The organism is Micromonospora sp. RP3T, assembly GCF_003027925.1.
GTDB lineage: Bacteria > Actinomycetota > Actinomycetes > Mycobacteriales > Micromonosporaceae > Micromonospora.
Genome location: NZ_PYPS01000002.1, coordinates 288,358 through 345,257 on the forward strand (window position 1 = coordinate 288,358; position 56,900 = coordinate 345,257).

Below are 56,900 nucleotides of genomic sequence, written 5' to 3' on the forward strand. Positions count from 1 at the left end.
CCCTCGGGGTGCTGCTCGACCGGATGCCGGAGCTGGCGCCGGCGGTGCCGGTGGAGGACATCCCGTGGCGGCACGACCGGATGAACGGCGGCATCGCGTCGTTCCCGGTCACCTGGTGAGCGACGCGCTCAGTAGCTCTCCACCGCGTTGACCCGGTCCGGCCAGTAGCGCTCGCCCGGCGCCGGGGCGTAGTGCTCCCACCGGGGCGGGTCACCGGCCGGGTGGTCGCCGAGCACGGTGATGCGCTGCCCGCGCCGGAGACCGTCGTAGTCGTTGATCGCGTAGTGCTGGGTGACCCGGTTGTCCCACACCGCGACGTCGCCGACCTGCCAGCGGTACCGGCAGGTGAACTGCGGGCTCTCGGAGAACCGGAACAGGTGCTCCAGCAGCGCGTCGCTCTCGGTGCGGGTCAGTTGCGGGATGTGCGAGGTGAAGAGCCGGTTGACGTAGAGCGAGCGACGCCCGGTCTCCGGGTGGACGCGCACCACCGGGTGCTCCGCGCGGCTGGTGAACTCGGTGCCGATCCGGATGACGTGGATGGCGGTGAGCCCGTCGAGCAGGTCGCGCAGCGGTGCGGAGAGCGCCTCGTAGACCCGGCACTGGTTGGTCCACATGGTGTCGCCGCCGACCTCCGGCAGCTCGGTCAGGTGCAGGATCGACGCGATCGGCGGGCTCTGGTGGAACGTCATGTCGGTGTGCCAGACGTCGACCTTGCCGCCGTCGGTGGAGTCGATGACCACGATCTCCGGGTGCCCCTCCAGCCGGGGCAGGTAGGGGTGCAGCTCGACCTCGCCGAAGCGGCGGCCGAACGCGACGTGCGCCTCGGGGGTCAGCCCGGTCTGGCCGGCCAGGAACACCACCTGGTGCTTCAGCAGGAGGTCGTGGACCAGCGCGAAACCGGCGTCGGTGAGCGTGTTGAGGTCGATGCCGCGGATCCGCGCGCCCAGGGCTCCGGCGACGAGCCGTACGTCGACGGCGGTGGAAGTGGTCATCGATGGTCCTCCGGTCTGCGCGCGACGGCCCCGTCGCCGCATTCTTCCACGATCGTGAATGTCCTCACCAGCGTCGTCGTTGACGCGCCGGATGCCGGCTTGGGATCATTCGGGGCCGCGGGCCATGATCCGGCCCGTCGGTGGGGGAGAGGAGAATCGTGGCGATCGATGCGAACGTGGACGGGGACGCGGCCGCGCGGCTCGACCGGCTCACCGATCTGGCGACCCCGTTCGCGGTACGCACGGCGGTGACCCTCCGCGTGCCGGACCGGATCGCGGCCGGCGTCACGAGCCTGGACGCGTTGGCCACCGCGTGCGACGCGGACCCGGGCGCGCTCGGCCGGCTGCTGCGCTACCTGACCCACCGAGGCGTGTTCGTCGAGGTGTCGCCGGACGTCTTCGCGCTCACCGACGTGGGCGAGCTGCTCTGCGACCGGAACGGCGGCGGGCACGGCGCCGACCTTGACCTCGGCGGTCTCGGCGCGCGGATGGACCTGGCCTTCGCCGGGTTGCCGCACGCGATCCGCACCGGCCGGCCCGGCTACGGGTCGGTGCACGGCCGGGACTTCTGGGCCGACCTCGACGCCCACCCGGACCACCGCGCCTACTTCGACGCGCTGATGCTCAGCCAGCAGTTGTTCACCGCGCCCGAGGTGGCGAAGCGCTACCCCTGGGCCGAGGTGACGCACGTGGTCGACGTCGCCGGGGGCTCCGGCGGGCTGCTGCGGGAACTGCTCAGCGCCCACCCGCACCTGCGCGGCACGCTCGTCGACCGCGACGAGCCGGTGGCGACCGCCGTCGCGACGTTCGCCGAGCACGGCCTCACCGACCGGGCCACGGGCGTGGTCGGGGACTTCTTCGCTCCGCTGCCGGCCGGCGCGGACGTCTACGTGGTGTCCCGCGCGCTGACCGACTGGAGCGACGACCACGCGACGGCGATCCTGCGCCGCTGCGCGGAGGCGGCCGGGGACACCGGTCGGGTGCTGGTCATCGAGGTGCTCCCGACCGTGCCGCACGTGCCGCACCTGTCCCCGTACGACCTGCGGATGCTGGTGCTGGTGGGCGGTCGCGAGCGGAGCGCGGCCGAGCACGCCGCGCTGGCCGCCGACGCGGGTCTGGCGCCCCGGCGCACCTGGTACGGCCCCGACGGGCTCACGCTGATGGAGTTCGCGCCGGCGCGCTGACCGCCGGCCCGCGCGCCGCCGGCGCGCCGGACGTCCGGCCCGGGGGGCGACCACCCCCTTCACGCCGTCGCGCCGGGACCCGCTACACCCCGGGCGCGGCGGTCCCGTCGGCGCCCCGGCGTTCCCGCACGGACGCGTCGACGAGCTCGCGGAGGACGCTCTCGTCGACGGCGTCGAGCCGGGTGAGATAGAGGCACGCCTTGGCCGTCCTGTGCGGACCGAGCCGCGCGAGCGTCGCGGCGTGCCGTGCGGCGTAGTCGCCGGCCAGGTAGAGCACGAGATGCTGCTTGCGCGGCGAAAAGCCGACCAGGAAGAAGTCGCCGGTGGGTCCGCGGTGGCTGCCGAAGCCCACGATGCTCGGGCCCCACATGACCGGTGGCTCCCCGGTGACGTCCTGGAGGATGGCCCGGAGGCGGTGCGCGTCGGCCCGCCGTCGGTCGTCGGGGACCGTCGCCAGGAAATCCTCGACCTTCGTGTCGACCGGCACGGTCACCGGCCTCTTCGCTCTCGTCATGCGCCCATGCTCCCAGCCGGGTCCGACAGCGGGATCACCGTGCCGGCCGGCCGGGCGGGGCCGGCTGGAGGGTGGGGGAACCCGGCACGGAAAGGCTCATTTGCCTGCGCATCGGCCAATTTGCCGAACATTATCGTCATCACATTGGTTGGTACCCATGAATCGGCACATTTATCAATGGTTGTTCGCGGGAGTTCCGGCCGGTAACGTCTCGCGTGGCGACTAGCCGAGCCTTCGTGAAAGGGTCGACGCGTCATGACGGTTGCTGGCTTCACGAGATATCCGCCCTTCATCGACGACCTCGCCCGCAGCGAATCGGGACGGCTGCTGCACGCCGAACTCCTCCGGCGGTGGCCGGAGACGACCGATCAGCCCGACGCGATCGCCCGGTACGCGCTGCTGCCCGCCGGCAAGCTGCTCCGCCCGATGATGACGCTGCACGCCGCCCAGGCGGTGGGCGGGTCGCCCCGGGACGTGCTCGCCGCCGCGCTCGGCATGGAGTATCTGCACGTCGCGACGCTCGTGCACGACGACATCATCGACGCCGACACGATGCGCCGCGGCCGGCCGGCGGTCCCGGTCGCGTTCGGCATCCCGAACGCCATCGTGACTGGCGACCACCTCATCTTCCAGGCGTTCCAGGCCATCGTGGACGGTGGCGGGGCGGTCCCGCCCGGCCACGTCGTCGCCGCGGTCACCGCGTTGGCCGAGGCGGGCCAGGACCTGTGCCGGGGCCAGGCCGTCGAGGCCCAGCTCGTCGGCGACCTGGACGCGGGCGCCCGGTGGTACGCGGAGATGATCCGCCTCAAGACCGGCTCCCTGTTCCGTGCCGCGTGCCACGTCGGCGCCCTGCTCGGCGGCGCGGAACCGGGCGTGGCGTCCGCGCTGGCCCGCTACGGCGAGCACCTCGGCGCGGCGTTCCAGATCCGCGACGACCTGCTGTCCTACGTCGCCACCCCGGAGCAGACCGGGAAGCCGGCGACCAGTGACCTCAACAACGGCCGGCCGACGCTGCCGCTGCTGCTGGCGTACGACGCGGCCACCGACACGGATCGCGTCGAGCTGTTGGCGGTGCTGCACCGGCGCGGCGCCGGCCCCGGTGACGTCGAGTGGGTCAGCGCCCTGCTCCGCGACGTCGACGCGGTGGAGGGCGCGCGCCGGCGGATGGCGGAGCACGCCGAGCGGGCCCGGTCCGAACTGGCCGTGCTCGCCCCCTCGGCGAGCGCGGACGTGCTGGCCGGCATCGCGCGTTGGATGACGAGCGAGATGGCGTGAGAGCCGCCCGGGCGCTGCGGGCGCACGTGGAGACCTGGCGGCCCTACACGCTCTGGTACGTCGGGCTGGTGGGTCTCGGTGGGGCGGCGGTGGTCGACGGGGCCCACCATCCGTGGCGGCTCCTGTCGGCCTGGGCGGCGCCCACCGCCGGCTGGCTCGGCGGCCACTACCTCGGCGACTGGTTCGACCGGGAGCTGGACGCCGGCAGCAAGCCGCACCGCCCGATCCCGTCCAGCCGGCTGGGCGCGCGTACCGCATTGGGGTGCGGCTTCGCCTGCTTCGCGGTCCTCGCGGTCCTCGCCGTGGCCGGCGGCTGGGGCACCACGACGGCAGCGCTGCTGGCCGGCTGCGGCATCGTCGCCTACAGCCGCTGGTTCAAGGCCCGCGGGTTCGCCGGCAACCTGGTGCGCGGCGGGCTCGGCGCGGTCGCGCTGCTCTACGGCGCGCTCGCCGTCGGGCTGCCGGCGGACCCGTCCCGGGTGCTGCCCGTCCTGCTGGCGCTGACCGTCGCGTTCTGGGCGCACGACGCCATGTCCAACCTCGTCGGGGCGCTGCGGGACATCGACGGCGACCGCGCGGGCGGCTACCGGACGCTGCCGGTCGGGCGCGGTGTCCCGGTCGCGGTCCGGACCGTGCTGGCGCTCTACGCCGGCACGCTCGGCGCGGCCCTCACCGCCGGCCTGCTGGCGGACCGGAGCGGGCGGGCCGGCTACCTGGCGACCCTGCTCGTCGTCGGCGTCGTGGGCCTCGCCGCGCTGAGGCCGTTGCTGGCGCACCACACCGACATGCCCGTCATGGTGGCGCTGCGCGCCCACTCCGTGCTGGTCGTCGAGCGGGTCGTGCTGGCCTCGGCCGTGGTCGGGCTCGGCCTCGGCGTCGCGGTGCAGCTCGTGCTCGCGCTGCCGATGGTGGCGCTGACCTGGTGGGCGCAGCGCGGCATGCGCGCCCGGCACGAACTGGGGCCGGCCCCCGCCGACCTGGCCCTGGCCACCCCCCGTCGAATGTCCCTGGAGGACGCGCCATGACCGCTGTCACCGCCGAGGCCGTGGGGCGAGCGATCACCGCCGGTGCCGAGGCGCTGCTGCGCCGCCGACGCCCCGACGGCGTCTTCGGCGACGACCCGCCGGCCTCGGTGCTGGGCACCGCCGGCGCGGTGGCCGCGCTGCACGCCGCCGACCCGGTGGGCAGCGCCGACCTGGTCGACGCCGGCACCGGCTGGCTGCGCCGGCAGCAGCACGACGACGGCGGCTGGGGCGGCGTGGTGGGCGCGGAGAGCGAGGTCGTCCCGACCGCGGTCGCGGTCGCGGCGCTGGCGCTGAGCGCCCCGGCGGCCAGCGCCGAGGCGATCGCCGCCGGCCGGGCCCGGCTGGCCGGGATGGGCGGCGTCGACGCGGTCACCGACCGGGCCATCTCGCTGCTCTGCCGCCAACTGCTCACGATGGCCGGGATGACCGCCGAGGCCGGTCCGCTGCGCCGGCTGCCGCTGGAGATCGTGCTGTTCGACCGGGTCCGCCGCCGGCGGCTGTCGTTCCGCACCGCGCCCTTCGTCGGTCTCGCCCTGATGCAGGCCGACCTGCTGCCCACCGGCCGCCTGCGCCGGGCCACGCTGCGCCGGGCCCGCCCGGTGGCGGTCCGGCTGCTGCGCGCCATCTTCGACCACGAGGGCCGTACCGGCGCGTTGAGCGAGGACCCGTGGCCCGCCGCGCTGGTGCTGCTCGGGTTGGCCCGCAGCGGCGAGGCGCCGGACATCGCCGCGGCCGTGGTCGGCTGGCTGCGGCGGGCGGTCCGCCCCGACGGCGCCTGGGACGCCGTGACGAACCTGGACCTGACCCGCTCCGGGTACGCGGTGACCGGACTGGCCGCCGCCGGGTACGCCGCCGACCCGCGGCTGCGGGCCACCCGCGACGTCTTCCACGCCACCCAGAAGCCCACCGCGTTCGAGGTGCTGGACGTGCCGCCGGGCGGGTGGAGCTACTCCAACGTGGGCGGCTGGCCGGTGACGCTGGAGTCCGCCGAGATCCTGTCGGCGCTCGCCGGCTATCCCGACGCCGCCGCCGACCCGGTGCTGCGTACCGGCCTGGCCTGGCTGGTCGACCGCCAGGACAGCCGCGGCTCGTGGAGCCTGTGGGTCCGCGACACCCAGCTCGCCAACGACGGTCCCTGCCCGGCCATCACCAGCCAGGCGATCCTCGCCCTGCACGAGGCCGGCCATCCCGACGACCACCCGGCGATCGTCCGGGCGGCGGCCTGGCTGCTGACCCGCGCGGCGCCCGACGGCACGTTCGAGAACCTCTGGTACCGCGACCACACCTCCGGCACGGCGGTGGTGGTGGGCGCGCTGTCGCGGGTCGGCCACGCCCGGCACGAGGTGGTCCGGCGGGCGGTCCGGTGGTTACGCGAGACCCAGCTGCCGGACGGTTCCTGGGGCCCGGGCGACGGCACGCCCGGCACGGTCGAGGAGACGTCGTGGGCCGTCCAGGGCCTGCTCGCCACCGGCGATCCCGACGTCGACGTCGCCGTGGAGCGGGGCGTCGCCTGGCTGGTGGCGGCGGCCGGCCCGGACGGCGGGTGGCCGGCGGCCCGGGTGTGCAACTACATCCGCCACCACATGCGCTACCCCAACGCGGTGATCACCCAGGCGGTCGCGTTGCGCGCGCTCGGCGAGTACCGCCGGGCCACCGCCGGGCGGTCGGACGTCGCGCCCGGCGCGGTGGCCCGATGAGCCCGGACGTCGTGGTGGTGGGCGCCGGCGCCGGCGGCCTGGCGAGCGCCCGCGCGCTGGGCGCGCTCGGGCTGCGGGTGCTCGTGCTCGACCGCCAGCGCACCCCCGCCTCGATCGCCAAGGGCGAGATCCTCCAGCCCGAGACCGTCCGCATCCTCGACTCGTGGGGGGTCCTCGACGCCCTGCGCGCCACCGGCGCCCGCCCGGTCGGGCGGCTGGCCATCCGGGACCCGGACGGCGGGCCGCTGCTCTGCCTCGACTACGCCGACCTGCCGGGCGCGTACCGGGAGATCCTCTGCGCCGACTACGGCGACCTGCGCGGCGTACTCGCCGACGGGTTGCCCGCCACCGTGGAGGTCCGGTGGGGTCGGCGGGTGACCGGCACGCTGCGTGCCGACGACGGCCGGGTCACCGGCGTCCGGGTCGCCGGCGACGGGGGCGAGCAGGACGTTCCGGCGGCGCTGGTGGTCGCCGCGGACGGCATGTCCTCCCCGCTGCGACGGGCGGCCGGCGTGACCGTCGAACGCCGCGAGTACCCGCACGGCCTGGTCGCGTTCGACGTGGCCGAGGCCGACGTGGCCGACGAGGTGACGGCGTACCGGACCGGGCGCGGCCTGTGCCTGGTCTACCCGCTGCCCGGCGGGCGGTGCCGGCTCTACGTCCAGGTGACGGGGGACGAGTTCCGGGGCCGGGCCGACCTGGGCGCGTGGTGCGACCGGCTGCTCGCCGACGTGCCGGCGGTCCGGCCGATCGGCGCCGCGATCCGGGCCAGCCTGCACCGCCGCCAACTCCTCGCGGTCTACCGGCTGCGCACCGACCGCCTGGCCGTGCCCGGCCTGGCGCTGGTCGGCGAGGCGGCGCACGCGGTGCACCCGATGGCGGCGCAGGGCGTGAACAGCTCCCTGGGCGACGCGGAGACGCTCGCGGCCAGCCTGGCGGCCGAGGGCGGCACGCCGGCGCCGGCGTCCGTCGACCGGGCGCTGCGGGCCTTCGAGGCCGCGCGCCGGCCCCGCCTCGACCACGTCGCGACCGTCAGCCACAACGCCTCCCGCATGATCACCAGCGTCTCCGGGCTGCCGAAACTGCTCGGCGTACGGATGATGCGCCGCACCGCCGCCAACCCGAGGCTGCTCGGGCTCACCGCCGGCAACCTCTCCGGCACGGACGTCCGGCCGCTCTCCCTCGTCGACCGGCTCTACCAGCTCGGGCTGCTCACCGACCGGCACGCCCGTGTCCCCTCCCCGCCGGCCCCGTCCAGAAGTGAGCGATCATGACCCCTGCCACCGCCGTCGACACGCCGCCGGTCGACCTGTCGATGAACGAGACGCCGTACGATCCGCTGCCGGGCATCCGGCGGATCGTCGCCGACGGCGCCGCGACCCTCCAGCGGTACCCGGACCGCACCTCGTCGGCGCTGGTGGCCGCGCTGGCCGCCCGGCTGGCGGTGGGGCCGGAGTCGATACTGGTCGGCCCCGGCTCGGCCGGGCTGTGCCAGCACCTGGTGCAGTCGCTCGGCCCTCGGCCGGACGTGGTCCACGCGGCGCTGTCGTTCGAGGGCTACCCGTTGATCATCCGCAACGCGGGCGCGACCGCCGTGCCGGTGCCGCTGGACGGCTACGACCACGACCTGCCCGCGATGGCGGACGCGGTGACCGACCGGACCCGCTGCGTGCTGCTCTGCCACCCCAACAACCCGACCGGGACGGCGCTGCGCCGCGCCGAGGTGCGCGCGTTCCTCGACCGGATCCCGGCCGACGTCCCGGTCATCGTGGACGAGGCGTACCGGGAGTTCGTCACCGACCCGGACGCGCCGGACGGGATGGAGCTGTTCCGGGCGTACGACAACGTCTGCGTGTTGCGCACCTTCTCCAAGGCGTACGGTCTGGCCGCGTTGCGCGTCGGCTACGCCGTGGTGCCGCCCCGGCTGCTCCCGGCGGCGGCGCTGACCGGGGCGGTGTTCTTCCCGAACGCGCTCGCCCAGGCGGCGGCCGTGGCGAGCCTGGCGCCGGAGGTCACGCCGGAGCTGACCCGGCGCTGCGCGGACCTGGTGACGGCACGGACCGGCCTGATCGACGCGTTGCGGGGGCTGGGGCTGACCGTGGCGCCCAGCGAGGCCAACTTCGTGTGGCTGCCGCTGGGGGAGCGGGCGGCGGCGTTCGCCGAGCGCGCCCGGGCGGCCGGGATCCTGGTGATGGCGCTGCCCGGGGCCGGTGTCCGGATCACGGTCGGGTCGGACGAGGCCAACGACCGGCTCTGCGCGTTCGTCCGGGCGGCGCTCACCGAGGGCTTCTGAGTCAGCGGGGAGATCGCGCGTCGCCGGCCGATCGCCGCGCCGTGAGGCGGGCGCGTGCCCAGCGCAGGGACGGACAGCCGTCCGTGCGGGCGTGGCACCGATGGCAGTGACCCAGGATCCAATGCCGCCGGATGATCCGCTTCGCCAGCTCCGGCACCCACTCCGACCGGGGTGATTCTCTCTCGATCATGCTGTCTCCCGAGGCAGGCAGGTCCGGGCACCGCACCCCGTTCAGGTACCCGGACCGCTCACCGGACGTGCCCCACCAGCCTCCATTGCAACGTGCGCACCGTCAAGGTTGGAAGTGGCAACGTGTACGCCAGTCACGTGCATACGGTCACGGTGTGAGGCTTGTGGCGCTCTCCGATATCGCGGACATGCTCGGTGGCGTGTCGCGCACGCGGGCGACCGAGATCACGAACCGGTCCACCTTCCCGGAGCCCATCGACACCGTGGCGAGTGGCAAGGTCCGGGTGTGGGACCGCGCCGACGTCGAAGCCTGGATCAGGCGGTATCGACCGAATCAGCCCCGTGGCGGGGACGACGAACAGCCCTGATGCAGGGACCATCGGATGTTCGGCTCTTGAGGGACGGCGCGGAGGAGTGCCTGGCCTCGGGCGAGGGCGGTGACCCGCCCAGGCCACTCCGGGTGGTCGAAGCGAGCCGGATGATCGACAGCCGGTGACTTTCGCCAGCAGGCTTTCACCGGAGCAGGTGCGACCGGTGATCCCGCTGCGGAGGGAGCGGCAGTCGAGCCCTGGGCAGACCGGTGAGAATGGCCCGATGGAGATTCGTTTCGACTTCGGCGGCGAGCACGGGCGCGTGATGGTCGAGGTGGTGCCGAACGCCGACCCGGTGGCCCTCGGAAAGACCGAACGCGAACGGGGCATGCCGGTGTGTACGGCATCCGTCGAGTTCAGCGCAGGCGGCTACCGGTCGATGCTGGGCTGGGTGCAGCTGGTCCGCGAGCCCGCCGCGACCGACCGGTTCGAGGTCGACCCGTTCGACCTGTTCGCCGATTCCAGCGCACCTTTCGCCTGGTACGGGTTCCGGCCGGTGCTCTTCGACGCTCCGTCCCGATGGCGCTCCGGCACGGTGCAGTGGCAGGCACACAGCTTCCTGACCATCGGTCCGTGGGACGGGGACCGGCGACACGTCGTGCCTCTCGTGGGGTTCGCCTGGGGTTACGAGCAGGACGCCGAGGACCGGCTGCACCTGTCGCAGGCGCGGTTGCTGCGCCCGGCCGACTGGGACGGCCACCGCGGTTACCTGGCCGAGCGGTATCCGACGTGGACGTTCAGCGACGGGAGCCCGCTCGCCGGCCAACGCTGACGAGGGTGCCGCGCGTGACCTTCAGGTGGCCGTGCCGCCTATGGGCATCGAGCCGCCGCGCCGGGCACGATCAGCTCGGTGTGGTGGCTGTGCCACACCCACTGGTCGGAGCCGTGGTCGACCCGGGTGCTGCACAGGTGACGAACGAGGTCCACCTCGATCTCCGGAGGCGGTGGGTCGGCCCAGGGCGGCGCTCCGGCCAGCATCGCGTCGGCGTGGTAGACGAACCGGTCCGGCAGCGCGTAGTCCCGACGGAACTCCGTGCCCCACTGCGAGTTGCTGCCCCAACCGTGCGAAAGGTCGGCGACGTCCCGGTACCGTCGCCGCCACGCCCAGTACAACGTCGACGTCGTGGCGAGCACGGGATCCAGATGGTCCGTCCCGGCCATGACGCTCGCGCCCCCACGGACCAGCAACAGCGATCCGACGAGGCAACCCGGCCACCACTGCCCGATCAGGACCGGCTCCTGTCGGGGATCGTCGGCCGGCTCCGCCTCGACGATCTCGTGCAGGAAGGGGTGAAACCGGTCCGGATCGGTGAACGTGGCGCCGATCGCGGTGCCGAACCGGTGGTACGCCGAGCGCGGGAGCCAGTCCGCGGGCTCGCCGACGCGCGTCGCGGGTGGCTGATGGGGGAGGATGAGCAGCTCCAGCACCCGGCTGAGCGCGTACAGGGCGTACCGATCCTGGTGATCGAGCGCGACGGTGGCCATCGTCGCGTCGCCCACCTGCCGCAGCGCCGACAGGATCGCCGGGTTGGCCGCGATCCAGGGTGCCAGGACGTGCCGGTCCCACTCCCCGCCCTGGTATCCGAGGGTCGGGTCGAACAGGCCGATGCGGATCTCGGTCACCGCATCCGGTGGAAACATCGGCTCGGCCCGCACGGTGTTCACCTTCCCGACTCGTCACCGGCGGCGTCGACCGGCCCGGTGGAGATCAGCCCCGGCCCCCATCCGGCTCGGCCGCCAGCAGGCACAGGTAGCGCAGGTCCGGATCGTAGTCGGCGGCCACCACCCGGGGCGCGACGGCGTCGCCGAGCCGGTCCGGCAGCGCCCACCAGACGCCGGTCGACGGTTGTCCCGGCGGCACGACCGTGACCGGCCCGCCGGGCGGGGGCCGGATCCCGGCGAGGCCGGGCCCGAGCACCACCGAGACGTCCGCGCGCCCGGCGCCCAGCGCGTGCAACTCGGCCGCCGCCAGGGCGGCCACGTCGTCCGGCCCGACGTCCGCGTGCTGCCGGACCGCTGTCACCCGCGCGCTGCCGTCGGCCGGGCCGTCGCCGAGCAGCAGCGCCACCGCCCGGTGCCGGTCCGGCACGGCAACCCCCGGGTCGTACGGCAGGACGGACTGCTCGACGACGAGGATCAGGGCCCGGCGGTACGCGTGGGCGCCGGCGATCCGCAGCCCGGTGAACGCCGCCGCCGACCCCTGGTCGCAGAGCGCGAAGGACATCGGCGTGCCGGGGCAGACGTGACTGAGGTAGGCCGTGGTGGCCCGGCCGGGCAGCGCGTCGTGCACGGCGAACGCCAGCACCAGCAGGTCGACCGGCTCGTCCGCGGGCACGAGCGCCCCGATCAGCTCGGCGGCCATCTCCCCGTAGGACTGGCCCCGCGCCGCCGCGTCGACCCGCAGGCCGTACGGGCGCACCAGGTCGGTCAGGTACTCGTCGGCGCGTTCGCGCAGCACGGGATCGTCGAGCAGGACCGCCGGGCCGGTGAACTCCCGGCGCACGGTCCGGATCAGGTGCAGGTCGGTGCCCATCACGCTCCCCGGTCAGTGCTCGAACACCATGGCGGCGAACGTGGCCCCGTCCCCGGCGCCGACGGCCGCCACGAGGTACCTGTCGCCCGGCCGCAGCAGGTCACGGTCCCGCGCGGTGCGGTAGTTGACGAACGCGTCCGCGCAGAACACGTGCCCGGCGTCGGTGACGTTGTCCAGCAGCACCCGGTCCAGCGGGAACCCGATCAGCTTGACCAGCCGCTTCCAGGTCATCAGGTTGACGTTGTGCGGCAGGATCAGCCGCAGGTCGGCGAGCGTCGTGCCGGCCCGCGCCAGGGCCCGACCGATCACCTCGGCCAGCGCCGGCCGGTACTCGCGCTGGAACCGGGCCGGGGACGCGCCGCCGGCCACGTCGAACTCGCCCCGCTGCGCGACCGCGTACGCGAGCAGCCGGTCCCGGCGGCCGTGCGCGCTGACCAGGCACGCGGACGCGCCCTCGCTGAACACCGACGTCTCCGGGATGAACCGGGCGTCGCGGGTGAACGCCTTCTCCCCGGTGAGGACCAGCGCGAGCGGCTCGTCGCCCGGCGGGTGCGGCTCGGCGGCCAGCAGCCGGCCGGCCACGTCGACCGCGGCCAGCGCGCTCGCGCAGGACTGCTGCGTCAGCGTGAACGCCACCGCGTGCCCCAGACCGACCGCCCGGCAGACGTCGTGCAGCGGGTTCACCGGGTACGGCGCCACCACCGGGAAGGCCCGCGCGTACACCACGAAGCGCACCCGGTGCGCGACGTCGCGCAGCGCGGTGAGGCCGTCGACCGCGTGTCGCAGCAGGTCGCTCAGGGACAGGTCGGGGTCGTGGCGCACCTCGGTCAGCCCGTGGAACCGCCGGAACAGCCGGATCTGCATCTCGGTCATTCGCAGCGGCGCGGCCAGACTCTCGATCGGCACGCGGCGGGCCGGCAGGAACACCGAGACGGCGTCGACAGCCGTCATCCGCACACCGTCACGCAGAGGATCAGATCAACGGCGCCGGTGGATGTCAACGCGCATGGCATCATATCGACGTGGCTCGGTTCCTCTTCGTGGTGCTGCCGGTTTTCTCCCATCTGAACGCCCCGCTCGCCATCGGCCAGGCGCTGACGGCGGCCGGACACGAGGTGGCCTGGTGCGGTCCGCGCAGCGACCTGCGTCCGCTGATCGGCCCGGACGCCACGCTGTTCCCGACCGGGAAACGCTGGTACCGCCCGGACGGTGAGTCCGGAATGGACGCGGTGCGCAGCCTCTGGACCGGGCACGTGCTGCCGGTCAACCGTTTCATCCGGGACGCCGCCGAGCAGGCGGTCACGGAGTACCGGCCGGACGTCGTCGTCGTCGACCAGTACGCGATGGCCGGCGCGCTGGCCGCACACCGGCACGGCGTGCCCTGGGCGACGTTCTGCGTCGGCATGCTGGAACTGACCCCGCCGACGGCGGAGCTGCCCGAGTTCACCGACTGGGTGGCGGCCCGGGTGCGCGACGTGTGGGCGATGACCGACCTGCCCGTCGACGAGACGCTCGACCTGCGCTTCTCGCCGTACCTGGTGATCGGGCTGACCACCATGGCGCTCACCGGCCCGGCGCCGATGCCGGCGCGGTGCGTGCTGACCGGGCCGGCGCTGGGGCGGCGGCCGAACGCGCCCGACTTCGACTGGTCCGCCTGGGCGCCGGACCGCCGGCACGTGCTGGTCACCGTCGGGACGATGGCCGATCACCTGGCCCGCGACTTCTACCGGCGGGTGACGGCCGCCACCGCGCCGCTCGCCGACCGGCTCCAGGTGATCCTCACCGCCCCGGCGGACCTGGTGCCCGACCCGCCGGCACATGTGCTGGTCGCGCCCCGGGTGCCGGTGCTGGAGCTGATGCCCCGGCTGGACGCGGTCGTCTCGCACGGCGGGCTGGGCACGGTCTCCGAGGCGCTGGCGCACGGCGTGCCGGTGGTGGTCGCGCCGATCCGGCACGACCACCCGGCCGTCGCCCGCCAGGTGACCCGGGCCGGCGCCGGCCGCGAGGTCTCCTTCCACGAGGCGACCCCGGCGGAGCTGACCGAGGCGGTGACCGCGGTCCTCGACGACCCGGCGTACCGGGCCGGGGCGGCCCGGGTCCGCGACTCGTTCGCCGCGGCCGGTGGCGCGAGCGCGGCGGCGGCGCACCTCGCCGCGCTGGCCGGGACGCCGTGGCGCCGACCGGCGGCGATCCGGAACGCATCGACCGTTGTCCCACGCCCGGGCCCGCACTAGCCTGACCTGACGCCCCCGTCCGGTCACCGTCGTGATCGGACGGTGCGCGACGTGGGCCGGCCCCGCGTCGTCGCCGCACGAGGAGGCTCGATGATCGAGGCCACCGGCCTACGCAAGTCCTTCCGGGTGGGGCGCGGTCGCGGCGCCGGCACGGTCGAGGCGGTCCGCGGCGTCGACTTCGCGGTCCGGCGGGGCGAGATCGTCGGCTTTCTCGGCCCGAACGGCGCGGGCAAGTCCACCACCCTGCGGATGCTGGCCACGCTGCTGCGCCCCAGCGGGGGCGCGGCGACGATCGCGGGCGTCGACCTGCTGCGCTCGCCGGCCCAGGTACGCCACCGGATCGGGTTCGTGGCGCAGGCCAGCGGCACCTACGACGACTCCACCGCCCGCCGGGACCTGATCCTCCAGGCGCGGATGCACGGCCGATCGAAGGGCGTGGCGCAGGAGCTGGCGGCGGCGGCGATCCGCGCGTTCCAGCTCGACGACTTCGCCGACCGCAGGATCCGGACCTACTCCGGTGGGCAGCGCCGGCGGCTCGACGTCGCGCTCGGGGTCATCCACTCGCCGCAGGTGATGTTCCTGGACGAGCCCACCGCGGGCCTCGACCCGCCCAGCCGGGCCCGGATGTGGCAGGAGGTGCGGCGGCTGCGCGAGGACGGCATGACGATCTTCCTCACCACGCACTACCTGGACGAGGCGGACAGCCTGTGCGACCGGGTCTCCATCATCGACGCCGGCCGGATCGTGGCCGAGGGCACGCCGTCGGCGCTCAAACGGGAGATCTCCGGTGACGTGGTCGCGATCGACTTCGCCGCCGCCGACCTCGCCGACCCGGCCGGCGGCGGCCTGCCGGCCGCGACGAAGGTGCTCGCCGAGGCGCCCTACGTCCGCGGGTCCGAACCGGTCGACGGCGCCCTGCGGCTCTACGTCGACAGCGCCGCCACGGCCATCCCGCAGATCATGCGGGCGCTCTACGACCGGGGCATCGAGCCGGGCGCGATCGAGACCCGCCGGCCCAGCCTCGACGACGTGTTCCTGGCCAAGACCGGCCGTTCGCTGGAGGAGTGACAGTGCGAGTCGTCCGTGACACCTGGCTGATCTTCCAGCAGGAGGCCGGCCTGATGGTGCGCAACCCGGTGATGGTCGCGTTCAGCCTGGCCCAGCCGATCACCTACCTCGTCCTGTTCGCGCCGTTCCTCAAGGTGGTGATGGTCGACCGCGGCGCCTCCACGTACGCGGACGCCTACCGCATCTACGTCCCGGGCCTGTTCGTGGCGATGGGCCTCTTCGGTGGCCTGTTCGCCGGCTACGGTCTGCTCAGCGCGCTGCGCGCCGGCATCATCGAACGCTGCCGGGTGACCCCGGTGAGCCGGACCGCCCTGCTGCTGGGCCGCGCCCTGATGCACGTGTGCCTCAACGTGGTGCAGGCGGTCGTGATCACGCTCGTGGCGCTGCCGTTCGGGCTGCGCGTGCACCTGGCCAACCTGCTCGTCTCGTACGCGCTGCTGGCCGTGATGGTGCTGTTGAGCACGTCCATCTCGTACGACATCGCGTTGCTGGTCCGCAACGAGAACAGCCTCGGCGTGCTGGTGAACACCGTGGGCCAGCCGATCTCCCTGCTGGCCGGCGTGCTCATCCCGCTCGTGCTCGCCCCGATGTGGATCCAGCGGGCGGCGCTCTGGAACCCGTTCGCCTGGGCCACCGACGGCATGCGGGCGCTGTTCGCCGGCCAGATCCTGCAGACCGTGGTCTGGCAGGGCGCGCTCATCATGACCGGGCTGGCCGCCGCCAGCCTGTTCTGGTCGTCGCACCTGTTCAACCGCGAGGTCTCCTGACCGCCGGTACATCGACCATTGTCTCGCCGTGTCCGGCGCTCTAGCCTGATCGTGTCCTGGCGCGGCGGGGGCGCTTTCGGTGAGCGTGTCACGTGGGGAGGCGACTCGTTTGGGTGCCGACAACTTCCGGGCGACCCTGGCGGCTGACCAGGAACTCGGCGCGGGCAACGTGCTGCTCCGGCTGGCCGAGCACGGCGCCGACATGCGGACGCCCCGGGTGACGTTCGACGTCGACGTCGACGGCATCCGCGCCTGGACGCCGCTGTCGCTGGCCACCCTGACCGAGCGGGTCGCCGCCCGGGCGGCCTGGTTCGCCGGGCGCGGCATCGGCCGGCGCGACCCGGTCGCGGTCTACGTCACCTCCGCGCCGGACGTGTTCCTCAACTTCCTGGCCCTCACCCGGCTCGGGGCGATCCCGGCGCTGATGAACGGCAACATGCCGATCGAGTTGGCGGCCGAGTTCGTCCGGCGGCTGCGCGGCGTCGGCGTGCTCGTCGACGCCGACCACGACGCGCTGCGCGGGCACGACCTCGGCGTACCGGTGCTCGGCGACGCCGCCGAGACCGGCACCGGCGACCCGGCGCAGGCACCCGCGCACCACCGGCACCATCCCGAGGACCCGGTCGTCATCACCCACTCCTCCGGCACCACCCGGGTACCGGCCGCGATCGTCCACTCGCACCACGGCCTGTTCGCCGCGATCCGCGCCGTACGGCTCACCGAGTCCCGGCCGCACGGCGAGGTGCGGGAGATGTCCGCGCTGCCGGCCGCGCACGCCGCCGGCATCATCACGCTCAACCAGGCGCTCTGCAACGGCTACCAGTTGCTCTGCCTGTCGGCGCAGGGCGGCCCGTTCGCGCGCAGCGCCGAGACCGTCCTCGACGCCATCGAGCGGTGGCGCCCGACCGGTGTGTTCGGCTTCGCCGTGACCTGGTCCGAGCTGGCCCGCGTCGACCTGACCACCCGCGATCTCAGCTCGGTGCGCAACTGGTTCAACACCGGTGACTGCGCCCACGAGTCGCACGTCCGCCGGCTGGTCGCGGTCGGCAGCCATCCCACCTGGACCCCCGACGGGCCGGTCGACGTGCCCGGCTCGAAGTTCGTCGACATGCTCGGCTCCACCGAGATGGGGCACGGCGCGTTCCGGATCACCCACCGGCCCGGCAGTGACCGCTACGACCGCTGCGTCGGCAAGCCGTACCCGTTCGCCGAGATCGCGCTGCTCGACGTGGCCACCGGCGAGGAGGTGCCGGACGGGCAGGTCGGGCACGTCGGGCTGAAGTCGCCGACGTTGGCCATCGGCTACTGGAACGACTCGGTCACCACGTACCGGACCCGGCTGAACGGTTACTACCTGACCGGGGACCTGATGTACCGCGACGCGCGGGGCGACTACCACCACGTCGACCGGGCCAGCGACGCGGTCGACCTGGGCGGCGGGACCTGGCTCTACACCGCGTTGTCCGAGGAACGCATCCTCGCGCACTGCCCGGACGTGCGGGACTGCACCGTCATCGCCGCCGCCGGGGACGACGGCGCCACCGTCACCGAGGTGCTGCTCCTGCTCACCGACGACGCCGACCCGGCGCTGGACCGCACCGACCGGGTCCGGGCCGCGTTGGGCCCGGCGGTGGCCGCGACGCTGCGCCGGGTGGTGACCGTGCCCGACGAGGGCGTGGTGATGGGCCCGACCGGCAAGGTCCGCAAGTTCCTGATGCGCCAGCGGCTGCTGGCCGACGCCGGAGCGTCCCCCGCGGGGTGAGCCGGGCCGCGCGGACGGCGTACGGGCCCTATCCTCGTGCCGTGCCCTACGCCGCCCTGACGTCCGCCGAGTGGAACGCCATGTCCGACGACACCGCGCGCCGGGTCGCGGCGGGAATCGCCGATCGGCACGGCCTGACGCTGCAGGGCTTGACGGTCCGGGCCGGTGCCGGGTGGTCGCACCGGCAGGCCCGGTTCGCCCGGGACGGCACGCGGTTCGCGCTCGTCCCGGGCGGGCGACCGACACTCGGGTACGACGGCTCACGGTTCCGGCCGGACGCCGCCCAGGCGGCCGACTACGCGGAGAGCGCCGACGAGTACGGCCTGCCGCCCGTGCCCGAGTTCGTCGACGCGATGACGTCGCCGGAGCGGGTGGTGGAGATGCCGGCGATGCTGGTGGCGGTGGACGCGTTCGACCCCTGCGGCATGCCGTTGGCGCCGGACGATCCGCGGGTGCGCGAGGTGGCCGCGTCGGCGCAGCCCGGCATCGGCGAGATGCGGCGGTTCGGGCCGGACGGCGGGCTGCACGTCGAGTTCGACCGGGCCGGGCGGGTGACGCGGGCCCGGCTGGTCCGACAGGTGTCGTACGACGAGGCGATGGCCGTGCTCGCGCGTCTGGACCTGCGGACCACCACCCCGGACGAGTGGGAGTGGGCGTGCGGGGCCGGCGCGACGACGCTGTTCCGTTGGGGCGACGACCACCCTACCGACGGTTACCCCCTCGGTCACCGCGCCGGCCCGCACCGGGAGGAGAACCGGTGGGGCCTGGCGATCGGGCAGGATCCCTACCGGCACGAGGCGACGACCGAGCGGGCCGTGGTGTGCGGCGGCGACGGCGGCGGCACCATCTGCGGTGGCAGCGGGTTCTTCCTGGGCTGGCTCACCCTGGCGACCGCCTACCGGGATGCCGACTTCGGCCGCTGGCTCGCCTCCGGCGACGGCTACGCCGACCAGGTCCTCACCCGCCCGGTCGTCGAGCTGCGCTGACCGGACCACCGGTGGCCGGGAGGTGGGCGCGCGGGCGCGGGGGTGCGCCGCCGTGCCAGAATCGTCAGCCGTGTCCTACCTCCCCTCCCAGCCGTACCCGCCGATGCCCGGCGCGGTCACGCCCCTGGTCGCCTACCCTCATCCGATCGCGCCGCCGCCGGGCTTCGCGGTGCTCGTCGTCTCGGTGAACCGGGGGCCCTACCTGGTGCCCGCGCCGACGACCAGCCGCTTCAAGGTGGACGGGCGGTCGGTGCCGATCCCCGGTGAGGGAACCTGGCACGTCGCGGTCCCGGCCGGTCCGCGCGACGTCCGTTACACCGACTTCATGGGCATCCCGATCATCACCACGTTGGTGCTGGCCCAGCCGGGGGCCGCGCATCACCTGTCGTTCCGGTTCGGCGGTTGGCGCAACCGGGTCCACGACGCCCACGGCACCGACGTGACGCGGTTCGGCCTGTGGTCGAACTACAGCATCGCGCTGGCCGCGCTGGCCGTCGTCGTGCCGCTCTGCTGCGGAGGGCTCGCGCTGATGGGCATCTTCTCGACCTCCCCGTGACACCGTTCCGCCGGCCCGCTTTGTGATCCCACCACGATCACCGTTGAACCGCCGGCGGTCCGGTCCGTAGTGAGCCCGACGGCAGGGTGGCGGTGGCACAGGAGAGGGAGGGCGACGCGTGCGGATGCGGTGGGCCGTGCTGGCGGTGCTGGTGCTGGTCGGGATCTGGCTGGTGCCGACCGGCCCGGCGCACGCCGCGCCGGCGGAGACCGGCCGGTACTACGTGGTCGGTCCGCCGGTCGACGGACAGCGGGAATACCTGTACGCCATCGCGTTGCGCACGCTCGGCAACGGCAACCGCTACCGGGAGATCGTCGACCTGAACACCGGTCGCGCCCAGCCGGACGGGGAGACGTTCACCGACGGGCTGGTGCTGAACCCGGGCTGGGTGCTCGTGCTGCCCCGGGACGCCAAGGGCCAGGGGGTACGCATCGGTCCGCTGCCCCGGACCCGGGCCCGGTCCGCCCCGCCGGTGACCCGGTCGCCGGCCCCCACCCCGTCCACGCCCGCCCGCACCACGGCTCCGCCGAGTCGCGTACCGCCGTCGACCCGGGCGCCCGCCACCACGAAGGCGGCGACGCGTCCCCCGGTCGCCACGGAGGTGGCCGCCCCGCCGCCGGGAGGAGGCCGGGCCTCGGGCGGCGGGGTCGACCCGATGGTGATCCGCGTCGGCGCGGGCGTGCTGTCGGTGCTGCTCGCGGCGGTGGCGATCGTGCTGCTGCGCCCGCGTCGCGCCGCTGGTGGCGTGTCCCTGGCCGGTGACGACGGGCCGTGGCCGCCCGAGCGGCACCACACGCCCGCGCCCGGTGACCGCGCCACGCCCGCGCCCGGTGACCGCGTCACGCCCGCGCCCGGTGACGGCGTCACGCCCGCGCCCGGTGACGGCGTCACGCCCGCGCCCGGTGACCGCGTCACGCCCGCGCCCGGTGACGGCGTCACGTCGACGGCCGGTGACCGCGTCGCGACCGGGTCGGCGCCGGCGGCAGCGGGCCAGGCAGCGGACCACGCCGCGAGGGCGGTCCGCCGGCCCGTCGGCGACCCGCCCGGATCGTCCCCGGCGGTCGCGCCGGACCCGCCGGCCGTCCGCTCGGGGAGCACCACGACGAACTCGTCGGCGTCGCCGGCGCGGAACGCGACGAAGGCCGACGCCGTCCACTCCCGACCCGCGCCGTCACCGGCCCCGCCGCCGGCCGGCCCGCCCGCCGCCGGGTCCACCCCGCCGGGCACACCCCGAGGGCCGGTCGTGGGCGTGGCCGACGCGTCGAAGCCGCGTCCGGCGCCCTCGACGGCGTCCCCGGCCCTCCGGCCCGTCGCGTCGCCGGAGAACGCGACCGGCACCGACACCACGACCGGCCCCACCGGCACCGACACCACGACCGGCCCCACCGGCACCGACACCACGACCGGGACCAGCCCCACCGACACTGCGACCGGGGCCGGGAGCGGCCACATCGGCAGCGACACCGCGACCGGGACCGGCTCCACCGACACCACGACCGGGACCGGCCCCGCCGGCCCTGCGGCCGGCACCGGGACCGTTCCCGCTGCCACCGGGACGACGCCGGACGTGCCGCGCCCGCCGCTGCCCGCCGCGGACGAGGCGCCGTACCTCACCGCCGACCTGGAGACCGACGTCGGTCCGGCCCGGGTGCGGCTGGTCGGCGTGGCGGCCGGGCGGGGCGTGCCGCCGTACGCCTGGTTGGGCCCGGGGGAGACGGCCCCGCCGGCCGTGCTGCCGCTGGTGCTGGGCCGTCGCGGACCGTGGCGGCTGCACGTGGACCTGGCCCGGGTGCCCGACGTGTTCACGCTGGTCGGGCCGGCGGGGGTGTGTGGCCGCGCCGCCGCGACCCTCGCCGGACGGCTGTCGGCCGCCGGGGTCGGCGTCGCGGTGGTGGGGGAGGCGCTGGGCGCCGAGCCGCCGGACGGCTACCGCCGGCTGGCCGGCCTGCCCGAGCCGCCGCGACCGGGGGAGGACCTGCCGGCGCCGTCGGTGGTGTTCACCGCGGGCCCGTCCCCGGCCGGGGCGCGCGGCCTCGCCGCCGCCACCGACGGACGCTGCGTGCCGGTGGTGCTGGGGCCGGTCCCGGCCGGCCGCTGGTCGCTTCAGTTCGAGGTGGCCGCCGGGCCGGTCGGCGCGGACTGAACGCCGCGCGCCACCACGGGCAGCGGGCCGGCCGCCACGCCGGGCACCGCCTCCCACGCCCCGTCCCGCGCCCGGTGGACGCGGTCCACCTGGACCCGGTCGTAGGAGCGGCTGGTGAGGATCAGCTCGACGCCGGCCTGGCGCAGCCGCTCCGCGCGGCCCCGGGCCAGCGGCAGTGCGGCCAGCGCGTCGGCGGTGGCGACGACGTCGAGCGTACGGCCACGCGGCACCCGAACCTCCACGAGCAGCCGGCCGGCCCGGGCCGCCGGCCGCCGCCGGGACAGCGGCAACCAACCCGGCGCCAGGCCGCGCGAGTGTGCCGGCAGCAGCGCGTACGCGCGCCGGGTGCCGTGCGCCGGCCAGCGGCTGACGTCGTGCGGCAGTCCGGCGCTCGACGCGTTCGTCGGCGCGGGGCGGATGCGCAGCGCCCCGCCGTCGAGCCCGTCGACGGGGCGCAGACGGCCGTCGTCGGTGGCCCGGAACGCGCCCCGTACCCGCGCCCGGTCCAGCCGGCCGGCCGGCAGCAGGTAGGTGTCCGGGGCGCCGAGCAGGTACTGGAGTCGAGCCGGGACGTGCGAGCGCAGCACCTGCACCGGGATCGCGCCGCCCGGCTCGACCCGTACCCGCAGCAGGTCGGCCCGGTCCGGTGCGGACCGCGGGTCCAGGTAACCGACCAGGAACAGCTCGGCGCTGGGTACGCCGTCCGCGGCGGCCCGCTCCAGGTCGCCGGTGACCGGCACGTAAGCCTCGAACGTCTCGACCGTGACCTGCTGGCCGGGGCGCAGCCAGGGCGGCCCGTACCGGCCGGCGCGGCGCTGCTCGGCGGCCAGCGGGGGACGGGACGAGGACTCCGGGACGCTGACGTCGTGGTCGTCGGGCACGTCGGCGGAGGGCGGCTCGACCGCCTGCTCCCCATCGATGTCGGCGTCGGCGTCGGTCACCACGATGCGCTGCCGCGACGGACGCGGCACCAGGAGACCGTCCGCTGTCGCGTCGACGCCCGGCGGGCCCTCGGCGTACCGGGGGCGGTGGGCCTGCCACGGCGCGACGCCGCCGGCCGCGTCGAGCGCGCGCAGGTGGCGATGGTCGGCGACGAGTTCGGCGCGTCCGCCCGGCGGCGGGGTCCAGACCGTGGCGCCGGTGGTCTCGGCCAGCTCGGCGGCCTGGGCGGCGAGCTTCGCCTGCTCGTCCGGCTCGGACGGCCAGGTGAGCCAGAGCCGCAGGTCGGCGCCGTAGAGTGGCAGCTCACCGAGGAGCGCGGCCAGGTGCCCGGCGTCGCGGACCTGCTGGGTGCCGCTGTAGTCGCCGATCAGGAAGCCGCCGGAGCGGGCCGTGACGGAGACCGTGACCAGTTCCGTCGCGGTGGCGCCGAGCCGGTGGGCGGTGGCCCGGCGGGCCACGAAGTCGGCCCGAGTGGCCAACGCCACACCGGTGGGCAGCGGCAGGTTGACCACGCCGGTGCGGGGCCGGACCAGACCGTCCTCCACCGCGAACCAGCCGGGCAGCGGGGTGGCGAGGTCCGGCGGTTGCAGCACCAGCCAGTCCATCGGCTGCCGGGTCACGCGGTCCAGCGGCAACGCGTGCAGCGGTCCGTCGTCGGCGTCGGGCACCCGGCCGGGCAGCACCTGTCGGATGTCCGCGCCGTCCGGGCTGACCAGCACGTCGTGCCCGAGCAGGCCGGCCACCTCGGTGAACAGCTCGGCGTGGCGGGCGCCGTCGTCGGTGAGGATCCGGACGTCGTCGGCGGCGTCCCCGGTCCGCCGGACCAGGTCCGCCAGCGCGGGGGCGTCCAGCGGGCGGTCCGGGGCGGTGGGCAGCGCCGGCTTCCCGCGCGGGCCGCACACCAGCCACAGATCGAGCAGGCCGGGCACCCGCCGGTGCCGGCGCGGGTCGAAGCGGCGGGTGGTCGGCATCCGGTCGATCCCCCGGCCGTCCACGGGGGCGGTCCGTGCCAGCCCTGTCACCGCCGCCCCGCCTTCGTCACCCAGTCGTCCCGTCGTCGGCCGGAGCCGTTCGACATCGAGGGCCGGTACCCTCGGCGGTCTCCATGACGGACGCCATGGAAATCTGGTTCAGATTGATTTGAACGAAGTCGGCGCTGATCCGCAATAGACGGTGACGGCCGATCGGTCTGGGCCGCGGTGACGGAAGGGGACCCGAGGTGCTGGCGAAGCACTCCATCCTTGCAAGACTGCTCGTGGTGGTGATGGTCGGCTGCGCGATCCTGGCCGTGCCACGGCCCTCGGCCGCCAGGTCCGGGCCGGACACCGAGCCGTACGTGAAGTACTACGTGGTCGCGGCGCAGTACCAGGGCCAGCCGGAGAATCTCACCGAGATCGCCCGGCGGTTCCTGGGCAGCGGCGCGCGGGCCGCCGAGATCTACCAGCTCAACACCGGTCGGGTCCAGCCGGACGGTGCCCGGCTGACCGACCCGGGCACGCTGCGGGCCGGGTGGCACCTGGTGCTGCCGTGGGACGCCGCCGGCGAGGGCGTCGAGTACGGACAGTTGCCGGCCGCCCGCCGGCCGTCGGCCCGCCCCACGCCGACCCGGTCGCCGGGCGCGCGTCCGGACGGCAGCCCGTCACCGGGCGCGAGCCCCACGCCCTCCGGTACGCCCACCGGCCCCGGCCGGGACGCGAAGTGCACCGCCACCAGCGCGTCGAGTGGCCGGTCGGAGTGGGCGCAGCTTCGCATGGCGGCGGACAGCGCGTGGACCCTGACCCGCGGCAACGGCGTCAAGGTGGCGGTCGTCGACACCGGCGTCGACGCCGGTCTCCAGCAGCTCAGCGGCCGGGTCGCGGTGGGCGCGGACGTCACCGTCGGCAATGGACGCGGGGACGAGGACTGCCTCGGCTCCGGCACGGCGATGGCGGGCATCATCGCCGCGGACGACAGCGTCGAGAACCGTCCGGTGGGGTTGGCGCCGGACGCCACCATCGTGCCGGTGCGGATGGTCCGGTCCTCCGGCGACGCCCGACCGGCCGACGCCGCGACGGCCATCGAGGTGGCGGTCAGCACCGGCGCCTCGGTGGTGGCGCTCGGTTCCCGGGTCGACCTGGCCGACCCGGCGGTGGCGGCGTCGCTGACCACCGCGCTGGAGCACGACGTGCTGGTCGTGGCGGGAGCACCGGTCAAGCCCACCACGCTCCCGTCGCCGCGCGGCGGATCCGGCGGGTCGTTGGTGCTCACCGGCGGCGTCGGCGCGGGCGGGCAGCTCGCCGAGAAGTACGTCGACGGCTCGGTCGAGGTGGTCGCGCCCGGCATCGAGGTGGCGACGCTCGGTGTCGGCGGCGGCAAGGTGATCGGCAACACCGGCACCGAGTTCGCGGTGGCGTTCGTGGCCGGTGAGGCCGCCCTGATCCGGGCGGCCCAGCCCGACCTCAGCGCCGCGCAGGTGGAGGAGCGCATCCGCGCCACCGCCGAACCGGTGGGCGGGCAGGTCGCCGAGGGAGATCCGCGCTACGGCTCCGGCATGATCAATCCGGCCGCCTCGGTGGCCCCGTCGGTGGACGCCCAGGCCCCGGCAGCCGCGCAGGCGGGCCGGGGCGGGGGCACGCTGGTCGCCGTGCTGCTGGGGTTCGCGCTGCTGTTCGGCGCGGGCGGCTTCCTGGTCTACCGGCTGCGCCGCCGCCGCTGGGCCGGCTGACCGCCCCCGCAGTGTAAGGAGGGGCCCCTTCTTAACAGACGTCTGTTAAGAAGGGGCCCCTCCTTACACCTCTAGCGCAGCGACCAGGTCTGCTTCGGGTTGAACACGCAGGTCCACGCGTTCAGCGGAGCACCCGTGCCGTGCCCGTCCACGTCCAGGCAGCGGTCGGTCTCCGGGTTGAACAGGGACCGTTTGCCCTGGTACTCGATCCACTTCCACTTCTGAGCCGGGTTGCCGCTGCACCGGGCGCTCTGCACCGGAGCGCCGTCCCGCTTCTCACCCCAGGCCACGTCCAGGCACAGCCCGTTGGCGCGGACGCTCCCGTCGGACTGGAACGTCCACCACTGCGGTCGCTCCTCCCGGCACGGCCGCAGGACCACCGGGATGCCGTCCCCGGCGCCGCCGCTGGCGCACAGCCCGGTCTCCTTGCCGACGAGCTGCTTCGCGCCGGTCGGGCGCTTCGGCGGGGCCGGCTTCTCCGGCTCGGCCGGCGGGCGGGTCGACGGCGACGCGCTGGGCCGTGGCGCGGGCGGCCTGACCGTCGGCGTCGGGCTGGGGGACCGGGGCGTGGCGGACGGGGAGGGGCTCGGGCTGGCCGGCGCCGCCGTGAGCCGTCCGTCGAGCGCGTAGAAGTCGGTGAACTCCTTCACCCGGCGCAGGAACGCCTGCGTGGCGTCGTCCAGCTCACCGCCGGTCTGGCGCACCGCGGTCGGCCCGTTCCGGTACGCGGCCAGCGCCAGCAGGCCCGGGTCGCCCTCGAGGCCGGCGAGGTCGCGACGCAGCGCGCAGAGCGCGACGCCGACAGCGGGAACGGCCACCTGCGGGTCCCACGGTGAGGCGCCCGCCGGCCCGTGCGCCCGCCACACCTCGGGCAGGAACTGGGCGATGCCCCGCCGGCCGTCGTCGCCGAGCAGGTTCGGGTCGAAACCCGACACCGCCATGAGCTGGGCCGCCACCGCCGCGGACGGCACCTCCGGGCACACCGAGCCGGCCCGCACCACGAGCCGGACGTAGGTCGCCGGCACCGCCTTCGGCTGCTGGCGTTCGGTGTCCGGGCGGGTGGTGCCGGAGCCGCCGAACGCGGTCAGCTCGCCGTAGTACGCCGCGTAGCGGCTGACGTCGTCGACGTAGGTGACCGCGTCGGACGGGACGCCCTTCGCCTCGCGTACCCGGTCGAGGTCGGTGTGGAACGCGGCCAGCGACAGCCGCCACGGGTCGCCCGGAACGGCGGCCAGGCGCAGTTGCCCGCTGAGGTCGCACATCTGGTGGGCCAGCGCCAGGATGTTGGCGGCGGTGTCGGTGCGGTCCGCGCCCGGCCACGGTGCCCAGGACTTCCACCGGTCGTCGTCCAGACCGGCGAAGCCGCGACCACCCGACGTGGTCTTGCCGACGCGTCCGTCCAGGCCGGACTCGGTCATCAGCTGCCCGGCCAGGCGGGCCGGGGTCAGTGTGGGGCAGGAGCGGGCGGCGGCCCGGATGGCGGTCAGGTGCTCACTGGAGACCTTGCGGCCGGTCAGCTTGTCGTCGCGGGCCGTGGCGATGCCCCAGCTCACGGAGGCGACCACCATGAGCAGCACCGCGAGGCCGGCCGCGATGGCGGCGACGACACGACGCGGCATCCGGGCGAGCCGGGATCGGAGGCCAGGAAGATCGGGTGTCACGGGACTTCCCTTCCGGTGATGACGTCGCCAGGCGTGACGCATGCGCGACGTCCTCGGTTCACCCGACCGGAATCTTTCCGATTCCAGTCCGGCCGCCATTGAACCGACCGGCGCACCGGGCCGTCAACGTGGACGGCGCCGGACGGACCGATTTCCGCCGCCGGACACCGCCGGACCGTCGATCGGAGTGCTCGATGTGGACTCGCCACCATTCGCCCGACGCGGGGCTGACCAGCCTCGTCGTGGGCGGGGCCGGCCCGCGCCGGGCCGTCGTCCGTCGATCGGGGCGCGTCCGGTGAGCACCGCCACCCTGGTCGCGGTCCGCCGGCCGGCGACGGCGTCCGATGAGTACGGTTATCCTTCTCCCTCAGAAGGGTCCGGTGCCGTGGCGCCGGGCCGGCCGGGCGGGCACGCCCGACACGTCAGGGGGAGGCGTTCTGTGTCGGCGGTGCCCAACGAGGCGGTGGAGCCCGGAGTTCCGGGCGAGGCCGTCGGCCAGGGTTCCCCCGAGAGCCTGATGCGGTGGATCCACCAGCAGTACCGCGAACCGCTGCTGCGCTTCGTCACCCGCCTGGTGCTCGGCCGGCAGGAACTGGCCGAGGATCTCGTGCAGGAGACGTTCCTGCGGGCCTGGCGCAACCTCGACACGCTGGCCGAGGAGCCGCGCCGGATCGCCCCTTGGCTCTACACCGTCGCCCGGCACGTGGCCGTCGACGCCGGCCGGGCCCGGCAGGCCCGGCCGCCCGAGGTCGCCGTGCCGGACCTCAACCGGCTCACCTCGGCCGACGACGAGATGGACCGGGTGGTCACCGCCCACACCGTCCGTCTGGCGCTGCGGCAGATCAAGCCGGAGCACCGGGCGGTCCTGATCGAGATGTACTACAAGGGCGCCTCGGTCGCGGAGGCGGCGGAGCGGCTCGGGATACCCGAGGGTACGGTAAAGTCCCGGACGTACTACGCGGTGCGGGCGCTGCACGCGGCGATCGGCCCGATCGAGTCGGCCTGATGTCACGTCCCAGCGGCTCCTCGTCCGATCCCGGCACCGACGCGGTGACCCGGGTCGTCGTTCCGGCGCACCCTTCGTCGGGTCGGGAAGGGGGGCGTGATGCGCACCGGCGGTGAACACCCCACGTCCGCGCACGAGGCGCTCGCGCTCTACCTGCTCGGCGCGCTCGACGAGACCGACCGCGTCGCCTTCGAGGCGCACCTCGCCGGCTGCGACGACTGCCTCTCCGCCGCGGCCGACCTGGGCGGCGCGACCAGCGGGCTCGGCGCGCTCGACGCGGCCGACTGGGCCGAGTTCGACGTCCCGCCGGCCGCGGTCCTGCCGCCGGCCTCCGTGCTGCCACCGCGGGCCGTCCCGGCCGTGCGCCCCGACCCGGCGTCCACTGCCGTCGTCGACCCGGCCGTCCCCGATCCGGCCGTTCCCGACCCGACCGTCCCCGACCCGACCGTCCCCGCCGACGCCGACAGCGACGCCGGGGAGCCGACCGCGCCCGTCGTCCGGGAATCGGCCGTGCCCGTCGTCGGGGAATCGGCCGCGCCGGACGGCGGTCCGGTGCCGGCGGGCCGGCGGCCCGTGCGGCCCGGCCGGGGGCCCGGCGGCCCGACCGGGCCGGCGTCCGGTCGCCGCTCCCGCCCCGGCGACGGCCGCTCCCGGCCGCTCTCCGCCCGGCGCCGGTTGCTGCTCTGGGGTGGGGCGGTGGCGCTGGCGCTCGCGGTGCTCACCGGTGGGATCGTGGCCGCCGTCGGCGGCGGGGGCCGCGACGACCTGGTGCTGACCGCCACCGGCGAGGCGCCCGGCCAGGGCGTCAGCCTCTCCGTGTCGATCACCACCCACGAGGGCCAGGGCTCCACGATCAGGATCACCGCGACCGGGCTGCGGCCCGGCCTGCGCTACCGGCTCTTCGCGGTGACCCGGGACGGCGTCACCCACCCGGTCCGGGACTGGACCGCCTCGGCCGGTCCGCAGGAGGTGACCGGGGAGCTGTCGCCGTCGGTCGACGACCTCTCCTTCGTCGGCGTGAGCCGGCCGGACGGCACCTCCGTGGTGACCGCGCCGATCTCCCGCTGACCGCGACCCCTCCGATCCGCACCGACTCCGGTTGAACCGGAAGCCCGCCCGCGCCGTCGTGTGGCCGTGCGCCTGCCGCACTCGTCGGGGGACGTGACGCGTCCCCGCGTCAGGCCGAGGGAGGGCTACATGGCAGTGAACACCGGATCGTCGACCCGTGGGCGACCGACGCGCAGGAGGTACGCCCTGCTCGCCGTCGTGTTGCTCGGGTCGGGGCTGATCGTGGGCGTGCCGGGCGGCCCGGCGACCGCCGCCACCGGGGAGCGGGTGACGTTCGTCAACGGCACCGCGGAGACGCTGTGGATCGGCGCGGGGGAGAGCGGGGACGGCTCGCGGCCGATCACCGGCCTGCCCACCCTGCGTCCGGGCGAGAAGAGCACCATCGTCATCCCGGACGCCGGCGAGCCGGGCCACTGGCGGGGCCGGTTCTTCGCCCGCCAGCGCTGCGAGGGCGACCCGAACGGCTCGTTCCGCTGCCTGGTCGGTGACTGCGGCGCGTTCGCCGACCGGTGCGAACGGGGCGCGGAGCCGGTGAGCCTGGCCGAGTTCAACTTCGACCGGAACAACGCCGCCGCGCCCTGGTACAACGTCAGCTACGTCGACGCGGTCTCCACCACGATCACGATCGACGCGCCCGGCGCCCCGAAGCCGGAGACGGCGGGCAGTTGCGCGCGGTGGGACTGCTCCGCCGGCCAGCTGCTCGCCGCCTGCCCGGAGGCGCACGCCGTCCGCGATCCGGCCCGGGGCGACCGGATCAACTGCGTCAACCCGAACCGGGACGCGGAGAGCGCGTACACCGCCGCGCTGCTCCCGTTCGGCCCGCGCGCCTACCTGTGGTCCACCCACGACCGGGTCGCCGGCAACGAGACGGTCTACAACTGTCCGGGCTGCGCGGAGGTCGTGGTGACGTTCCGCGGCGGCGGGGACTCGCCGGCGCCGCCGCCGAAGCGTAAGGCCGTCCGCCCCACCTCCGGCTTCGCGCTGCGCGGGTACGCGGACAAGTGCGTCGACGTGCCGGGCGGCGAGTCGGCCGACGGGGTGCGGTTGCAGCTCTGGCACTGCAACGGCACCCCGGCCCAACGCTTCACCCGTGGCCCCGGTGACACATTGACGGTGCTGGACAAGTGCATGGACGTGGCATGGGCGTCCCGGGACAACGCGGCCAAGGTGCAGCTCGCGTGGTGCAACGGCGGGCCGGCGCAGGTCTGGGTGGCCGAGGGTGGGCTGCTGCGCAATCCGCACTCCGGCAAGTGCCTCGACGTGCGCGACTGGAACTCCGACGACGGCGCGCCGCTGCAGATCTGGGAGTGCGCCGCCAGCCAGAGCAACCAGAACTGGCGCGAGACCGCCCGCTGATCCGACCGGCCCGGGACGGGCCCGGGTGCTTCGACGCCCGGGCCCGTCCTACCACCGGCGTGTGCGGCGCCGCCCCGGGTGGTTCCTTCAACGCGCCGCCGGCCGTGCGCAACGGTCACCGGGCCCGCCGGACCGGTGGGTCCGGGCGGGTGGGGCTCCGGAAAAAACCTGGGATCCGCGCTGAACCGGGTGGGCGGTCACGTCGTAGTGCGGCCGGCAGACGCGACGCGAGCAACGAGGGAGGCGAGACGGACGATGAGCCAGCCGGTGATGCTGCGGCGACCAGCCGAGCGCGACGAGCGTCCGGCCCGACACCGCGACGTCCTCTCCGACCAGGGCATCGGCTGGATCGGCGCGCACGGCGGTGCCGGCGCGAGCACCCTCACCCGGCTGCTCGGCGGCACTGACGTCGGGTGCCGGTGGCCGGACCCGGCGATCGGCGAACCGGCCCGGGTCGCGGTGGTCGGCCGGACCAGCCTGGACGGTCTGCGGGCGGTCTCCCGCGCGTTGAACGCGATGCGGGAGGGCCGGCACCCGGCCGGGATGTGGCTGGTGGGGGTGGTGCTGATCGCCGACGCCCCGGGCCGGCTGCCGGCGCCGCTGCTCGGCCGGATCCGGCTGCTACGCGCGATCGCCCCGGTGCACCGGGTGCCGTGGATCCCGTCGTACCGGGTGGGGGCGGAGCCGAAGCAGGTGCCCCGCCAACTGGCCCGGCTGGCCGCCCTGGCGGAGGCCCGGCCGGGACGGGGGACGCGGTGATCCGGCCGGTCCGGTCCGGGCCGGTCCTGGTCGCCCTGGTCCTGGCGCTGCTCGCCCTCGCCCCGCCGACGGCGGCGGTGGCCGCGGGCAGCTACACGGTGACCGTCGACGGCGGCGACGCCGCGTTCCTCTACAAGATCTGCCTGAAGACCACCACCACGGTGAACACCTACCCGGCCGGGAACGGGGACCGGGTCTGCTCGGGCAAGAAGGGCTCGACCGACGGCTCGTTCGACCTGACCGCCGAGTACACCGACGGGGACACCGTCTGGATGGACGTCGAGATGCTCGTGGACCTGAGCGGCCACTCGCGGACCAAGGACAACGTGGAGATCACCGGATCCCACTCGTGCACGCTCAAGGGCGCCCTGTACGCGGGCAAGTTCAAATGTGAGAACGCGATCAACAAGAAGAGCTTCACCACCCCGTCGATCGCGCCGTACGAGGTGGACGTCGACGACGCCGAAGCGCCGGTCGTGCAGCTGCTCACGCTGATGGCGTGGTGTGTGAGCGCCGCCGCCGTGGTCGGCCTGCTGCTGACCGGCATGACGTTGGCGTCGCAGTTGCGGCGCGGCGCGCTGGAGGAACGCACCGAGTACACCAGGCAGATCGCGTTCGTGATGGCGGCGTGCCTGCTGGCGACCACCGCCGGGCCGATCGTCGAAGCGCTCGGGTTCAGCCAGTGACCACCCGACCCGACCGGCCGCCGGCCGGCTGACCGACCCCTCCCTGACATCGAAGGAGCACCCCCATGGCCCTCTCCGACATCTACTACAGCGGGCTGGTGCGGATCCCGGTCGGGTTCCGCCTCGCGCCCGACCCCGAGTCGTCCGGCGGCGGGGTGCCGCAGCCGTCCACCGGCGGCAACTCGGTGCCCGGGCAGCTCGCCACGAAGGTCGAGCAGGCGCTCGGCCTGGTCGCCTGGGCGGGCACCGCCGCCGGCGTCCTCGGCGTGCTGATCACCGGCGCGGTGATGGCCATCTCGCACAAGCGGGGCGAGAGCTCGGAGCACATGAGCCGGCTGGGCATGGTGCTGGGCGGCTGCATCCTGGTCGCCACCGCGGGCCCGATCGTGAGCTGGGTCTTCGGCACCGGCGGCCAGGGCGAGGGGAACTGACCGTGCGCTCACGACACGCGTCCGAGCCGGTGGAGGGTGGGCCGTTCTGGCGGCAACGCCGGTGGCAGGTGTCGGCGGCCTTCGTCGTGCTGGCTCTCTGCGCCGGCGTCGGCGCGGCGGTCTACGGCGGCGGGGACGACGCCACCCGGGCCGCGCCCGCGACCGGTCCGGTGATCGGTGGTCTCGGGCCGGACGGGTCGCGACCGCAGGGCTGCCGCACCGTGGACACCGCGCAGCAGATCCCGGTCGCGGCGCCGGACGACGTCACCTGGCGGCCGGTCAACGGGGCGCAGACGCCGTTCTCCGCCTCGGCCGGGCCGCTGCGCACCACCGGGCCGCTGCGCTGGTGCTTCGCGCACACCCCGATGGGGGCGGTGCTGGCGGTGCACACGATCTCCCGCCAGATGAGCGGTCCGGACTGGCGTACGGTCAGCCGGCAGCAGCTCGTGCCCGGGCTCGGGCGGGACTACTTCGACGCCATGCGCGAGTCGCTGGAGGAGGGCGGCCCGCCGCAGACCACCAACCGGCTGGCCGGGTTCCTGGTGGTGCGGTACACGCCCCGCACGGCGGTGGTCCGGGTGCTGGTCCGGCAGGCGACCGCGCGGTACTTCTCGGTCGACTACACGGCGGACTGGAACGACGTCGACTGGCGGCTGCGCCCGTTGACCTCCGGCGGCCTGTACGGGCCGGTCACCGCGGTCGTGTCGCTGACCGGCTTCGTGCTGTGGCGGGGGGTCGGCGATGGCTGAGTGCGCGACCGGCGACGCCGTCTACATCGGGGAGATCGGGCAGGTAGTCGGCTTCTTCGAGCGCGGGATCGACGGCATCCTCAGCGACATCGCGGGCGCCATCCTGGGTGCGGCGGTGGAGTTGTTCGCCAACCTCGGCGACGTGCCGACGCTCGGCGACGAGACGATCAACAACCAGATCCATCTGCAGACCAACTGGCTCGTGGTGTCCATCGCGGTGGCGTCGTTGCTGGCCGCGGCGTTCCGGATGGCGTTGCTGCGCCGGGGGCAGGCGCTCTGGACGGCCCTGCTGGGCCTGGTCCGGATGGTGCTCACGGTGGGCGCCGCGTGGACCGTGCTCAACCTGCTCGCCACGGAGGCCGACCGCTACAGCGACCACCTGTACGACCAGGGCATCAAGGCGCAGCTCAAACTGATCGCCAACTGCGGGACCGACGGGCTGACCGCGTTCCTGCTGATCATCATCGGGTTGCTGCTGCTGGTCGCCGGCTGCATCCACGTGATCCTGATGTATCTGCGGCTCGGCGCGATGGTGCTGCTCACCGGCACGCTGCCGCTGGCCGCCGCCGCGTCGATGACCGAGTCGGGCGGCGGGTGGTGGCGCAAGCACATCGCCTGGATGGTGGCCTGGCTGGCGTTCAAACCGGTGGTCGGTCTGATCATGTACTCCGGGGCCGCCATGATCGGCTCGGTGGACGGCGACGCCAAGCACTACAAGCTCGCCGGGGCCGCCATCCTGCTGATGGCCGCCGTCGCGCTGCCCGCGCTGATGCGGCTGGTCGTACCGGCCATGGCGGCACTGGGGTCGGGCGACGGCGTCGGTGCCGGCGTCGGCGCCGGCGCGGCGGCGGCGGGCGCCGTGGCGAGCGGGGCCAGGCGGATCGCCGGCGGTGGTCACGGCGGCGGCGCGGTCCGGGCGCCGGGCGGTGGCGGTGGCGGCTCACCCTCCGGCGCGGCCCGGGGCGGCGGCGGGTCGGGGTCCGGCGGGGCGTCGAAGACCAACGGGGCGTCCAGGGCCGACGGGGCCGCGACGTCCGGCGGTGGTTCCGGCGGCCGCGGTGGCGGGTCGGCGTCCGGCGGTGGTTCCGGCGGTGGCGGGTCGGCGTCCGGCGGGCGGCCCGCGTCCGGCGGCGGCACCCCGGCGCCCGAGAACGCGGCGCCGTCCGGCGGCGGTTCGTCCGGTGGCGGCGGACGCGGCGTCGTGTCGACGGCCGGGCGGGTCGTCGGCGGCGCGGTCGGCGCCGCCGCCTGGACCGCACAGAAGAGCGCCGGCGCCCTCGCCGGCACACACCGGCACGCCGCCGGCATCGCCGGGGGAGCGCTGCCGCAATCCGACCGACAGTAGGCCGGCCCAGGAGGACGAGCAATGAGCACGGCAACCGAACAGATCAAGACACCGACGTACGGAAACTGGCGCCGTCCTCGCAAGGCCGGCCTCGGCTCGCTGGGCCTGATCGGGACCTTCGGCCTCTTCGGCGGTCTCGTGGTGGTCCTGATCGCGTCCATGATCTCGCTGGACGCGGCCCTGGTGGTGGGGCTCCCGTTCGCGCTGGTGCTGGCGCCGTTGGCGATCCGCACCCAGGACGGTCGCAACGTCTTCCAGATGGCCGGCGTCCGGGTCGGGTGGATGCGCCGCCGGTCCAAGCGGCAGCACCTCTACGTCTCCGGACCGCTGTCCACCCGGCCCGGTGGCCGGTTCCGCCCGCCCGGGCTGCTGAGCCGGGTGACCATGCTGGAGGGACGCGACCCGTACGACCGGCCGTTCGGCGTGCTGCACCACCGCAACCGGCACCAGTACACGATCGTGCTGAGCTGCGAGCCGGACGGCGGGTCGCTCGTCGACCCGGACCAGGTCGACACGTGGGTGGCGCTGTGGGGGGAGTGGCTGTCCCGGCTGGCGCACGAGCCGGGGCTGCGCGGCGCGTCGGTGGTGGTGGAGACCGCCCCCGACCCGGGCACCCGGCTCGCCACCGAGGTGCTGGGCCGGCTCTCCCCGAACGCGCCGCCCGCCGCCCGGGCGGTGATGGAGGAGGTGGTGCGCTCCTACCCGGACGCGTCCTCGGAGATGAACACCTACCTGACGCTCACCTACTCGGCACCGGGCGGCGCCCGGCGTGACGACGAGACCATGCTCGCCGACCTGGCGCTGCGCTTGCAGGGGGTGCTCAACGGGCTGGTGGCCGCCGGCGGGGGCTCGGCGGAGCCGCTGTCGGCGGAACGGATCGCCGAGGTCGTCCGCGTCGCGTACGACCCGGCCGCCGCGGCCGAGGTGCTCGACGTACGCGCCCAGCACGGCGGCACCGGCCTGGAGTGGGACGACGCCGGGCCGGCCGCCACGGTCGAGACGGTCACCGCGTACCAGCACGACTCCGGGGTGTCCCGGAGCTGGCTGCTGACCATGGCGCCGCGCGGCGTGGTGCGCTCCGGGATCCTGCGCAGCCTGCTCGACCCGGCCGCCGGCATCCGCCGCAAGCGGGTGGCCCTGGTCTACCGCCCGATCGACCCGGCGACCTCCGCCCGGATCGTCGAGTCCGACCGCCGGTCCGCCCAGTTCATGGCGAACTCGACCAAGGGCCTGGTCCGGGCCCGGGCGGTCGCGGAGATCCAGGCGGCCGAGCAGACCGCGGCGGAGGAGGCCTCGGGCGCCGGCCTGGTGGAGTTCTCGATGCTGGTGACGTTGACCGTCGACTCGGTCGACGAGGTGCGCGACGCGAACGTGACCATGCGGAACCTGCTCGGCGCGACCCGGATCGCGATGCGACCGGCGGACCGGTTGCAGGCCGCGGCGTTCAGCTGCGCGCTTCCGGTCGGCATCCTGCCCTGGGAGCAGTCGATCGTCCCGCAGGACCTTCAGGAGGCGTTGTGACGGCCGGGGTGGGCGCGGACGGCGCGCGGGTGCTGGACCTCGGCGCGGGCTGGCCACGGGGAACGTCCGGGCCGGACACCGCGATGTCCGGCCTGGTGGTGCCGCCGGTGGAGGCGCAGGACCGGGAGCCCGACGAGAACGGCGAGCAGACCCCGCGGGCGCTGCGGCGGGCGCGCCGGCGGCGGGCCGCGGAGGAGGCGGCCGAGCACCGGTACCGGCAGCGGCTGGCCCGGATGGACCGCGTCGACGCGGTGCCGCACCGCGGTTCGCCCGACCTGGGTGGCGGCCGGGTGGCCACGCTGGACCCGCCCGCCATGTGGCGGGCCACCACGGTGCAGGCGTGCGGGCTCTGGCCGTTCGCCTCCGGCTCGGGCGCGCCGATGACCGGCGTCCCGCTCGGGCAGCACATCAGCACCGGCGCCACGGTCTGCGGGGACCCGCTCAACTGGTTCACCCGGGCGCGGTACATCTCCAACCCGTCGCTGTTCATGCTCGGCATGCCGGGTCTGGGCAAGTCGACGCTGATCAACCGGATGTTGATCGGCCTGGCCGGGCAGGGCGTCGTCCCACTGGTGCTCGGCGACCTCAAGCCCGACTACGCGGACACCGTCCGCGCGCTCGGCGGGCAGGTCATCTCCATCGCCCGTGGCGTCGGCGGGCTCAACGTGCTCGACCCGGGCGCGATGGGCGCGGCGGCGGCGCGGATCGGCGGGCAGGCCGGCGAGGCGCTGTCCGCCGAGTCCCACGGCCGGGTGCTGAACATGGTGGCCGCCCTGCTGACCATCGTGCGGGGCGCGCCGATCAGCGACCACGAGCAGTCGGTGCTCTCGGCCTGCCTGCGGCACCTGCGCGAGCGCACCGCGCCGGGCCGGACGTACCGGCTGCCGGACCTGCTCGCGGTGCTGGAGGCCGGGCCGCCACAGGTCCGGCAGGTCACGCTGGACCGGGGGCAGGAGTCCCGGTACCGGGACGCGGTGGACCCGCTGCACCGGTCGCTGCTCGGCATCGTGGACGGCCCGCTCGGCGACACGTTCGCGTCGGAGACGGCGACCCGGATCGACCCGGACGCCACCGCGGTCTGCATCGACATCTCCCGCATCGGCGAGGCGGACGGGCAGTTGACGGCCGCCGCGATGCTCGCCGCCTGGTCGGACGGCCTGGGCACGGTGTCCGCGTCGCACGCCCTCGCCGACGCGGGCCTGGCGCCCCGGCGTTGGTTCTTCACCGTCCTGGACGAGCTGTGGCGCCCGCTGCGGGCGGCCTCCGGCATCGTCGACCGGATCGACGCGCTCACCCGGCTGAACCGCTCGCTCGGGCTGGCCGACGCGAAGATCACCCACACGTTGAAGGACGCCGAGGCGCTGGGCAGCGAGGCGGACAAGGCCAAGGCGCGCGGGTTCGTCGAGCGGGCCGGCATGGTCGCCTGCGCCGGCCTGCCGAGGGCGGAGATGGAGGAGTTGGCCCGCGTGGTCGGGCTGTCCCGGCGCGAGATCGAGCTGGTCTCGTCCTGGTCCTCGCCGGCCGGCTGGGCCCAGGACGGCGGCAACGAGGAACCGCCCGGCCGGGGCCGCTTCCTGATCAAGGTCGGTGGCCGGCCCGGCATCCCGATCCGGGTCGCGATCACCGACGCCGAGCGGCACCTGCACGACACGAACACGCGGTGGATCGCCAACGGCGACGCGGACCGGATGCGCGCCGAGCGGGACGCGGTGGTGCGGGCCGTCACGGCGGGCTCCCGGCCCGACCTGGAGCACCGGTGAAGCGCGGCGGCGGAGACCACCTGGCCTGGCTGGTCCCCGTGCTCGCGTTGATCAACCTCACCGCCTTCGCCCTGCTCTGGCTCGGTGGCACGCTCGCCGCCGCGGTGGGCGGCTACGGCTGGCGCCCACCGCCGTTCCGCCTCGACGTCTACCTGAGCCTGCTCGGCGGCGACGCCGGGGCGGTGTGGCCGGGCGTGCCGTCGGCCCTGGTGTACGGCGGCGCTGCCGGGCTCGTTCCGTTCGCCGCCGTCCCGGTGGTCGCGGCCGCCCGCGCCGTGGTCCGCCGGCTGGGCCGGTCGGCGAACCTCGCCGGTGCGGCCGACCTGCGGACCATGACGGGCAAGGCGGCCGAGGCGCGGGCCCGCGAACTGCGCCCGTCGCTGCGGGACGTGCCCCGACTGCGTCCCGACGACACCGGCAACCTGCTCGGTGACCTGCTGCCGTCGGGCCCCGAGCTGCGGTCCTCCTACGAGGACGTGGAACTCGACCTGATGGCGCCGCGCTCCGGGAAGTCCACCGGGATCGCCATCCCGCGGGTGCTGCGCGCGCCCGGCGCGGTGCTGCTCACCTCCAACAAGTCGGACGTCTACCTGGTCACCCGGCAGGAGCGGGCCCGGATCGGCCGGGTGTGGACGTTCGACCCGCAGGGCATCGCGTACACCGAGCGGGCGATGTGGTGGGACATGCTCGGCGGCTGCCACAACCCGGAGGGCGCGCGGCGGCTCGCCGGTCACTTCGTCAGCTCGGTCAACGACGACGCGTCGAAGCGGGACTTCTGGACCGCCGCGGCGCAGAACACGCTGACCGCGCTCCTTCTGGCCGCCGCGCGTGGCGGCCAGCCGGTCGAAGAGATGCTGGCCTGGCTCGCCGACCCGGCCGACCGTAGTCCGATCGACCTGCTCCGCGACGCCGGGCTGACCGCCATGGCCGACCAGCTCCAGGGCACCGTACGCGGGGCGGTGGAGACCCGCGACGGCATCTACGAGACGGCCCGGCAGTGCGTGGCCTGCCTGCTCGACCCGGAGATCCTGGCCTGGGTCAGCCCCGACCCGGACCGCCCGGAGTTCGTCCCGGCGGAGCACGTGCTCGGCCGGGACACGCTCTACCTGCTGTCCAAGGACGGCGGCGGGTCCGCCGCCGGGGTGATCGCCGGGCTGGCGGACGCGGTGGTCCGCGCCGGCGTGGTGGCCGCCGAACGGATGGGTGGCCGGTTGGACCCGCCGATGACCGCCGTGCTGGACGAGGCGGCGAACGTGTGCCGCATCGCCGACCTGCCCGACCTCTACAGCCATCTCGGCTCCCGTGGCGTCAGCGTGGTGACGCTGTTGCAGAGCTACCGGCAGGGGGTGCGGGTCTGGGGCGAGGCGGGGATGGACGCGTTGTGGAGCGCCGCCACGGTCAAGCTGCTGGGCGCCGGGCTGGACGACGCCGACTTCGTGGACAAGGTCGCCCGCCTGGTCGGCCAGCACGACGTGCGTACCCCGACCTACTCCCGGTCCCGCGACGGCGGCAGCCGGTCGGTGTCGTACCGGCAGGAGCAGGTGCTGCCGGCGGACCGGATCCGGGCGCTGCCGAAGGGCACCGCGCTGCTGCTGGCGACCGGCGTGCGACCGGCGGTGATCCGGTTGCGTCCCTGGTACAAGGAGCCGGACGCAGGCCCGATCGCGGCGGCGGCGAAGGCCGAGGCGCGGGCGGTCACCGAGCGGGCGTCGGCGGCCTGGCACCAGCGGGCCGGGTGACGGCCGGTGTCGAAGTTGGCGGCGGCGCGGGCGGGGCAGCAGACGGCGACGGGCCGGTTGGGCGCCACCCAGCTCACCTGGCTGCTCCTCTCGATGGTCGGCATGTTCCCGCTGGCGGCGATGGCGGCGCTGGCCCTGATCGTCCTGGTGATCATCATCCTGCTCAGCGGTTCGCAGATGACCTCGTACTCGCCGGATCCGGAGAGCACGCTCGGCCCCGGCGCCGGGGGCAGCGTCCTCACCGAGTTGGCCGGTGGCGACGGTCGCGGCCGGTTCGATCCCTCGGGGGTGCCCGACGCCGACCTGGTCGCGCCGATCGAGGCGGCGGCCGGGGAGTGCGACCTGCTCACCCCCGTGATCCTCGCCGCCCAGATCGAGTACGCGTCGGACTTCGACGCGGACAAGGAGGGTCAGGAGGGCCGCAAGGGCCTGTCCCAGTTGACGCCCGAGGTCTTCGCGCAGTACGGCGAGGACGACGACGACAGCGGCGAGGCGTCGGCGCTGGACCCGGAGGACTCCATCCACGCCCACGCCCGGTGGTTCTGCCACCTGGCCGAGGAGACCCAGCGGATGCTCGACGACAGGAAGGTGGTCGGTGACCATCTCACGCTGACGCTGATGGCCTGGGACCAGGGCACGGCGGCGGTCGAGGCCCAGGGCGGCATGCCGGTCATCCTGCTGGACAGCTACCCGTTCCGGGTGCGCGGCCTGTTCGCCGGCTACACGGTCGGCGGGACGGACACGTCCACCGCCTCACCGACCCCGTCGGCGTCCCCGACCCCGTCGGTGCCCTCGAGAGGCGGTGTGAACAAGCGGGTGGCGCCGGGGAACGACGGCACGCTGACCGGGTCCACGTTCGACGCCATGTTCCCCGGCCGCAACGCCTTCTACACGTACGCCGGGCTCACCGACGCGATGGCGACGTTCCCCGCGTTCGCCACCACCGGCGACGAGCGGACCCGCAAGCGGGAACTGGCCGCGTTCCTGGCCAACGTCGACCACGAGACCGAGGGCCTGGCCCACGTCGACGAGATCGACCGGGCGGCGTGGGGCACCTACTGCGACGGCGGCCGGCCCTACGGGTGCCCGGCCGGCCGGACCGCCTACCACGGGCGCGGGCCGCTGCAACTGAGCTGGAACTACAACTACCAGGCGGCCGGCGACGCGCTCGGGGTCGACCTGCTCGGTAACCCGGACCTGGTCGCGACCGACCCGGCGGTGGCGTGGCGGACCGCGCTCTGGTTCTGGATGACCCAGTCCGGCGCGGGCACCACCACGCCGCACGCGGCGATCACCGGCGGCGCCGGGTTCGGCGGGACGGTCCGCAGCATCAACGGGGCGCTGGAGTGCGGCGGCGGCAACCCCGGACAGGTGCGGGACCGGGTCGACGCGTACCGCCGGTTCACCGAGGCGCTGGGCGTCGACCCGGGCGACGAGGGGACACTGTCGTGCTGACCGGCACGCCGCCCCAGGCCCGGAAACCGGCCGAAAGGACGACGGCCGGGGCGGTCGGCCCTCCTCCGGACCGATGCCGGCGACGGCCCCGATCCGCAGGATCGGGCCATGTCACTTTCCGAACTCGCCGTCCACGCCCGGGGCCTGACGAAACGGTACGGCCGTCGGCCCGCGCTCCTCGACTGCGACCTCGACGTCCCCCGGGGCCGGGTGGTCGGGCTGGTCGGCCCGAACGGCGCCGGCAAGTCCACGCTGCTGAATCTCGCCTGCGGGCTGGCCACACCGACCACTGGCACGTTGCGGGTGCTCGGCTCGCCACCCGCGGCGAATGCCGCGCACCTGGCCCGGGTCGGTTTTGTCGCCCAGGACACCCCGGTGTACGCCGCCCTCTCGGTCGCCGACCACCTGCGGATGGGCGCGAAGCTGAACCCGTCCTGGGATCCGGCGTTGGCGGCGCGGCGGATCGCCCGGGTGGGACTCGACCCGGGTCAGCGGGCGGGCCGGCTCTCCGGCGGCCAGCGGGCGCAGTTGGCGCTCACCGTCGCCGTGGCCAAGCGTCCCGAGCTGCTGATCCTCGACGAACCGGCCGCCGCGCTGGATCCGCTGGCCCGCGACGGTTTCCTGCGCGACCTGATGGAGGTGGTCGCCGAACTGGGCGCCACCGCCATCCTCTCCTCCCACCTGCTCGGCGACGTGGCCCGGGCCTGCGACCACCTCGTCGTCCTGGTGGGGTCCCGGGTGCAGGTCGCCGGCGACGTGGCCGACCTGCTGACCCGGCACCACCGGCTGGTCGGCCCGCGCGATGAGCGGGACCGGCTGCCGGCCGGGGTGGAGGCGGTCGCGACACGGCACACCGGGGCGCACATCGACGCCGTCGTGCGGGTCGACGGCCCGCCGCCGCGCGGGCCGTGGCGCGTGGCGCCGGTCGGGCTGGAGGACCTGGTGCTGAGCTATCTGACCCGGGCGGCGGGGGAGGGGAACCGATGAGCTGGCTCACCTGGCGGCAGTTTCGCGTGCCGGCCCTGGTCGGCGTGGTCGCGCTGGCGCTGTTCGCCGCGTACGTCGTGCATCTCGGCCTGGACGTCCGGGACGCCGAGGACGCCTACCGGGCCCAGTGCGCCGGCCGGCCCGACTGCCCCCGGCTGGCCCAGCTCGCGGTCGACTACGAGAACACCTCGCTCTATCTGGCGGCGCTGCTCGCGCCGGTGCCCGGCCTGCTCGGTATGTTCTGGGGCGCGCCGCTGGTGGCCCGGGAATTGGAGGCCGGCACCCAACGACTGGTCTGGAACCAGAGCGTGACCCGCCGCCGCTGGCTCGCGGTCAAGTTGACCGTGGTCGGGCTGGCCGCCATGGCCGTGACCGGTGTCGCCGCCGCGCTGGTGACCTGGGCGATGAGCCCGGTCGACCGGGCAGCGGACAACCGATTCAGCACCGTCCTGTTCGGTGCCCGCAACCTCGCCCCGGTGGCGTACGCGGTGTTCGCCGTCGTCCTCGGGGTCCTGATCGGGCTGGTGGTGCGCCGCACCGTGCCGGCCATGGCGGTGACCGCGCTGGTCTTCGTGGTCGTCCAGTTCCTGGTGCCGAACCTGGTCCGGCCACACCTGATGCCGGCGGAGCACGTCACGCTGCCGATGACCGCCTCGGCCATCAACCAGGCACGCGGCCTGGGCGGCATCACCGGGGCGCCGGTGGTGAAAGGGCTGACCCTGCCGGACGCCTGGATCACCGATGCCAGCGAGCTGCGTACCCGCGATGGCACGCCACTGGACCGGGCGATCTTCGACGGGTGTTTCACCGACCCGCCGAGGACCGGCGCGGCGGAGGGGCCGTTCGGCGACACCGCGACCTGCCTGGCCGACCACGACCTGCACGTGGACGTCGCCTACCAGCCGGTCGCTCGGTACTGGTCGGTCCAGTGGCTGGAGTCGGGCTGCTACCTGGCGCTCGCCGGCCTGCTGGCGGCGGTCGCGTTCCGGCGGGTCCAGCGCCGTCCGAGCTGACGCGGCTGGTCGAAGTCCGGTGGGGACAAGCGTCCCGGCACGCTACAAACTTGATGGCGAGGACGGGTCAGGCGGGTGGGCCCGGCGATCGTCGGGTGTCCGTGTTCGTCGCGCGTGGTGCGGGTGACCCGTTGACGCCATCAAGTTCGTAGCCTGTAGCGGGTGTTGACGCCCCGGGACCGAGCCCGTCGCGGGTGGGTCAGACGGTGGGACCGAGCCGCTTGGCCAGGTCCACGAACGACTGCCAGGACGCGGCGGCGACGTGCAGGGTGCCGCCGTCGCGGTCCTTGGTGCCGCGGACCAGCACGACACCCGGCAGGTTGTCGGCGACCTCCACGCAGGGGTGATCAGTTCCGTACCTTCGTTGCGCACGATCTCCCACGTCCGGGCGAGCCCAGCAACGTCGGCCGGCGCGTCGACGATCTGCGCGGTGAGCTGGTTGTCGGCGTGGATCACTCGGGAGCCAGTTGGTCGCGCTTCCCATCGTCTCCCCACCTGAGCTGCGCGGACGCGCCGAGCACGACGGTCCGAGCCCGCAGCAGATGTACCAGCGCTTCCTCGGCTGGAGCCCGTTCCGCCGGCCGATCGTCGAGCCGCCGGCATGAGTCGGTCAGGCGCCTTCGACCACCCGGTTCTCCCAGGCCCAGGCGGCGATCTCCACCCGGTTGCGGACGCCCAGTTTCGTCTGGATGCCGGAGACGTGGCTCTTCACGGTGCTCAACGAGATGAACAGCTCGGCGGCGATCTCCTGGTTCGTCCGTCCGCGCGCGACCGCCCGGACCACCTCCAACTCCCGCGCGGACAGCCGGGCCGCCGACCGGGCCGACGCGGGCCGGGGCGCGGCCGTGACGTGCCGGAGCAACCGCAGCGTCACCGACGGGGACACCAGCGCGTCGCCGTTGTGCGCGGCCCGCACCGCCTCGACCAGCAGCGCCGGCCCGGCGTCCTTGAGCAGGAAACCGACCGCGCCGTTGCGCAACGCGCCGTAGACGTACTCGTCGAGGTCGAACGTGGTCACCACGATGACCCGCAGCGGGTTCGGCGGGCCGGCCAGCGCGCGGGTCACCTCGATGCCGTCGAGCCGGGGCATCCGGATGTCGACCAGGCAGACGTCCGGGCGCAGCCGGCGGGCCTCGGCCACCGCCCCGACGCCGTCGGACGCCTCACCCACCACGGTGATGTCGGGCTGGTCCTCCAGGATGAGCCGCAGCCCGCCCCGGATCATGGCCTGGTCGTCGGCGATCAGCACCCGGATGCTCATCGTGGGCTCCGGGCCGGAAGGGGGAGCGTGGCCCGGACGGTCCAGCCCCGGCCGTCGCGGGGGCCGGCGGTCAGCGTGCCGCCGAGCGTCCGGACGCGCTCGCGCATGCCGACCAGGCCGTAGCCGCCGCGGTGGCCGACCCGCGTGGGCGCCGGCGGCGCGTCGTCCACCACCTCGACGGACACCCCTTCGGCGCACCTGTCGACGGTGACGGTCACCGATCCGGCGTGGGGGGCGTGCCGGGACACGTTGGTCAGGGACTCCTGCACGATCCGGTGGACCGTGGTGGTCACCTCCGGCGGCCAGGGGTGGCCACCGGTGGGTGGCCACCCCTGGTCACCGGCGGGCAGTCGGAGCCGCACCGGCGGGCCGAGCCGGTCGAAGCGGGCCACCAGGTCGGTGAGCTGTTCCGGGTCGGGCGGGGCGGGAGCCGCGTCGTCGCTGTCCCGGAGCAGCCCGACCACCCGGCGCATGGCGGCCAGCGCGTCGGCGCCGGACAGCTCGATCCCGGCCAGCATCGCCGGCACCTCCGCCGGCCGCTTCGCGCCGACCAGCTGCGCGGCCTGGGCCTGCACGACGATGCCGGTGACGTGGTGGGCGACCACGTCGTGCAGCTCACGGGCCAGCGCGAGCCGCTCGTCCCGGCGTACCCGCTCGGTGGTGGCCCGGCCGCGGGCGTCGGTCAGGCGCAGCGCGACGCCGACCGCGACGGCGGCCAGCCAGCACAGCGCGGCGAGCACCGTCACCGCGGAGAAGCCGTGCCGGTTGTCCAGCGACGTGAGCAGGCTGCCGACGATCACCAGCAGGCCGGCGCCGCCGACCGCGGCGGCGGTCCGCGCCGGCCGGGCCCGGATCACGGAGCCGACCAGCACGGCCAGCGCCAGCCCGGTGACCGGGCCGGGCTCCTGCGGCAGGCCCGCGACGTGGGCGACCTCGACGGCGACGGCCGCCACGCCGAGCCCGACCGCCGCCGCGCGGACCCGGTCCCGGCGGCGGCACAGGGCCAGCAGACAGACGATCGCCCCGACCGTCGTGTCGAGCACGGCGTACCGGGGACCCCAACTGTCCGCGAGCATGACGGCGGTGAACGCCAGGCCGAGGAGGAACACCACGGCGAGGCCCAGGTCGCACAGCAGGCCGGCCGGTCGACGCGCGTCGCTCATGGCACCAGGCTAGGAAGTCCCGGCCCACGCCGAACCGGTCGAAAGTACGGTCCCGGTGCTCGCCGCGCCGGTGATCGGTTCCTGTGCTATCCACGAGTCATGGCCGACGAGCAGCACGTTTCCCCGGCGAGCGCCGACATCCGCGAGCACCGACTGATCTACGGCTGCATGGGGCTGGGCGGCGGGTGGGACGCCGAGCCGTACGGCGCGCCGGAGATCGCGGCGGCCGAGGCGGCGGTCGAGGCCGCCCTGGAGATCGGCGTCACCGCGTTCGACCACGCGGACATCTACCGCAACGGCAAGTCGGAGGCGGTCTTCGGCGAGGTGCTGGCCCGCGCGCCGGAGCTGCGCCGCCGGGTGCTGATCCAGACGAAGTGCGGTATCCGCCTGCCAGGCGACGAGGGACCGGGCCGGTACGACCTGCGCGCCGCCCACATCGAGCGCAGCGTCGAGCGGAGCCTGACGCGGCTGCGGACCGACGTGATCGACGTCCTGCTGCTGCACCGGCCGGACCCGCTGGCCGACCCGGACGAGGTGGCCGGCGCGTTGACCTCGCTGTACCGGCAGGGCCTGGTGCGGCAGTTCGGGGTGTCGAACATGGCGGCCCCGCAGATCGCCCACCTCCAGGCGGCCCTCGACGTGCCGCTCGTCGCCAACCAGTTGGAGATCAGCCTGGGTCGGCGCGACTGGGTCGAGGCCGGCGTGCTGGTGAACACCGCGGAGTCCACCGGGACCGGCTTTCCGCTCGGCACCCTGGAGCACTGCCGGGCGCACCGGATCGGCCTCCAGGCGTGGGGCGCGCTGGCCCGCGGGCGTTTCACCGGCGCCGCCCGGACGCCGGCCGACCGGGAGGCGACCGAGCGGGTCGCCGCCCTGGCCGAGGCGAAGGGCACCACGCCGGAGGCGATCGTGCTGTGGTGGATCCAGCGGCACCCGGCGCGGGTGGCGCCGGTGATCGGCAGCGCCCGCCCCGACCGCATCCGGGCCTGTCGGGACGCCGTCCGCCGTGCCCCGGAGCTGACCCGCGAGGAGTGGTACGACCTCTGGATCATCGCGCGCGGCGCCCCCCTGCCCTGACCCACCGCCGCGCCGCCCGCCCCCGCCCCCGCCCCCGCGCCGCCCGCTTTCCCGGAAAGCGTGGCCACTCGGGCTCGAATGGCCACGCTTTCCGTGAATCAGCGCTCAACCCGGGGGTGGCCCAGGCTCAGGCGAGCGTGCAGGTGGCGCCGTTGAGGGTGAACGACGTCGGCTTTGCGGTGTTGCCGGTGTGGGTGGCCTGGAACCCGATGGTGGTGGACCCGTTGGCCGGGATAGTGGCGTTGTAGGCGACGTTCCGGGCCGTCACCTGGCCGGTGGCGGGGGAGTAGGTCGCGTTCCAGCCGGAGGTGATCACCTGCCCACCGGGCAACGTGAACGCCAGGGACCAGCCGCTCACGGCCGTGCCGCCGGTGTTGGTGATGGTGATGTTCTCGGTCAGCCCGGAGTTCCAGGCGTTGACGTCGACGCCGACGCGGCAGGCGCCGACGCCCGGGGGCGGCGTGGTCGGGCCCGGGGGCGGCGTGGTCGGGCCCGGGGTCGGCGTCGTCGTCGGGCTGGGCGTCGTGGTCGGGCTCGGCGTCGTGGTCAGGCCGAAGAACGCGATCGCGGCTGCGGCCATGCCGGCGCCCGGCAGCGTGTGCCCGGCGCCCTGGATGCTGTACGCCTCCACCTGGACCGTGCCGTTGGCGTCGGCGTAGCGGCGCCGGTTCCAGTTGGCCTGCGGCGTGTCGGTCGAGGTGGGCGTCTGGCTCAGCCCGAACACGTTGGTCCACTGCTCGATCGACTCCTGCAGCAGCGAGTACGGCACGAGCGTGTCAGCGGTGCCGTGCCAGAGCTGCACCCGGGGGCGCGGGCCGGCGTAGCCGGGGTACGCCTGGCGGACCGCGTCACCCCACTGCTGCGGCGTCCGGTTCATGCTGCCGCCGGTGCACTGGCTGGACCCGGGCGGGTAGTCCGCCGCGCCCGCGAAGCAGTTGTACGGCACGCCCATGAACGCCGCGCCGGCCTTGAAGACGTCGGGGTAGAGCGCCAGCATGTGGTTGGTCATCATGCCGCCGGACGAGCTGCCGGTGGCGTAGACCCGGTCCGGGTCGGCGCCGTACTGCTGCTGCACCCAGCGGATCATCGAGATGATCGACACCGGGTCGCTGCCGCCGCCGCGGCGCTTGGCGGCGTCGGACCAGGTGTCGAAGCAGTTGCCGAAGCCGGCCTGCTGGGTCGCGGTCGGATAGATCACGATGTACCCGTACCGGTCGGCCAGGGAGGCGAACTCGCTGCTCGAGTAGAACCCGGGGCCGGAGCCGCCGCAGCCGTGCATGGCCACCACCGTCGCCGGCCGGGCCGGGCGGGTGTCCGGGACGTAGACGTGCATGCGCATCCGCCCCGGGTTTTCGCCGAAGCTGGTCACCTCGGTCAGCGACGCCGCGTACGCGGGCTGGATCGTGGGGACCACCAGTCCGGCCGCCGCCAGCGTCGCGGCCACGGCGAGCAGCACTTTCGTTCTGATTCTCACGGAGACTCCTTCGATCACCTGTGCACGTTGAGGTCGTGGGTGGTGCGCCCTGCCCGGCTCCGTATCGGGTAGCAGATAGTGTTCCTGCCGGTCCGAGAAGTGTCAATCGATGCACAGCGATATATGTAGCCGACGATCTCCGTCTACAGTCGAGTTCCCTGCCCGACCCAGCGTCCGGAGTGCCCGTGGCCAGCGCGTTCGACATCGAGGAGATCTATCCCGACGACGGGGATGCCTCGGTACGCCTGCCCCGGCGTCAGGTCGGACCTTCGCCGCAGGGCGTCGCGGTGACGCTGCTGGCGGACTACACGCTGCGTACCCGCGCCGCGCTCCCGTCCGCCGCCATCGTGGCGTTGCTCGCCGAGGCCGGGGTGAGCAGCGCCGGGGCCCGGACCGCGATCAGCCGGTTGGCCCGCCGGGGCGTGCTGGAACGCAGCCGGCACGGCCGGCACAGCTCCTACCGGCTCAGCCCCACCGTGGCCGCCGAACTCTCCGCCGGCGGGAACTGGATCCTCACCTCCACCGCGGGCACCACGCCGTGGGACGGGTGCTGGACGATCGTCGCGTTCTCGCTGCCGCAGGACCACAGCGCCCAGCGTCGCGCCCTACGCGGCCAGCTCCGCTGGCTCGGCTACGCGCCGCTGTACGACGGGCTGTGGATCTCGCCGGACGAGCTGACCCCGCCGGCCCGGTCCCGGCTCGCCCAGCTCACGCTCGGCGCGGTCACGGTCTTCCGGGGCCGGCAGGCCGAGCTGGACGCGTTCGGCCAGCGGGCCCCCATCGAGGCGTGGGACGTCGACGCGATCGGCCGGGAGTACGAGGAGTTCCTGCGCCGGTGGGCCCCGCTGGCGTCCGCGTCGCACCCGATCGACGGCGCGGCGGCGGTGCGGGCCCGTACGGAGGTGATGGAGACGTACCGTCGCTTTCCCACGCTCGACCCGCGGCTGCCACGGGAGCTCCTGCCCGCCGGCTGGCCCCGGCAGGCGGCCCGGGACCTGTTCGCGGCGGTCTACGACGGCCTTGCCGGCCCGGCCGAGCGGCACGTCCGGGCGGTCGTGGCGCGGCACGCCGGCGGCGCGCCGCCGCCCGACGTCCGGGCGCACACCACCGCCGACATGCTCGCCGGGGTGCGCGCGGACGGCTGCGGCGCGCCGCCGGGCTGACGAGCGAGCCGGTACGCGGCCGGACCGCGCGTCACTCCCCGGTCACCTCGGCTGCGGCGGGTGACCGCGCGACGCGGTCGAGCCACTCCACCAGCAGGTGACGCTCGGCGTCGCTGAGCATCGGCAGCTGCGGCGTGAGCGCCCGCATGGCGACGGCCGTCGCGCGCGGCCCGTCCGGTGCCGTGGTCGGGGCGTCGGTGAGGATGCGGGCCAGGACGGCGTCGATCATCGTGTCGGCCAGGGCGGGGTCCCGTCGCTGCGCCGGGGTCGCCAGCAGTGTCTGGACGGTTCCGACGCCCGCGGCGTGGATGAGGTCGACCGCGTGCGGCTCGGGAACCCGGAGCCGGCCGGCCGCCGCGACCCGGTGGACGCGCGTCTGCAGGATCTGTCTGCCCAGCCGCGCGGCCGGTGAGCCGGACGCGCGTTCCGGGTCGTTCAACAGCCGGAACACGGCCGGGTTGCCGAGCCCGAACTCGATCTGCCGGCGCCAACTCGCCCGTAGGTCGTCGAGCGGGTCGAGGTCCGCCGCCGTGGCCGCCGCCACGGCGGCGGCCTTGTCCGCGACGAACGTGGTCAGCACCTGCTCGGCGACCGCCTCCAGCAGGCCGTCCTTGTCGCCGAAGAGGCGGTAGATGGTCGGGGCCTGGACGCCGGCCCGCTCCGCGACGCCCCGGGTCGTCACGGCGTCGGGGCCGCTGCGGCGCAACAGCCACGCGGCGGCGTCGACGATCGCGGCCCGGGTGTCCTCCCGGCTCTTGACCCCATCACTCATGAATCAACGATAACACTCTCTTGTTATCGACGGTCACACGCGGTACGGTCGCCGTGTTACCGCTGATAACGCGAAAGGCGAATCAATGATTATCGTGACCGGGGCGACCGGTGCCCTCAACGGCGCAACCGTCGACCACCTGCTCGACCGGCTGCCCGCGAGCGAGATCGTGGTCGCCGTGCGCGACACCGCGAAGGCCGAGCGCTTCGCGCGGCGGGGCGTCGAGGTCCGGCGCGGCGACTACGCCGATGCGGCCTCCCTGCCGGCGGCGTTCGCCGGTGCCGACCAGTTGTTGCTCGTCTCCTCCAACGACCCGGTCGCGGACGTGACCGGCCTGCACCGCGCCGCGGTCGACGCCGCGCTCGCCGCCGGGGTGAAGCGGATCCTCTACACCAGCCACCAGGCTGCCGCGCCGGACAACCCGTTCACCCCCGGCCGGAGCCACTTCGCCACCGAGCAGCTCCTGGCCGCCTCCGGGATCCCCTGGACCTCGCTGCGCAACGGGTTCTACGCCCACAGCCTCCCGTGGTTCGCCGGCCCGTGGCGCGAGACCGGAGTGATCGCCGTGCCGGGCGACGGACCGGTGTCCTGGACCGCCCGCGAGGACGCCGCCGAGGCAGCCGCCGTGATCCTCACCTCCGAGGGCGCGTACGACGGCCCGACGACCCTGACCGCGCCCGCGGCTCCGACCTTCGCTGAGATCGCCGAGCTGGCGTCCGAGCTGGCGGGGCGGACCATCCGGTGCCAACCGACGGACGAGGCCGACTGGACCGCCGCGCAGGTCGCGGCCGGGGTGCCGGAGCAGCGGACGCGTTTCCTGCTGGGTTTCTACCAGGCCGCGCGGGACGGCTTCTTCGCCGGCGTCGACCCGCTGCTCGGCGAACTCCTCGGCCGTCGGCCGCGCGACGCGCGCGACGCCCTGCGGGCGGCCGCCGGCTCCGACGCCTGAGGCCGGTCCTCCCCGCGCACGGCGAGCCGGCCCGGCAGCGCTCCACCGGGCCGGCCGTCCGACCGTCCGTTCAGGCCGCCACTGCGTCCGGGTCGACCGGGGTACGCCGGCCGAGCGCGGCCACCGCGACCAGGATGATCGGCACGAGCGTCAGGTGGCACACGGCGAGCGTGGCCTTGCTGGTGGCGTCCAGGTCGGTGGGGAGCGTCATCGCGACGATGGTGAGCACCGCGAGCGCCGGACCGACGATTGACGCGGCCCGGACCACCCAGCCGAACCGGGGCGCCAGCAGCGCCACGGCGGTGAGCCCGACCAGCAGCGGCAGCGCGCTGAACGCCGCGACCGTCACGGCGTTCACCTCGGCCGGCCCGCTCGCGGCGGTGAACCGGAACGCGCCGCCGGCGGCCCGGCCGACCGCGTGGACGACCAGGTTGACGACCACCGCCGCGACGGCGGCCAGCGCGACGACCGCCGCGCGCGGCAGGTCAGCCACGCGACCGCTCCCGCGCCAGGTAGGCCTCGACGCGGTCCAGTGCGCCGCTCCACGCCTCGCCGGCGAAGAAGTCGCGCACCTCGGGTGTCGGGAAGCCGCTCTGCACCACGGTCATCAGCGTGCCGCCGTCCCGCTCCTCGAAGGTGATCTCGATGCGGGTGGTCATCGTCTCCCCGTCGGGGCTGCTGCCGACCGACTCGGTGACCAGCCGGCGCGGCCGTTCGATCTCCAGGAACGTCTGCGTCTCGCGGAACAGCATGTCGGGCGACGGCCCCCACACCGCGGTCTGCTTCCCGCCGACCCGCAGGTCCACGTCGATCTCCACGATGCCCGGCTCCTCGTCGAGGATGCTGAACCAGATCTTCTGCTTCTCGGCGTCGGTGTAGGCGTCGAAGACCTCCTCGGGGGAGGCGGGGAGCTGCCGGGTCATCCGCATGTCGATGGTCATGTGTCCGGGTCCTTCGGGTCGGTGCGGTCGGAGCGAAGCGTGAGGTAGGCGTCGAGGCCGTCCAGTCGACGTGCCCAGAGCCGTTGGTAGAAGGTGAGCCAGGCCATCGCGTCGTCGAGTGGGGCGTCGGCGAGCCGGCACTGCCGGGACCGGCCCACCTTCCGGGTCACCACGAGCCCGGCGCTCTCCAGCGCCTGGACGTGCTTCTTCATGCCGGTCAGGCTCATCCCGCTCGGCGCGGTGAGTTCGCTGATGGTGGCCGGACCGGTGCCGAGCCGGACGAGGATGTCGCGCCGCGTGGGGTCGGCCAGGCTGGCGAACACCCGGTTGAGAGTCTCTTGCTGAACCACGAGGTTCACCTTACGAGACTGAACCACAAGGTTCAACGTAAACCCGGGGTGGGCGTCGGGGTTGAGGGGCGGCGGTTCGCCGTGGTGGTCCGGAAAGTCTCCGAAAATTTCGGTCTTCGGACTTCGATGGGGTCCGCTGGATCGTGCGCGGTGTCGTTCGAGACGAGCTGTCGAAGCGCTTCAAAGCGTCTCTGAACAGGTGCTATTCGGTCCCGGTGGGACGTCGGGCGCCATCAACGGTTTCCATGATGTTTCCGGAAGTTGTTGACACTGTGAAGAGCGGCTCCAATACTGTGGCCATCGACTCGCCTCGATGACGGTCGATGTCCGTCGGCCGGCGGTGGTGCTGCCACCCGCTGGCCGCGTGCCCGCCACCACAGGGAGGGAACACGCCCATGAACGACGCCCCCGTCCGCTCGGGCAGCCGCAGGCGCGGACGCCTCAGAATGCTCCTCGGCGGCGCCTGCGCCGTGGCGCTCGCCACTGCCGGGGCCACCGCGGTCCTGTCCGGCCCCGCCTACGCCGACCAGACCGTCACGTCGAACTCCACCGGCACGAACAACGGCTACTTCTACTCGTTCTGGAAGGACAGCGGCAACGTCTCCATGACCATGGGGAACGGCGGCCAGTACAGCACCCAGTGGAGCGGCATCAACAACTTCGTCGCCGGGAAGGGGTGGAACCCCGGCGGGCGCCGGACGGTCAGCTACTCCGGCAGCTTCAACCCGTCCGGCAACGCGTACCTCACCCTCTACGGGTGGACCCGCAACCCGCTCGTCGAGTACTACATCGTCGACAGCTGGGGCAGCTGGCGCCCGCCGGGCAGCGGCTTCATGGGTACGGTGACCTCGGACGGCGGCACGTACGACATCTACCGGACCCAGCGCGTCAACGCGCCCTCGATCGAGGGCACCCGGACGTTCTACCAGTACTGGAGCGTGCGGCAGTCGAAGCGGGTCGGTGGCACGATCACCGCTGGCAACCACTTCGACGCCTGGGCCCGCTCCGGCATGAACCTGGGCAGCCACGACTACCAGATCCTGGCCACCGAGGGCTACCAGAGCAGCGGCAACTCCAACATCACGATCGGCGGCACCAGCACCAACCCGACCACCCCGCCGCCGAACAACGGCGGTTGCACGGTCAGCGTCAGCCGGGCCGAGGAGTGGAGTGACCGGTTCAACGTGACGTTCTCGGTCAGCGGCAGCAGCAACTGGGCGGTCAACATCCAGACCCAGGGCGGTCAGACGCTCCAGAACAGCTGGAACGCGTCGGTGAGCGGCGCCAGCGGTACGCTCACCGCGCGCCCGAACGGCAACGGCAACAACTTCGGCATCACGCTCTACAAGAACGGCAACAGCAACACGCCGACGGCGAGCTGCTCGGCCGCCTGAGCCGATCTCCCGCCCGACGGGGGCGCCGCGTTCGCGGCGCCCCCGTCGTCGTGTGTGCCGGCCGACACACCGGGGCGGAAACTTGATTCATTCCAGAAGACTGGACTAGGGTTGCGGGCATGACGTCCGACTTCGAGACCCAGTTGCGGGCGGTCTCGTTGCGCGTGACCCGGCCCCGCCTGGCGGTGCTCGCTGCGCTGCGGGACCATCCGCACGTCGACACCGACACCGTGATCGCGCTGGTCCGGGCCAGCCAGCCGACCGTCTCCCACCAGGCGGTCTACGACGTGCTCCGCGCGCTCACCGACGCCGGTCTGGTGCGGCGCATCCAGCCGGCCGGCGCCGTCGCCCGCTACGAGTCGCGGGTGGGGGACAACCACCACCACATCGTCTGCCGCTCGTGCGGCACGATCGCCGACGTGGAGTGCGCCGTCGGCCACGCCCCCTGCCTCACCGCCTCCGACGACCACGGCTTCGTGGTCGACGAGGCGGAGGTCGTCTACTGGGGCACCTGCCCCGACTGCGCGACCGCCCGCACCGCCCAGTGATCCGCGAGTTCGGCCAGTGATCCGCCAGTTCGGAAGGAAACAGATGAGCGAGACCCAGGACAACGGGCCCGTCAGCGCCCAGGGCGTGGACGCCAAGGAGGCGGCCGGCTGCCCGGTCGCGCACGACTCCGTGACCGCGCACGGCAGCGAGAGCGAGAACCCGGCGATCGACTCGCCGACCCCGAAGACCGGCGGTCGCCCGCGCACCAACCGGGACTGGTGGCCCAACCAGCTCGACCTGTCGGTGCTGCACGCCCACTCGGACAAGGGCAACCCGCTCGGGGCGAACTTCAGCTACGCCAAGGAGTTCGCCAAGCTCGACGTCGAGGCCCTCAAGCGGGACATCACCCAGGTGCTCACCACCTCGCAGGAGTGGTGGCCGGCCGACTTCGGCCACTACGGCGGCCTGATGATCCGGATGAGCTGGCACGCGGCGGGCACCTACCGCATCGAGGACGGCCGTGGCGGCGCCGGCGACGGCGGTCAGCGGTTCGCCCCGTTGAACAGCTGGCCGGACAACGCCAACCTGGACAAGGCCCGCCGGCTGCTCTGGCCGGTCAAGCAGAAGTACGGCCAGAAGATCTCCTGGGCCGACCTGCTGGTGCTGGCCGGCAACGTGGCCCTCGAGTCGATGGGCTTCAAGACGTTCGGCTTCGGCTTCGGCCGCGAGGACGTCTGGGAGCCCGAGGAGATCTTCTGGGGCCCGGAGGACACCTGGCTCGGTGACGAGCGCTACGCCTCCGAGAAGGAGATGGCGGCCGGTGTCGGCGCGACCGAGATGGGCCTCATCTACGTCAACCCGGAGGGTCCCCGCGGCAACGCGGACCCGGCCGCGGCGGCGCACTTCATCCGCGAGACGTTCCGCCGGATGGCGATGAACGACGAGGAGACCGTCGCGCTCATCGCCGGTGGCCACACGTTCGGCAAGACCCACGGCGCCGGCGTCGCCGACGACCACGTCGGTCCGGAGCCCGAGGGCGCCCCGCTGGAGGCGCAGGGCCTGGGCTGGCTGAGCACCCACGGCAGCGGCAAGGGCGGGGACACCATCACCAGCGGCCTCGAGGTGACGTGGACCGACCGGCCGACCGAGTGGAGCAACCGTTTCTTCGAGATCCTGTTCGGCTACGAGTGGGAGCTCACCACCAGCCCGGGCGGGGCGAAGCAGTGGGTCGCCAAGGACGCCGAGGAGATCATCCCCGACGCCCACGACCCGTCGAAGAAGCACAAGCCGACGATGCTGACCACCGACCTGTCGCTGCGCGTCGACCCGGCGTACGAGAAGATCTCCCGCCGCTTCCTGGAACACCCGGACGAGTTCGCGCTGGCGTTCGCCAAGGCCTGGTACAAGCTGCTGCACCGCGACATGGGCCCGGTCAGCCGCTTCCTCGGCCCGTGGGTGCCGGAGGCCCAGCTCTGGCAGGACCCGGTGCCGGCTGCCGAGCACGAGCTGGTCGGTGACGCCGACGTCGCCGCGCTGAAGGCCAAGGTGCTCGACTCCGGCCTGACCACCGCGCAGCTCGTCTCCACCGCCTGGGCCTCGGCCGCGAGCTACCGCTCGACCGACAAGCGCGGTGGCGCCAACGGCGCACGGATCCGGCTGGAGCCGCAGCGCGACTGGGAGGTCAACCAGCCCGAGCAGCTCGCCACCGTGCTGACGACCCTGGAGGGCATCCAGCGGGAGTTCAACGCCGCCGGCGGCGCCCAGATCTCGCTCGCGGACCTGATCGTGCTGGCCGGCTCGGCCGCGGTCGAGAAGGCGGCGCGGGACGCCGGCGTCGAGGTGACGGTGCCGTTCCACCCGGGTCGCACCGACGCCACCCAGGAGCAGACCGACGTCGAGTCGTTCCGGGTGATGGAGCCGCGTGCCGACGGGTTCCGCAACTACCTGCGGCCGGGCGAGAAGACCGAGCCGGAGGTCCTGCTCGTCGACCGCGCGTACATGCTCAGCCTGACCGCGCCGGAGATGACCGTCCTCGTCGGCGGTCTGCGCGCCCTCGGCAACAACGTGGGTGGCGCGGCGCACGGTGTACTCACCGACCGCCCGGGCGTGCTCACCAACGACTTCTTCGCCAACCTGCTCTCCCCGGGCACCCGGTGGAAGGCGTCGGAGTCCGAGGAGCACGTGTACGAGATCCGGGACGTGGCGACCGACCAGGTGAAGTGGACCGCCACCGCTGTCGACCTCGTCTTCGGCTCGAACTCGCAGCTCCGGGCGCTGGCCGAGGTCTACGCCAGCGAAGACGCCCGCGAGAAGTTCGTGACCGACTTCGTCGCCGCCTGGACCAAGGTGATGGAGCTGGACCGGTTCGACCTGGCCTGATCCGCGCTCCGACGAGCCCCGGCCGATCCGTCACGGATCGACCGGGGCTCGTCCGGTCTTCCGGCCGGCTACTACTGCCGCTCCCACCGTTCCCTGGTGATCTCGTAGACCACGCCGCCGTGCTCGGCGCCCTCGATCATTTCCATGTCGGCGGGAGTGGCGAAGGACCGCACGAGCGTCATGCCGAGCTTCTCCATGATGCGACGCGAACCCTGGTTGACGGCCATCGTGTCCGCCCAGACCCGGCGCACCCCGAGCTCCGTGAACGCCTTGCCCAGCAGCGCCCGTGAGCCCTCGGTGGCGTAGCCGTTGCCCCAGGCCGCCCGTCGCAGCCGGTAGCCGAGTTCCACGTCGTCCAGCGGGCCCTGGGGCGCCGGACGCAGGATGAACCAGCCGACGAACGCGCCGCCGTCCTTCTCGTGTGCGGCGAACACCCCGAGGTCGCCATTCCACTTCTGGTAGCCGGCCAGGACGTTCGGCAGGTAGCGCTCGCGGATGGTCTCCGGCGCGGTCGGCCTGCCACCGGTCAGGTAGCGCATCACCGCCGGGTCGCTGTCCAGGTCGATCAGCAGGTCCGCGTCGTCGGCGGTGAACCGGCGCAGCACCAGGCGTTCGGTTTCCAGGTAGGTGTCCACGAGCCGATCATGCGGGAAGCACGTCGGAGCACCCAGCGCTTTTCCGGCACTAGGCTCTGGCGTATGCACGGGTTCACCGATG

Annotated in this window: 55 protein-coding genes (2 of these 55 only partly in view); 39 read left to right on the plus strand and 16 right to left on the minus strand. The window is 74.3% G+C overall.

Annotation, left to right across the window (positions count from 1 at the left end):
- A protein-coding gene (locus C8054_RS03090) for a cytochrome P450 (RefSeq protein WP_107155135.1) crosses the window boundary here: on the plus strand, positions 1-119 show its end. Its footprint begins 1,075 nt before the window's first position; only the last 119 of its 1,194 coding nucleotides appear in the window; its start codon lies off the left edge, out of view; its stop codon occupies positions 117-119.
- A gap of 9 nt (positions 120-128) precedes the next feature.
- Here C8054_RS03090 and C8054_RS03095 read toward each other — a convergent pair whose 3' ends face one another.
- A complete protein-coding gene (locus tag C8054_RS03095) occupies positions 129-992 on the minus strand; it encodes a TauD/TfdA family dioxygenase (protein WP_107155136.1) in 864 nt (287 codons plus the stop codon).
- Between the two features lie 158 nt (positions 993-1,150).
- Here C8054_RS03095 and C8054_RS03100 point away from each other — a divergent pair, with 158 nt between their 5' ends.
- Positions 1,151-2,176, plus strand: coding sequence for a methyltransferase (locus C8054_RS03100; protein WP_107155137.1), 1,026 nt, complete (start codon positions 1,151-1,153; stop codon positions 2,174-2,176).
- Positions 2,177-2,258: 82 nt separating this feature from the next.
- Here C8054_RS03100 and C8054_RS03105 read toward each other — a convergent pair whose 3' ends face one another.
- Positions 2,259-2,690, minus strand: coding sequence for a DUF1801 domain-containing protein (locus C8054_RS03105; RefSeq protein WP_107155138.1), 432 nt, complete (start codon positions 2,688-2,690; stop codon positions 2,259-2,261).
- 255 nt (positions 2,691-2,945) lie between these two features.
- On the opposite strand from C8054_RS03105, the gene C8054_RS03110 reads away from it, so the two are divergent.
- The 7 genes from C8054_RS03110 (at position 2,946) to C8054_RS03140 (ending at position 10,312) form a co-directional block, all read left to right on the plus strand.
- Positions 2,946-3,965 carry a polyprenyl synthetase family protein gene (locus tag C8054_RS03110; RefSeq protein ID WP_107155139.1) on the plus strand — a complete coding sequence of 340 codons (1,020 nt, stop codon included), beginning with the start codon at positions 2,946-2,948 and terminating at the stop codon, positions 3,963-3,965.
- On the plus strand, positions 3,962-4,990 hold the full coding sequence (locus C8054_RS03115; protein WP_107155140.1) for a UbiA family prenyltransferase: 1,029 nt from the start codon (positions 3,962-3,964) through the stop codon (positions 4,988-4,990). The genes C8054_RS03110 and C8054_RS03115 overlap by 4 nt, the downstream gene beginning before the upstream one ends.
- Positions 4,987-6,687 carry a prenyltransferase/squalene oxidase repeat-containing protein gene (locus tag C8054_RS03120; RefSeq protein ID WP_107155141.1) on the plus strand — a complete coding sequence of 567 codons (1,701 nt, stop codon included), beginning with the start codon at positions 4,987-4,989 and terminating at the stop codon, positions 6,685-6,687. The genes C8054_RS03115 and C8054_RS03120 overlap by 4 nt, the downstream gene beginning before the upstream one ends.
- Positions 6,684-7,961, plus strand: coding sequence for an NAD(P)/FAD-dependent oxidoreductase (locus C8054_RS03125; protein ID WP_107155142.1), 1,278 nt, complete (start codon positions 6,684-6,686; stop codon positions 7,959-7,961). Before C8054_RS03120 ends, C8054_RS03125 begins: the two co-directional genes overlap by 4 nt.
- Positions 7,958-8,980 carry a histidinol-phosphate transaminase gene (locus tag C8054_RS03130; RefSeq protein ID WP_233219466.1) on the plus strand — a complete coding sequence of 341 codons (1,023 nt, stop codon included), beginning with the start codon at positions 7,958-7,960 and terminating at the stop codon, positions 8,978-8,980. Before C8054_RS03125 ends, C8054_RS03130 begins: the two co-directional genes overlap by 4 nt.
- Positions 8,981-9,324: 344 nt before the next feature.
- On the plus strand, positions 9,325-9,537 hold the full coding sequence (locus C8054_RS03135; protein ID WP_107155144.1) for an AlpA family transcriptional regulator: 213 nt from the start codon (positions 9,325-9,327) through the stop codon (positions 9,535-9,537).
- A 226-nt stretch (positions 9,538-9,763) separates the two neighbouring features.
- Positions 9,764-10,312 carry a hypothetical protein gene (locus C8054_RS03140; protein WP_107155145.1) on the plus strand — a complete coding sequence of 183 codons (549 nt, stop codon included), beginning with the start codon at positions 9,764-9,766 and terminating at the stop codon, positions 10,310-10,312.
- Positions 10,313-10,350: 38 nt separating this feature from the next.
- Here C8054_RS03140 and C8054_RS03145 read toward each other — a convergent pair whose 3' ends face one another.
- The 3 genes from C8054_RS03145 to C8054_RS03155 are packed head-to-tail and all read right to left on the minus strand — an operon-like array spanning position 10,351 to position 13,024.
- The gene (locus tag C8054_RS03145; RefSeq protein WP_107155146.1) at positions 10,351-11,205 is read right to left on the minus strand and encodes a hypothetical protein; all 855 of its coding nucleotides are present in this window, start codon (positions 11,203-11,205) and stop codon (positions 10,351-10,353) included.
- A gap of 43 nt (positions 11,206-11,248) precedes the next feature.
- Positions 11,249-12,073, minus strand: a complete 825-nt coding sequence (locus tag C8054_RS03150; protein WP_233219467.1) for a 2-hydroxy-acid oxidase — start codon at positions 12,071-12,073, stop codon at positions 11,249-11,251.
- Between the two features lie 12 nt (positions 12,074-12,085).
- Positions 12,086-13,024: a 3-oxoacyl-[acyl-carrier-protein] synthase III C-terminal domain-containing protein gene (locus C8054_RS03155; RefSeq protein ID WP_107155147.1), complete on the minus strand. Its 939-nt coding sequence runs from the start codon at positions 13,022-13,024 to the stop codon at positions 12,086-12,088.
- A gap of 71 nt (positions 13,025-13,095) precedes the next feature.
- Here C8054_RS03155 and C8054_RS03160 point away from each other — a divergent pair, with 71 nt between their 5' ends.
- The 7 genes from C8054_RS03160 to C8054_RS03190 all read left to right on the plus strand — a co-directional run bounded on the left by C8054_RS03160 (position 13,096) and on the right by C8054_RS03190 (position 21,589).
- A complete protein-coding gene (locus tag C8054_RS03160) occupies positions 13,096-14,307 on the plus strand; it encodes a glycosyltransferase (RefSeq protein ID WP_107155148.1) in 1,212 nt (403 codons plus the stop codon).
- Between the two features lie 90 nt (positions 14,308-14,397).
- Positions 14,398-15,375: an ATP-binding cassette domain-containing protein gene (locus C8054_RS03165; RefSeq protein WP_107155149.1), complete on the plus strand. Its 978-nt coding sequence runs from the start codon at positions 14,398-14,400 to the stop codon at positions 15,373-15,375.
- Positions 15,376-15,377: 2 nt separating this feature from the next.
- Positions 15,378-16,142, plus strand: coding sequence for an ABC transporter permease (locus C8054_RS03170; protein ID WP_107155150.1), 765 nt, complete (start codon positions 15,378-15,380; stop codon positions 16,140-16,142).
- A gap of 109 nt (positions 16,143-16,251) precedes the next feature.
- Positions 16,252-17,904 carry a class I adenylate-forming enzyme family protein gene (locus C8054_RS03175; protein ID WP_107155151.1) on the plus strand — a complete coding sequence of 551 codons (1,653 nt, stop codon included), beginning with the start codon at positions 16,252-16,254 and terminating at the stop codon, positions 17,902-17,904.
- 41 nt (positions 17,905-17,945) lie between these two features.
- A complete protein-coding gene (locus C8054_RS03180; protein WP_107155152.1) occupies positions 17,946-18,890 on the plus strand; it encodes a hypothetical protein in 945 nt (314 codons plus the stop codon).
- A gap of 70 nt (positions 18,891-18,960) precedes the next feature.
- Positions 18,961-19,446, plus strand: coding sequence for a hypothetical protein (locus C8054_RS03185; RefSeq protein ID WP_107155153.1), 486 nt, complete (start codon positions 18,961-18,963; stop codon positions 19,444-19,446).
- Between the two features lie 118 nt (positions 19,447-19,564).
- Complete coding sequence (locus C8054_RS03190) at positions 19,565-21,589, plus strand: hypothetical protein (RefSeq protein ID WP_146179842.1); 2,025 nt, start codon at positions 19,565-19,567, stop codon at positions 21,587-21,589.
- Here the strand turns inward: C8054_RS03190 and C8054_RS03195 are convergent.
- Positions 21,550-23,553: a hypothetical protein gene (locus tag C8054_RS03195; RefSeq protein WP_107155155.1), complete on the minus strand. Its 2,004-nt coding sequence runs from the start codon at positions 23,551-23,553 to the stop codon at positions 21,550-21,552. The two genes, C8054_RS03190 and C8054_RS03195, sit on opposite strands and share 40 nt — an antisense overlap.
- Before the next feature lie 197 nt (positions 23,554-23,750).
- Between C8054_RS03195 and C8054_RS03200 the strand changes: the two genes are divergently transcribed.
- Positions 23,751-25,235 carry a S8 family serine peptidase gene (locus tag C8054_RS03200; RefSeq protein ID WP_107155156.1) on the plus strand — a complete coding sequence of 495 codons (1,485 nt, stop codon included), beginning with the start codon at positions 23,751-23,753 and terminating at the stop codon, positions 25,233-25,235.
- A gap of 71 nt (positions 25,236-25,306) precedes the next feature.
- Here C8054_RS03200 and C8054_RS03205 read toward each other — a convergent pair whose 3' ends face one another.
- Positions 25,307-26,854, minus strand: coding sequence for a ricin-type beta-trefoil lectin domain protein (locus C8054_RS03205; RefSeq protein WP_233219468.1), 1,548 nt, complete (start codon positions 26,852-26,854; stop codon positions 25,307-25,309).
- 481 nt (positions 26,855-27,335) lie between these two features.
- Here C8054_RS03205 and C8054_RS03210 point away from each other — a divergent pair, with 481 nt between their 5' ends.
- The 14 genes from C8054_RS03210 (at position 27,336) to C8054_RS03275 (ending at position 42,771) form a co-directional block, all read left to right on the plus strand.
- Entirely contained in the window at positions 27,336-27,902 is a 567-nt protein-coding gene (locus tag C8054_RS03210; RefSeq protein ID WP_233219469.1) for a sigma-70 family RNA polymerase sigma factor, read from the plus strand.
- Positions 27,903-28,001: 99 nt separating this feature from the next.
- On the plus strand, positions 28,002-28,970 hold the full coding sequence (locus tag C8054_RS32210) for a zf-HC2 domain-containing protein (protein ID WP_199199509.1): 969 nt from the start codon (positions 28,002-28,004) through the stop codon (positions 28,968-28,970).
- A 129-nt stretch (positions 28,971-29,099) separates the two neighbouring features.
- Positions 29,100-30,326, plus strand: a complete 1,227-nt coding sequence (locus C8054_RS03220) for a ricin-type beta-trefoil lectin domain protein (RefSeq protein WP_107155158.1) — start codon at positions 29,100-29,102, stop codon at positions 30,324-30,326.
- A gap of 255 nt (positions 30,327-30,581) precedes the next feature.
- The gene (locus tag C8054_RS03225; RefSeq protein WP_233219477.1) at positions 30,582-31,085 is read left to right on the plus strand and encodes a DUF6668 family protein; all 504 of its coding nucleotides are present in this window, start codon (positions 30,582-30,584) and stop codon (positions 31,083-31,085) included.
- Complete coding sequence (locus C8054_RS03230; protein ID WP_107155159.1) at positions 31,082-31,771, plus strand: hypothetical protein; 690 nt, start codon at positions 31,082-31,084, stop codon at positions 31,769-31,771. The genes C8054_RS03225 and C8054_RS03230 overlap by 4 nt, the downstream gene beginning before the upstream one ends.
- A gap of 65 nt (positions 31,772-31,836) precedes the next feature.
- Complete coding sequence (locus tag C8054_RS03235; RefSeq protein WP_107155160.1) at positions 31,837-32,202, plus strand: hypothetical protein; 366 nt, start codon at positions 31,837-31,839, stop codon at positions 32,200-32,202.
- A 2-nt stretch (positions 32,203-32,204) separates the two neighbouring features.
- Positions 32,205-32,951, plus strand: a complete 747-nt coding sequence (locus C8054_RS03240) for a hypothetical protein (protein ID WP_233219470.1) — start codon at positions 32,205-32,207, stop codon at positions 32,949-32,951.
- Positions 32,944-34,296 (plus strand): hypothetical protein, encoded by a 1,353-nt coding sequence (locus C8054_RS03245; protein WP_107155161.1) that lies wholly within the window; start codon positions 32,944-32,946, stop codon positions 34,294-34,296. The genes C8054_RS03240 and C8054_RS03245 overlap by 8 nt, the downstream gene beginning before the upstream one ends.
- Positions 34,297-34,317: 21 nt before the next feature.
- Positions 34,318-35,817, plus strand: coding sequence for an SCO6880 family protein (locus tag C8054_RS03250; RefSeq protein ID WP_107155162.1), 1,500 nt, complete (start codon positions 34,318-34,320; stop codon positions 35,815-35,817).
- On the plus strand, positions 35,814-37,577 hold the full coding sequence (locus tag C8054_RS03255; protein WP_107155163.1) for an ATP/GTP-binding protein: 1,764 nt from the start codon (positions 35,814-35,816) through the stop codon (positions 37,575-37,577). Before C8054_RS03250 ends, C8054_RS03255 begins: the two co-directional genes overlap by 4 nt.
- Positions 37,574-39,316, plus strand: a complete 1,743-nt coding sequence (locus tag C8054_RS03260; RefSeq protein ID WP_107155164.1) for a type IV secretory system conjugative DNA transfer family protein — start codon at positions 37,574-37,576, stop codon at positions 39,314-39,316. The genes C8054_RS03255 and C8054_RS03260 overlap by 4 nt, the downstream gene beginning before the upstream one ends.
- A 6-nt stretch (positions 39,317-39,322) precedes the next feature.
- Positions 39,323-40,771, plus strand: a complete 1,449-nt coding sequence (locus tag C8054_RS32215; RefSeq protein ID WP_199199510.1) for a glycoside hydrolase family 19 protein — start codon at positions 39,323-39,325, stop codon at positions 40,769-40,771.
- Between the two features lie 108 nt (positions 40,772-40,879).
- A complete protein-coding gene (locus C8054_RS03270; RefSeq protein ID WP_107155165.1) occupies positions 40,880-41,758 on the plus strand; it encodes an ABC transporter ATP-binding protein in 879 nt (292 codons plus the stop codon).
- On the plus strand, positions 41,755-42,771 hold the full coding sequence (locus C8054_RS03275; protein ID WP_107155166.1) for an ABC transporter permease subunit: 1,017 nt from the start codon (positions 41,755-41,757) through the stop codon (positions 42,769-42,771). The genes C8054_RS03270 and C8054_RS03275 overlap by 4 nt, the downstream gene beginning before the upstream one ends.
- 199 nt (positions 42,772-42,970) lie before the next feature.
- On the opposite strand, the gene C8054_RS32500 is transcribed toward C8054_RS03275, so the two are convergent.
- Positions 42,971-43,153, minus strand: a complete 183-nt coding sequence (locus tag C8054_RS32500) for a DUF397 domain-containing protein (RefSeq protein WP_233219471.1) — start codon at positions 43,151-43,153, stop codon at positions 42,971-42,973.
- An 85-nt stretch (positions 43,154-43,238) separates the two neighbouring features.
- Here C8054_RS32500 and C8054_RS31925 point away from each other — a divergent pair, with 85 nt between their 5' ends.
- Complete coding sequence (locus C8054_RS31925; protein WP_158273793.1) at positions 43,239-43,376, plus strand: hypothetical protein; 138 nt, start codon at positions 43,239-43,241, stop codon at positions 43,374-43,376.
- A 5-nt stretch (positions 43,377-43,381) separates the two neighbouring features.
- On the opposite strand, the gene C8054_RS03285 is transcribed toward C8054_RS31925, so the two are convergent.
- Together C8054_RS03285 and C8054_RS03290 are read right to left on the minus strand one after the other, a co-directional pair.
- The gene (locus C8054_RS03285; RefSeq protein ID WP_107155168.1) at positions 43,382-44,032 is read right to left on the minus strand and encodes a response regulator transcription factor; all 651 of its coding nucleotides are present in this window, start codon (positions 44,030-44,032) and stop codon (positions 43,382-43,384) included.
- Positions 44,029-45,195: a sensor histidine kinase gene (locus C8054_RS03290; RefSeq protein ID WP_107155169.1), complete on the minus strand. Its 1,167-nt coding sequence runs from the start codon at positions 45,193-45,195 to the stop codon at positions 44,029-44,031. Before C8054_RS03290 ends, C8054_RS03285 begins: the two co-directional genes overlap by 4 nt.
- A 99-nt stretch (positions 45,196-45,294) precedes the next feature.
- Here C8054_RS03290 and C8054_RS03295 point away from each other — a divergent pair, with 99 nt between their 5' ends.
- On the plus strand, positions 45,295-46,272 hold the full coding sequence (locus C8054_RS03295; RefSeq protein WP_199199511.1) for an aldo/keto reductase family oxidoreductase: 978 nt from the start codon (positions 45,295-45,297) through the stop codon (positions 46,270-46,272).
- A gap of 127 nt (positions 46,273-46,399) precedes the next feature.
- Here the strand turns inward: C8054_RS03295 and C8054_RS03300 are convergent, their stop codons facing one another.
- Positions 46,400-47,746 carry a PHB depolymerase family esterase gene (locus tag C8054_RS03300; protein WP_107155170.1) on the minus strand — a complete coding sequence of 449 codons (1,347 nt, stop codon included), beginning with the start codon at positions 47,744-47,746 and terminating at the stop codon, positions 46,400-46,402.
- Between the two features lie 185 nt (positions 47,747-47,931).
- Here C8054_RS03300 and C8054_RS03305 point away from each other — a divergent pair, with 185 nt between their 5' ends.
- Complete coding sequence (locus tag C8054_RS03305) at positions 47,932-48,909, plus strand: PaaX family transcriptional regulator C-terminal domain-containing protein (RefSeq protein WP_107155171.1); 978 nt, start codon at positions 47,932-47,934, stop codon at positions 48,907-48,909.
- 31 nt (positions 48,910-48,940) lie between these two features.
- Here the strand turns inward: C8054_RS03305 and C8054_RS03310 are convergent, their stop codons facing one another.
- The gene (locus C8054_RS03310; protein WP_107155172.1) at positions 48,941-49,681 is read right to left on the minus strand and encodes a TetR/AcrR family transcriptional regulator; all 741 of its coding nucleotides are present in this window, start codon (positions 49,679-49,681) and stop codon (positions 48,941-48,943) included.
- An 85-nt stretch (positions 49,682-49,766) separates the two neighbouring features.
- Between C8054_RS03310 and C8054_RS03315 the strand changes: the two genes are divergently transcribed.
- Complete coding sequence (locus tag C8054_RS03315; RefSeq protein WP_107155173.1) at positions 49,767-50,630, plus strand: NmrA family NAD(P)-binding protein; 864 nt, start codon at positions 49,767-49,769, stop codon at positions 50,628-50,630.
- Positions 50,631-50,700: 70 nt separating this feature from the next.
- On the opposite strand, the gene C8054_RS03320 is transcribed toward C8054_RS03315, so the two are convergent.
- Genes C8054_RS03320 through C8054_RS03330 form a run of 3 tightly spaced genes read right to left on the minus strand, consistent with a single transcriptional unit; the run spans position 50,701 to position 51,921 of the window.
- The gene (locus tag C8054_RS03320; protein ID WP_107155174.1) at positions 50,701-51,123 is read right to left on the minus strand and encodes a DUF6069 family protein; all 423 of its coding nucleotides are present in this window, start codon (positions 51,121-51,123) and stop codon (positions 50,701-50,703) included.
- Positions 51,116-51,571 (minus strand): SRPBCC domain-containing protein, encoded by a 456-nt coding sequence (locus C8054_RS03325; protein WP_107155175.1) that lies wholly within the window; start codon positions 51,569-51,571, stop codon positions 51,116-51,118. The genes C8054_RS03320 and C8054_RS03325 overlap by 8 nt, the downstream gene beginning before the upstream one ends.
- Positions 51,568-51,921, minus strand: a complete 354-nt coding sequence (locus C8054_RS03330; RefSeq protein WP_199199512.1) for a helix-turn-helix transcriptional regulator — start codon at positions 51,919-51,921, stop codon at positions 51,568-51,570. The genes C8054_RS03325 and C8054_RS03330 overlap by 4 nt, the downstream gene beginning before the upstream one ends.
- A gap of 395 nt (positions 51,922-52,316) precedes the next feature.
- Here C8054_RS03330 and C8054_RS03335 point away from each other — a divergent pair, with 395 nt between their 5' ends.
- The 3 genes from C8054_RS03335 to katG all read left to right on the plus strand — a co-directional run bounded on the left by C8054_RS03335 (position 52,317) and on the right by katG (position 56,183).
- Positions 52,317-53,315 (plus strand): glycoside hydrolase family 11 protein, encoded by a 999-nt coding sequence (locus tag C8054_RS03335; RefSeq protein ID WP_107155177.1) that lies wholly within the window; start codon positions 52,317-52,319, stop codon positions 53,313-53,315.
- A gap of 119 nt (positions 53,316-53,434) precedes the next feature.
- The gene (locus tag C8054_RS03340) at positions 53,435-53,863 is read left to right on the plus strand and encodes a Fur family transcriptional regulator (protein WP_107155178.1); all 429 of its coding nucleotides are present in this window, start codon (positions 53,435-53,437) and stop codon (positions 53,861-53,863) included.
- Between the two features lie 43 nt (positions 53,864-53,906).
- Positions 53,907-56,183 carry a catalase/peroxidase HPI gene (katG, locus tag C8054_RS03345; protein WP_107155179.1) on the plus strand — a complete coding sequence of 759 codons (2,277 nt, stop codon included), beginning with the start codon at positions 53,907-53,909 and terminating at the stop codon, positions 56,181-56,183.
- Positions 56,184-56,254: 71 nt separating this feature from the next.
- Here katG and C8054_RS03350 read toward each other — a convergent pair whose 3' ends face one another.
- Entirely contained in the window at positions 56,255-56,818 is a 564-nt protein-coding gene (locus C8054_RS03350) for a GNAT family N-acetyltransferase (RefSeq protein WP_107155180.1), read from the minus strand.
- Between the two features lie 63 nt (positions 56,819-56,881).
- Here C8054_RS03350 and C8054_RS03355 point away from each other — a divergent pair, with 63 nt between their 5' ends.
- A protein-coding gene (locus tag C8054_RS03355) for a methyltransferase domain-containing protein (RefSeq protein ID WP_107155181.1) crosses the window boundary here: on the plus strand, positions 56,882-56,900 show its beginning. 764 nt of this gene lie beyond the right edge of the window; the window shows 19 of its 783 coding nt (coding positions 1-19); its start codon is at positions 56,882-56,884; its stop codon lies off the right edge, out of view.

Bases quoted from the DNA above. Each gene is read 5' to 3' on its own strand.
- C8054_RS03225 (WP_233219477.1), top strand. From the start codon at position 30,582: ATGAGCCAGCCGGTGATGCTGCGGCGACCAGCCGAGCGCGACGAGCGT.
- C8054_RS03295 (WP_199199511.1), top strand. From the start codon at position 45,295: ATGGCCGACGAGCAGCACGTTTCCCCGGCGAGCGCCGACATCCGCGAG.
- C8054_RS03290 (WP_107155169.1), bottom strand. From the start codon at position 45,195: ATGAGCGACGCGCGTCGACCGGCCGGCCTGCTGTGCGACCTGGGCCTC.
- C8054_RS03150 (WP_233219467.1), bottom strand. From the start codon at position 12,073: ATGGGCACCGACCTGCACCTGATCCGGACCGTGCGCCGGGAGTTCACC.
- C8054_RS03205 (WP_233219468.1), bottom strand. From the start codon at position 26,854: ATGCCGCGTCGTGTCGTCGCCGCCATCGCGGCCGGCCTCGCGGTGCTG.
- C8054_RS03275 (WP_107155166.1), top strand. From the start codon at position 41,755: ATGAGCTGGCTCACCTGGCGGCAGTTTCGCGTGCCGGCCCTGGTCGGC.
- C8054_RS03335 (WP_107155177.1), top strand. From the start codon at position 52,317: ATGAACGACGCCCCCGTCCGCTCGGGCAGCCGCAGGCGCGGACGCCTC.
- C8054_RS03285 (WP_107155168.1), bottom strand. From the start codon at position 44,032: ATGAGCATCCGGGTGCTGATCGCCGACGACCAGGCCATGATCCGGGGC.
- C8054_RS03105 (WP_107155138.1), bottom strand. From the start codon at position 2,690: ATGACGAGAGCGAAGAGGCCGGTGACCGTGCCGGTCGACACGAAGGTC.
- C8054_RS03315 (WP_107155173.1), top strand. From the start codon at position 49,767: ATGATTATCGTGACCGGGGCGACCGGTGCCCTCAACGGCGCAACCGTC.
- C8054_RS03250 (WP_107155162.1), top strand. From the start codon at position 34,318: ATGAGCACGGCAACCGAACAGATCAAGACACCGACGTACGGAAACTGG.
- C8054_RS03220 (WP_107155158.1), top strand. From the start codon at position 29,100: ATGGCAGTGAACACCGGATCGTCGACCCGTGGGCGACCGACGCGCAGG.
- C8054_RS03095 (WP_107155136.1), bottom strand. From the start codon at position 992: ATGACCACTTCCACCGCCGTCGACGTACGGCTCGTCGCCGGAGCCCTG.
- C8054_RS03110 (WP_107155139.1), top strand. From the start codon at position 2,946: ATGACGGTTGCTGGCTTCACGAGATATCCGCCCTTCATCGACGACCTC.
- C8054_RS03140 (WP_107155145.1), top strand. From the start codon at position 9,764: ATGGAGATTCGTTTCGACTTCGGCGGCGAGCACGGGCGCGTGATGGTC.
- C8054_RS03125 (WP_107155142.1), top strand. From the start codon at position 6,684: ATGAGCCCGGACGTCGTGGTGGTGGGCGCCGGCGCCGGCGGCCTGGCG.
- C8054_RS03120 (WP_107155141.1), top strand. From the start codon at position 4,987: ATGACCGCTGTCACCGCCGAGGCCGTGGGGCGAGCGATCACCGCCGGT.
- C8054_RS03165 (WP_107155149.1), top strand. From the start codon at position 14,398: ATGATCGAGGCCACCGGCCTACGCAAGTCCTTCCGGGTGGGGCGCGGT.
- C8054_RS32210 (WP_199199509.1), top strand. From the start codon at position 28,002: ATGCGCACCGGCGGTGAACACCCCACGTCCGCGCACGAGGCGCTCGCG.
- C8054_RS03325 (WP_107155175.1), bottom strand. From the start codon at position 51,571: ATGACCATCGACATGCGGATGACCCGGCAGCTCCCCGCCTCCCCCGAG.
- C8054_RS03155 (WP_107155147.1), bottom strand. From the start codon at position 13,024: ATGACGGCTGTCGACGCCGTCTCGGTGTTCCTGCCGGCCCGCCGCGTG.
- C8054_RS03340 (WP_107155178.1), top strand. From the start codon at position 53,435: ATGACGTCCGACTTCGAGACCCAGTTGCGGGCGGTCTCGTTGCGCGTG.
- C8054_RS03270 (WP_107155165.1), top strand. From the start codon at position 40,880: ATGTCACTTTCCGAACTCGCCGTCCACGCCCGGGGCCTGACGAAACGG.
- C8054_RS03130 (WP_233219466.1), top strand. From the start codon at position 7,958: ATGACCCCTGCCACCGCCGTCGACACGCCGCCGGTCGACCTGTCGATG.
- C8054_RS03235 (WP_107155160.1), top strand. From the start codon at position 31,837: ATGGCCCTCTCCGACATCTACTACAGCGGGCTGGTGCGGATCCCGGTC.
- C8054_RS03310 (WP_107155172.1), bottom strand. From the start codon at position 49,681: ATGAGTGATGGGGTCAAGAGCCGGGAGGACACCCGGGCCGCGATCGTC.
- katG (WP_107155179.1), top strand. From the start codon at position 53,907: ATGAGCGAGACCCAGGACAACGGGCCCGTCAGCGCCCAGGGCGTGGAC.
- C8054_RS03245 (WP_107155161.1), top strand. From the start codon at position 32,944: ATGGCTGAGTGCGCGACCGGCGACGCCGTCTACATCGGGGAGATCGGG.